This window comes from Pseudomonas sp. CP-1 (assembly GCF_021213715.1).
Classification (GTDB): domain Bacteria; phylum Pseudomonadota; class Gammaproteobacteria; order Pseudomonadales; family Pseudomonadaceae; genus Pseudomonas; species Pseudomonas aeruginosa.
In genome coordinates this window covers 1-55624 of the sequence record NZ_JAJQKY010000025.1, presented here as the reverse complement: position 1 = coordinate 55624, position 55624 = coordinate 1, and the positions used below count along the sequence as shown (strand labels likewise).

Sequence of the window (55624 nt, the reverse complement as noted above, 5' to 3'; positions counted from 1 at the left end):
CGGGCGCGCGGCCCGTGGTGTCCGCCACCCTAAACCAGAGCAGCGCCTGTTTTCAATATATTTGACAGGAACCCCTCTAACTCCCTTGTCACGTTCATTATTTTAAACATAGACTCGCCCGGACTAGCGTCTTCATCCCTCGCGTGCAACCTGGGTGGCCCTATGACAATGAATAACGAGCCGCAGTCGAGCAGCCTCGACAACTTCTGGATGCCCTTCACCGCCAACCGCCAGTTCAAGGCGCGGCCGCGCCTGCTGGAAAGCGCCGAAGGCATCCACTATATCGCCCAGGGCGGGCGCCGCATCCTCGACGGCACCGCCGGCCTCTGGTGCTGCAATGCCGGCCACGGCCGGCGCGAGATCAGCGAAGCGGTGGCCCGGCAGATCGCCACCCTCGACTACGCCCCGCCGTTCCAGATGGGTCACCCGCTGCCGTTCGAACTCGCCGCGCGGCTGGCGGAAATCGCCCCGCCGGGCCTGAACAAAGTGTTCTTCACCAACTCCGGCTCGGAATCGGCGGACACCGCGCTGAAGATCGCCCTTGCCTACCAGCGCGCCATCGGCCAGGGCACCCGCACCCGCCTGATCGGCCGCGAACTGGGCTACCACGGGGTCGGCTTCGGCGGCCTGTCGGTAGGCGGCATGGTCAACAACCGCAAGGCCTTCTCCGCCAACCTGCTGCCGGGGGTCGACCACCTGCCGCACACCCTGGACGTCGCCCGCAACGCCTTCACCGTCGGCCTGCCCGAGCATGGCGCGGAAAAGGCCGAGGAGCTGGAACGCCTGGTGACCCTGCACGGCGCCGAGAATATCGCCGCGGTGATCGTCGAGCCGATGTCCGGCTCGGCCGGCGTGGTGCTGCCGCCCAAGGGCTACCTTCAGCGGCTGCGCGAGATCACCCGCAAGCATGGCATCCTGCTGATCTTCGACGAAGTGATCACCGGTTTCGGCCGCGTCGGCGAAGCCTTCGCCGCGCAGCGTTGGGGCGTCGTCCCGGACCTGTTGACCTGCGCCAAGGGGCTGACCAACGGCAGCATCCCGATGGGCGCCGTATTCGTCGACGAGAAGATCCACGCCGCCTTCATGCAAGGCCCACAGGGCGCCATCGAGTTCTTCCACGGCTATACCTATTCCGGCCACCCGGTAGCCTGCGCCGCCGCCCTGGCGACCCTGGACATCTACCGTCGCGACGACCTGTTCCAGCGAGCCGTCGAACTGGAAGGCTACTGGCAGGACGCGCTGTTCAGCCTGCGCGACCTGCCCAACGTGGTCGACATCCGCGCCGTCGGCCTGGTCGGCGGCGTGCAACTGGCGCCGCACGCGGACGGCCCCGGCAAGCGCGGCTACGACGTCTTCGAGCGCTGCTTCTGGGAGCACGACCTGATGGTCCGGGTGACCGGCGACATCATCGCCATGTCGCCGCCGCTGATCATCGACAAGCCCCACATCGACCAGATCGTCGAGCGCCTGGCCCAGGCCATCCGCGCCAGCGTCTGATCCAGGCGGGCGGCTGGCGCCGCCCTGCCTCCAACTGGCCAGAACCACAAGAACCGAGAGTCAGCATGAACATCGAACAGATCGTCGACTTCGCCCAGGCCAACAGCGCTCCGGAGCACTACAGCCCGGCGCCGGAGAAAATCCTCAAGGGCGACCCGAAACAGAGCGTGCGCAACCACTACGGCAGCCCCTGCGGGCAGTTCAACGCCGGTATCTGGGAAGGCGCCGTGGGCCAGTGGACGGTGAACTACACCGAACACGAGTACTGCGAGATCATCCAGGGCGTCTCGGTGCTGCGCGACCGGCACGGCAACGCCAAGACCGTGCGCGCCGGCGACCGCTTCGTGATCCCCGCCGGCTTCCAGGGCACCTGGGAAGTGCTCGAAGCCTGTCGCAAGGTCTATGTGATCTTCGAAGCCAAGGCCTGAGCCCCGGCTTCATCCCGAATGCTTGTTACCCTTGCCCGCCACCTGGCGGGCTTTTTTGTGCGCCAGCCCGGGAGTTCGTACGCCGGAAATGAAAAAGCCCGCCGGATGGCGGGCTTTTCGCAAGGTGCCGGATCAATTACTTGATCTTGGCTTCCTTGTAGATCACGTGCTGACGAACGACCGGATCGTACTTCTTGATCTCGATCTTCTCAGGCTTGGTACGCTTGTTCTTGTCGGTGGTGTAGAAGTGGCCGGTACCGGCGCTGGACACCAGACGAATCAATTCACGCATGATTCAGCTCCTTAGAATTTTTCGCCGCGGGCACGCAGGTCAGCCAGGACGGCCTCGATGCCACGCTTGTCGATGATACGCATGCCCTTGGCGGAAACGCGCAGACGTACGAAGCGCTTCTCGGACTCGACCCAGAAACGGTGGTGCTGCAGGTTCGGCAGGAAACGGCGGCGGGTTTTGTTGTGTGCGTGGGAAATGTTATTCCCGGTAACCGGACCCTTACCGGTTACTTGACAGACTCTAGACATGCCTCAGCCCTCTATAACCTCATGCCCAACCCGGCATGGGTTGGCTGCTTTAACTCAAGTTCGATACTCAGTTTCACCGGGGTCTTACCCGCTGCATCCCGACGAAGGAGAGCGTGGCCCCAGAAAAGAGCGCAGCTTTATATCAGAAAGGCGCCCCGCGCCGCAAGGGCGAAGGCCCATGGCGCAGCCGCGGCCCGCCTCGCTGCGGGCTTCGCACCGTGGCCGTTCGTCGCCTTGCCTCGTTGTCGCTGCCCGCCGCATGGTCTAGGGTAGCGATTCAAGGTCGCCAACGGCCTTGCATGACTGCGCCCAACCGCTGCGGATGGGCATGTTAACCGTTCGAATGGAGCCCGTCATGCGCCTCGCCGCTTTCTCCCTGTTCCTCGCCCCTCTGCTGCTCGCCCAGCCCGCCGCCGCTGCCACCTTGAGTGTGTGTACCGAGGCCAGCCCCGAGGGCTTCGACGTGGTCCAGTACAACTCGCTGACCACCACCAACGCCTCGGCCGATGTGCTGATGAATCGCCTGGTCGAGTTCGACGCCGGCAAGGGGACGGTGGTGCCCTCGCTGGCCGAGCGCTGGTCGGTGTCCGACGACGGCCTGAGCTATCGCTTCGACCTGCGCCAGGGCGTGCACTTCCACAGCACCGCCTACTTCAAGCCGAGCCGTACGCTCGACGCCGACGACGTGGTGTTCAGCTTCCAGCGCATGCTCGATCCGGCCAATCCCTGGCACAAGGTGGCGCAGAACGGCTTCCCGCACGCCCAGTCGATGCAACTGCCGGAGCTGATCAAGCGGGTGGAGAAAAGCGGCGACCACCAGGTGCTGATCGTTCTCGACCACCCCGACGCGACCTTCCTGCCGATGCTGAGCATGGGCTTCGCCTCCATCTATTCGGCGGAGTACGCCGACCAGTTGATGAAGGCCGGAACCCCGGAAAAGCTCAACACCGCGCCGATCGGCAGCGGGCCGTTCGTGTTCAAGCGCTTCCAGAAGGACGCGGTGGTGCGCTACGCCGCCAACCCCGAGTACTTCGCCGGCAAGCCGGCGGTCGACGCGCTGATCTTCGCCATTACCCCGGACGCCAACGTGCGCCTGCAGAAGTTGCGCCGCGGCGAATGCCAGATCGCCCTGTCGCCGAAGCCGCTGGACGTGGAGAGCGCGCGCAAGGACGCCAGCCTGAAGGTCGAGCAGACGCCGGCCTTCATGACCGCCTTCGTCGCCCTCAATACCCAGCATCCGCCGCTGGACGATCCCAAGGTGCGCCAGGCGATCAACCTGGCCTTCGACCGCACCAGCTACCTGCAGGCGGTATTCGAAGGCAGCGCCAGTGCCGCCACCGGCATCTATCCGCCAAACACCTGGAGCTATGCCAGGGATATTCCCGCCTACCCGCACGACCCCGAACAGGCGCGCAAGCTGCTGGCTGGCAAGCAGCTTCCCGAGCTGAACATCTGGACCCGCCCGTCCGGCAGCCTGCTCAACCCCAACCCGAGCCTCGGCGCCCAACTGCTCCAGGCCGACCTGGCGGAGGCCGGGATCAAGGCCAACATCCGCGTCATCGAATGGGGCGAGTTGATCCGTCGCGCCAAGAACGGCGAACACGACCTGCTGTTCATGGGTTGGGCCGGCGACAACGGCGATCCGGACAACTTCCTCACTCCGCAATTCAGCTGCGCCAGCGTCAAGTCGGGGCTCAACTTCGCGCGCTATTGCGACCCCGGCCTGGACAAGCTGATTGCCGACGGCAAGGCCGCCAGCAGCCAGGAACAACGCACCGGCCTGTACCACCAGGCGCAGAAACTGATCCACGAACAGGCGCTCTGGCTGCCCCTGGCCCACCCGACCGCCTTCGCCCTGACCCGCCAGGAGGTGCAGGGCTACCAGGTCAATCCGTTCGGTCGCCAGGATTTCTCGCGGGTCGCCGTGAAACGCTGAAGGCCACGCCCGGGAGAACCCAGCGATGGATCTCGACCGTCTCTACCTGCCGCATTGGCAGTTCAGCGAGCGCCATCAGCGGCTGATCGACGCGCCGGCGCTACCCTGCTGCACACGGAAACCCGGGTGTTCTGCCCCGATCGCGCCAGCCGCCTGCGCTTCACCCCCTACTGGTTGGCGATCCGCCCGGTCAGCGGACTGATCCGCCGGCGCTTGCTGGCGGGCATCGAGCGGCGCCTGGGCTGAGCCCTTCGTCGAACGCTCACAGCCAACCGTATTCGGCCAGCGACAGCGGCTCGCCGTCGCCGATGATGAAGTGGTCGAGCACCCGCACGTCGATGAGCGCCAGGGCTTCCTTGAGGCGCGCAGTGAGCTGGCGGTCGGCGAGACTCGGACGGGCGTCGCCGGAAGGGTGGTTATGGGTCAGGATCAGCGCCGCCGCGTTGTGCGCCAGGGTGCGCTTGACCACCTGGCGCGGGTAGACGCTGGCGCCATCGATGCTGCCCTGGAACAGCACCTCGAACGCCAGGACCCGGTGCCTCGTGTCGAGGAACAGGCAGGCGAACACCTCGTGCTGCTCGTGGCGCAGGCGCGCCTTGAGATAGTCGCGCACCGCCTGCGGGCTCTCCAGTATCGAATCGCGACGCAGGCGCTCGGCCAGGTGGCGCCGGCCCATCTCCAGCACGGCCTGCAATTGCGCATACTTGGCCACGCCGAGCCCGAGATGGCCGCAGAACGAGGCGAGGTCCGCCTCGAGCAGGGCACGCAGCCCGCCGAACTCGCTCAACAGCCGCCGCGACAGCTCGACCGCACTGCAACCGGTCACTCCCGTGCGCAGGAAGATCGCCAACAGCTCGGCATCGGAAAGGGCCGCCGCGCCCTGCTCCAGAAGCTTCTCCCGAGGCCGTTCGGCTTCGGGCCAATCGCGGATGCTCATTCGCTTTCCCCATCGAGCCCGCCCGCTGTTCCCGTGCGGACGCTGTGCTATCTTAGCCCATCCTTTTTGCGCGGCAGACGACCTGGGGAGGCGCGTTTGCCGAAGCGCATGTCATCCATTTCCTTATTAAGGCAAGCCTATGCAGCGGCTCTATCGGAAACGCATCGTCCTCGGCGTGGGCGGCGGCATTGCCGCCTACAAGAGCGCCGAACTGGTCCGCCGCCTGCGCGACCAGGGCGCTGAAGTCCGAGTGGTGATGACCCAGGGCGGCCGCGAGTTCATCACGCCCCTGACCCTCCAGGCGTTGTCCGGCCATCCGGTGCACACCGATCTGCTGGACCCGGCGGCGGAAGCCGCGATGGGCCACATCGAACTGGCCCGCTGGGCCGATCTGGTGCTGATCGCACCGGCCACCGCCGACCTCATGGCGCGCCTGGTCCAGGGCGTGGCCAACGACCTGCTGACCACCCTGGTGCTGGCCACCGACGCGCAAATCGCCCTGGCACCGGCGATGAACCAGGCCATGTGGCGCGACACCGCGACCCAGGCCAACGCCGAGCTGCTGCGCCAGCGCGGCTTCCACCTGTTCGGTCCGGCAGCGGGCAGCCAGGCCTGCGGCGACGTCGGCCTCGGGCGCATGCTCGAAGCCGAGGAACTGGCGCAGCGCGCCGCCGACTGCTTCCAGCGCCAGGCGCTGACCGGCGTGCATGTGCTGATCACCGCCGGCCCGACCCAGGAAAACATCGATCCGGTGCGCTACATCACCAACCACAGTTCCGGAAAGATGGGCTTCGCCCTCGCCGAGGCGGCGGTGGAAGCCGGCGCACGGGTGACCCTGGTCACCGGCCCGGTGCACCTGCCGACGCCCGACCGGGTGCAGCGCGTCGACGTGGTCAGCGCCCGCGACATGCTGGCCGCCTGCGAGGCGGCAATGCCCTGCGACCTGCTGATCGCCTCCGCGGCGGTCGCCGACTACCGCCCGGAAGTGGTCGCCGCGCACAAACTGAAGAAAGACCCTACCAGCGGCGAGGGCTTGCTCTTGCAGCTGGTGCGCAATCCCGACATTCTCGCCACCCTCGCACAGCGCGAGGATCGTCCCTTCAGCGTGGGCTTCGCCGCAGAAACCGAAAACCTGCTGGACTATGCTGCACGCAAGCTGAAGGACAAGAACCTCGACCTGATCGTCGCCAACGACGTGGCCAACCCCTCGATCGGCTTCAACAGCGACGAGAACGCGATCACGGTGATCGACCGCGACCTGCATCCGAGCACCTTCGCCCAGACCAGCAAGGGCAAGATCGCTCGCCAGCTGATCGCCTTCATCGCCGACCGCCTCAACCAGCAATGAGTTACTGATGCACTCTCTCCAAGCCAAGATCCTCGACCCCCGCCTGGGCTCCGACTTCCCGCTCCCGCAGTACGCCACGCCGGGCTCGGCCGGCCTCGACCTGCGCGCCATGCTCAAGGAAGACACCGTCCTCGGCCCGGGCCAGACCCTGCTGATTCCCACCGGCCTGTCCATCTACATCGCCGATCCCGGCCTCGCCGCCCTGGTCCTGCCGCGCTCCGGTCTGGGCCACAAGCACGGCATCGTGCTGGGCAACCTGGTCGGCCTGATCGACTCGGACTACCAGGGCGAGCTGATGGTGTCCTGCTGGAACCGCGGCGAGTCGCCGTTCACCATCGCCGTCGGCGAGCGCATCGCGCAGTTGGTACTGGTGCCGGTGGTGCAGGCGCATTTCGAGCTGGTCGAGCAGTTCGACGAAAGCCAGCGCGGCGCCGGCGGCTTCGGCCATTCCGGCAGCCACTGACCCCGAACACAGGACGAGACGCCGAGGAGACGCGGCATGAAGCTTTTCCAGCGCACCGCCAAGGATGGGAACGAGTTGGGCGACCTGCTCGAACCGGAAAAGAAGCCGCGCAAGGCAGCGTCCGAACGCGCTGACGGCAAGGACCTGCTGCCCGGCATAGGCGCCAGCCTGCTGGGCGTGGCGGCCGCCGGCGCCCTGCTCTGGTTCGGCGTCTTCGGCGGCGCCGGTGAGGCACAGCAGCGCCAGTTGGACGCGGCCTGGGCCGAAGGCCAGGCCGGCGCCTTGCGCCAGGCCTTGCAGCAACTCGCCGCCGACACCCGCACCGCCGCGGCCAGCCCCCTCGCCCTCGAAGCCCTGCAAAGCGGCGACGCCGCCCGCATCGAGGCCGCCCAGCGCAGCCTGCTGGCCTGGGACGGCGTGGTCGATGCCCACCTGAACGCGCCCGGTCAGGCCACCCAGGACAACGACAGCCCCGGCCCGGTCAGCTTCGCCGCCCTGGATATCCTGCACCGGGTGGAAAGTGGCCAGAACGTCGTCGCCGAAGCCTACAAGGTCGGCCAGCGCTGGCTGCTGTACAGCGCCGCGCCGGTGCGCGGCGCCGACCAGAGCCTGCAAGGCACGCTGCTGCTGGCGGTCGACCTGCAACGGCTGCTGCGCGCCCTGCCGCCCTTGCCGGGCGATGCCGGCCAGGTGCAACTGGTCCAGCAGTTCTCCGGCGCACCGGCCCAGGTGCTGCTGCAACGCGGTACGCCGGCGCCGGGCAAGGGTGCGCAAGCGCTGGACAGCGGCAATCCGAACTGGAAACTGAACTACACGCCCGGCAGCGTCGCCTCGACCCAGGCCTCGCCGCTGCTGCTGGCACTCGCGGCGCTGCTGGCGCTGCTCGGCGGCATCCTCGGCGCCTACCTCACCCGTTCGTCGCTGTTGCGCCGCCTGCACCAGGATGTCCTGACCCTCGGTCAGTATCTTCAGGAACTCGGCGGGCAACGCACTGCCAAACCCCCTGTGCCTAGCCTGCCGGGCTTCGCCCCGCTGATCCAGGCATTGGCCCGCCAGCCGCGGCGCAAGCCGGAGCCGACCAGCGCGCCCAGCCCTGCCAAGGCAGCGCCGGTGGCGCCGGTGGCGGTGGCGGTGGCGAAAGCGCCTCCTCGCGAGGAGCCGGCATTGGCAGATCCGTTGTTCCAGAACACCGACATTCTGGATATCGACATTCTCGATGAAGACCAGGACCTCCTGGGATTGGAGCAAACCCCCATCATGAGCACTGCAAAAGCACCGACGCTGCCCGCCAGCATCTTCCGCGCCTACGACATCCGCGGCGTGGTAGGCGATACCCTCACCGCCGAGACCGCCTACTGGATCGGTCGCGCCATCGGCTCGGAAAGTCTCGCCCGCGGCGAACCGTGCGTCGCTGTCGGCCGCGATGGCCGCCTGTCCGGTCCCGAACTGGTCAAGCAGCTGATCCAGGGCCTGGTGGACTGCGGTTGCCAGGTCAGCGACGTGGGCATGGTGCCTACCCCGGTGCTGTACTACGCGGCCAACGTGCTCGAGGGCAAGTCCGGGGTGATGCTGACCGGCAGCCACAACCCGCCGGACTACAACGGCTTCAAGATCGTGGTCGCCGGCGAGACCCTGGCCAACGAGCAGATCCAGGCCCTGCGCGAGCGCATCGAGAAAAACGACCTGGCATCCGGCGTCGGCAGCGTAGAGCAGGTCGACATCCTGCCGCGCTACTTCAAGCAGATCCGCGACGACATCGCCATGGCCAAGCCGATGAAGGTGGTGGTCGACTGCGGCAACGGCGTGGCCGGGGTGATCGCCCCGCAGCTGATCGAGGCCCTGGGCTGCAGCGTGATCCCGCTGTACTGCGAGGTCGACGGCAACTTCCCGAACCACCATCCGGACCCGGGCAAGCCGGAGAACCTGAAGGATCTGATCGCCAAGGTCAAGGCCGAGAACGCCGACCTGGGCCTGGCCTTCGACGGCGACGGCGATCGCGTCGGCGTGGTCACCAATACCGGTACCATCATCTATCCGGACCGTCTGCTGATGCTGTTCGCCAAGGACGTGGTCTCGCGCAACCCGGGGGCCGACATCATCTTCGACGTCAAGTGCACCCGCCGCCTGATCGCCCTGATCAGCGGCTACGGCGGCCGTCCGGTGATGTGGAAGACCGGCCACTCGCTGATCAAGAGGAAGATGAAGGAAACCGGCGCCCTGCTGGCCGGCGAGATGAGCGGCCACGTGTTCTTCAAGGAGCGCTGGTTCGGCTTCGACGATGGCATCTACAGCGCCGCCCGCCTGCTGGAAATCCTCAGCCAGGACCAGCGTGACAGCGAGCACGTGTTCTCGGCCTTCCCGAGTGACATTTCCACCCCGGAAATCAACATCACCGTCACCGAGGACAGCAAGTTCGCCATCATCGAGGCGCTGCAACGCGACGCCCAATGGGGCGAAGGCAACATCACCACCCTCGACGGCGTGCGGGTCGACTACCCCAAAGGCTGGGGCCTGGTACGCGCCTCCAACACCACTCCCGTGCTGGTCCTGCGCTTCGAAGCGGACACCGAGGAAGAGCTGGAGCGCATCAAGACCGTCTTCCGTAACCAACTGAAGGCAGTGGATTCCTCGCTGCCCGTGCCCTTCTGACATGTCGGAGCTCCCCATGACCCTGAGTCGCGATGACGCCGCCCAGGTTGCCAAGGTCCTTTCCGAGGCCCTGCCCTACATCCGCCGCTTCGTCGGCAAGACGCTGGTGATCAAGTACGGCGGCAACGCCATGGAGAGCGAGGAGCTGAAGGCCGGCTTCGCCCGCGACGTGGTGCTGATGAAAGCGGTCGGCATCAACCCGGTGGTGGTGCATGGCGGCGGCCCGCAGATCGGCGACCTGCTCAAGCGCCTGTCGATCGAGAGCCACTTCATCGACGGCATGCGCGTCACCGACGCGGCGACCATGGACGTGGTGGAGATGGTCCTCGGCGGCCAGGTGAACAAGGACATCGTCAATCTGATCAACCGCCACGGCGGCAGCGCCATCGGCCTGACCGGCAAGGACGCCGAGCTGATCCGCGCGAAGAAGCTCACCGTGACCCGCCAGACCCCGGAGATGACCAAGCCGGAGATCATCGACATCGGCCATGTGGGCGAAGTCACCGGGGTCAACGTCGGACTGCTGAACATGCTGGTCAAGGGCGACTTCATTCCGGTGATCGCGCCGATCGGCGTGGGCAGCAACGGCGAGTCCTACAACATCAACGCCGACCTGGTGGCCGGCAAGGTGGCGGAAGCGCTGAAGGCCGAGAAACTGATGCTGCTGACCAACATCGCCGGCCTGATGGACAAGCAGGGCCAGGTGCTGACCGGGCTGTCCACCGAACAGGTCAACGAGCTGATCGCCGACGGCACCATCTACGGCGGCATGCTGCCGAAGATCCGCTGCGCCCTGGAAGCGGTACAGGGCGGCGTGACCAGCGCGCACATCATCGATGGCCGGGTGCCGAATGCCGTGCTGCTGGAAATCTTCACCGACAGCGGCGTCGGCACCCTGATCAGCAACCGCAAGCGTCACTGATCGCCCGGCCATGGCGCGCTCCGGCGCGCCATGGCGGTTCTCCCTTAGCGTCGCGCGGCCAGCGCGAAGGCCTGCTCCAGCGGGCTCGCACCCTCGCTGCGGAAGGTCGCCGGGCTCACTCCCGTCCAGCGCTTGAACGCGCGCCTGAAACTGCGGATGTCACGGTATCCCACTTCCTCGGTGATGCGTTCGATGGACATCCCGGGGTTGCCCAGCAGGCTCATCGCCCGCCCTCGTCGCACCTGTTCCAGCAACGCCTCGAAGGTCAGCCCGTGTTCGGCCAGCCGGCGCCGCAGGGTGCGGCTGCTCATGTTCAGTTCGGCGGAAATCCTTTCGATCTGGCTGCCCAGGCTGAGGTCGCGGGCGATGGCCCGTTCCACCGCCTGGACCAGGTCGAGTTTCCGGTGCACCTGGGTGCTTTCCTGCTCCAGCAGGGCCAGCGCCTGGCGTAACGCCGGCAGGTTGTGGTTGGGCAGGCGCATGTCCAGCCAGTGGCTGGCGATCGCCATGCGGTTGTGCAGGCAGCCGAAGCGTACCTGGGGCCCCAGCAGGCGCAGGTACTCGCCCGCGTAGGGCGGAGCGGCATGGATGAGTTCGATGCCCAGCGGTTCGAACGCCGGGCTGACCAGGGCACGCCCATACACCAGCAGGCTGGCGAAGAACTCCTCGATGGCAAACACCTGCACCTCACTGCTGGGCAGGTGGCATTCGACCTCGACGAAGAAGGTTTCGCCCTGCTGGTAGACGCTGGAGGTGACGATCCCGCCCGAGCTGTGCTGGTAGCGCACGCCGATGTCGAACGCGTCGCGCAGGGTCCGGCACAGCGACAGCACATGGCCCAGCAGGCCAAGGGTGCCGAGCACGTTCTGGTGTCCGACCCACAGCCCCAGCCCCCGCTCCGGCAGGGCCTGGAGGGCACGCTGGATCATGCTCACGGCCTGGCGGTAGGAGATGCGCTGGGTAGGGTCCTGCAGGTCTTCGACGGTGAAGCCCAGGCCCCGGCACAGCCGCGCGGGATCGACGCCATGGCCTTCGACCACCTCGGCCAGCGTCTGCAGCAGGAAGGTGGATACCTGGGCGAGTTCGTAGCGCGCATCGGCGGCATTGTTGTGCATGGGCGAAATCCTGAGCCGGTCTCGGCTTCGTTCTTGTTCTGGCGGTGGATCGCGACATGGGATGAGCGTCCCATCATATAGCGTTCCGCACAGATGTAACAAAGCATTGCACGGTGTCCGCAAATCCCCCCCTCGCTGACCGTCAATGCCCTGCCTCGGCCTGTCGATAGGGCTTATTCCTATGCCGTACCCCGAGCCACGCCAAACAATAATAAGAGCCCGCCCATGAATCCGACCCACCCCCGCAGGCCCCTGCGCCTGGCCGCCTGCGTCACCCTCGCCTTCAGCTGCTGCACCCATGCCAGCGAAGGCGGCGTGGACAACATAGGTCCAGGAACCGACGGTTTCTTCACCCTGCCACTGGACGTCGACAACCTCCCGGACCACATGTTCGCCTTCAACGTCTACTACAACCACTACGAAGCCAGGAAGCTGAACATCAGCTCCTTCGGCGGCAAGGTGTCCGACGTGAAGATCAGCTCGGATGCGATCATCCCTCGCCTGGACTACCTGAGCCCGCTGCGGATCTTCGGCGGGCGCCTGGGCGGCTACATCGCCCAGCCCTATCTCCGCCAACGGGTGGCCGCGTTCGGCCTGAGCGACGAACGGGAAAGCATGGGCGACACCACCTTCGCGCCAATCATCCTCTGGGACATGGGCAAGGACCTGACCCTGGCCGCCGCCGTGGAGGTCACCGTGCCCACCGGCAAGTACGATGCCGAGCGGCTGGCCAACACCAGCAACAACTTCTACACCTACAAGCCGCTGTTCTCCTTCACCTGGCTGCCCACCGAACGCACCGAGCTGTCGCTGAAGGCCACCTACAGCTTCAACATGGAAAACCACGACACCGACTATCGCTCGGGGCAGATCTTCCATTTCGACTATTCCGCCAGCTATCGGGTGACCGACAACCTGCGCCTCGGCCTGAACGGCTACTACCTCAAGCAGACCACCGACGACAAACAGAACGGCGAGACCGTACGGGTGTTCGGTTTCGGCGAGGAAGTCGACGACGGCGTACGCGGCCAGGTCTTCGCCATCGGCCCGGCCGTGCACCTGACCTTCCTCAAGTACGCCAGCGCGGAGATCCGCTGGGCCAAGGAATTCGACGTGGAGAACCGCCCCGAAGGCGACATGCTCTGGGCCAAGCTGACCATTCCGTTCGAACTCTGAGGCATCGGAACGAAGCGGCAGCCCGGTATCCGCGGGCTGCCGCCATCGACTAGGAAAAGCGCCAGGCGTCCTAGGCGTAAACCGGCCAGCGCTCGACGATCCGCCCGCCGCGCAGCGCCAGCAGGTCGCCGAATTGCAGCAGCACCGACTCGCTCTGGGTCGGCCGCAGGAAGACCTGGTCGTCCACCTCCAGGCCCACCGAAGGCGAGCCGTTGACCATTTCCTGGTTCGAGCTGCGCCCGTAGATGCCGTTGCTGCGCAGTCCCTCGGGCGAGGCGAAGTCGGCCATCCAGTTGCCGCCGTAGATGAAGAAGGTGCCGCGCTGGTTGGGGTCCCACCAGGAAAACAGCCGGGACTTGCCGTCCAGCGCCGGGATCTGCACCGCGCCGGTGCTCTTGAGTACCGGCGTGGCGATGTAGACGGCCGGCACATGCTCGGCCAGGGACGCCAGGTCGTAGTGGCTCGGCTTGAGCATGGCGGTGCCCACCGAGACCTCGCTGCTCAGCGTTTCCTTCTCGTGCATGCGATAGCTGGGGCTGCCGGCGGTATTCAGGGTCAGCTGTGGTGTCCACAGCGCGGCGAAGCGCTGGCGGGCGAAGTCGACATGTCCCTGGTAGAGCGCCATGACCTTGGCGAACAGCTCCTCGGGCGAACCGAGGATGCCCGGCACACCCATTCCGACGAAGGGGTCGTAGCCCATGAAGCCGGCGAACTCCAGGTGCTGCGGATGCGCCGCGATCAGCGCCAGCAATTCACCCAGCGCGGCCTGGTCGGCCACCCCGCCGCGATGCAGGCCGACGTCCAGTTCGATGTTGACGCGCATCCGGGTCCCCAGCCCCTGGGCCAGCGCCAGGTACTGACGCAAGCGCTGCGGCGTATCGATCAGCCATTGCAACTGCCGCGCCGGGTCGAACGCGCCCTTGTGCTCGCGGTAGAACAGTTCCGCCGAACGCACCGGCAACGGCTTGCCGAGGAGGATGTCGGCATCCGGAAAAGCGACTGCGTCGTGGTTGAGGAACGGTTGGTGGAAGGACATCAGCCGCCGGGTGCCGGCGCGCCTGGCGATGTACGCCAGCAGGCCGGGCGAGGGCAGCGACTTCTCCACCAGCCGCAGATGCTTGCCGCCGCGGCGGACCGAACGCATCACCACATCGATGTTGTGGTCCAGGCGATCGAGGTCGATGAGCAGCACCGGGCACATCGGGCCATTGGCCTTGAGTTCGCGGTTCAGCGTGCGGAAATAGTCGTCGTACGGCCCGCCACGGTCGGCGGGACGCATCCAGGCGGCAGTTCCCGCCAGCAGCAAGCCGGCCCCGAGGCCGGCGAACATGAACTTGCGTCGATTCACGGCGTCGCTCCTTTCAGGTCACGCCCAGGATGGAAGAGAGGTGCGCATTGAGGAACCGCCCGCGGGGATCCAGCGCCTGGCGCACCTCGGCGAACGCCTTCCAGCGCGGATAAAGCCCCTGTAACTGTTGCGCGTTGAGGCCATGCAGCTTGCCCCAGTGCGGACGCCCGGCGTATTTCCAGAAGATCGGTTCCACCGCGGCGAAGAAGTTGTGGTGGTCCATGCTGTAGTGCTGATGCACGGAAATGGAACAACTGTCGCGGCCCTCGAACATGCTCAGGGGAATGTCGTCGGCCTTCACGTAGCGGTACTCGATGGGAAACCAGGTGCGCAGGTCCTTGTCGCGGATCAGCGCGAGGATTTCCCGCAGGCAGGCGGGGCCATGCTCGGCGGGGACCGAATACTCCATCTCGTTGAAGCGCACGTTGCGCACGTTGGCGTAGACCGCATAGGAATCGTCGACCCGCTCGTCGAAGCGGGCGAAGTGGCGCAGGCTGTTGAGCAGGGTACGGCGGGTCTCCGGGAAGTCGCTGAGGTACTTGTCGAGACCTTCGATCAGGCCGACGAACTCGTTGCCGCCTTCCTTCGCCGGGTCCAGGGGCGGGGTCTTCGGCTCGTCGGTCTCGTTGAGGGCGATCGACAGGGCGTAGTCGGAGTGGGTCACCACCAGCATCTCCCAGTGCTGGTTCTCGCGCGTGTTCTTCTCCACGTCCTCCAGCAATTCCTCGGTCCGGGCGATCCACTGCCGTTCACGCAGGCGGTAGGCCGCGCGGTTCTGCAGGCGCACCCGGGTCACGACGCCCAGCGCCCCCAGCGAGACCCGCGCGGCATCGAACACCTCCACGTTGCGCTTGGCGTCGCACTCGAGCACCTCGCCGCTCGCGGTGACCAGTTGCAGACCGCGAACCTGAGCGGAATAGGAACCGAAGCCGACCCCGGTGCCATGGGTGGAAGTAGCGATGGCGCCAGCCAGGGTCTGGTAATCGATGTCGGCCATGTTCACCAGCGCCTGGCCGATCTCCTTGAGCGGAGCGCCCATCTGCGACATCGGCGTACCGCCGCCGAACTCGGCCTGGAGGGTCGCGCTGTCGTGGCTGAGCAAGCCGCTGAAGTAGGCGAGTGAGAGCAGGGTGCCGTCGGTCGGGACCAACGCGCTGAACGAATGGCCGGAGCCCACCGGGCGGATCCTGCCGGACGCCTGGCGGATGATCCGGACCAGTTCGTCGAGGTCTTTCGGTGCCTCCCGCGCCAGGGGCAGGCAGCTTTGCGCGCCGGACCAGTTGCGCCAGGGAATCAGGCGCGGTGCGCGGAGCAACTCCGCCAGCGCGGGGTTTTCCACCATGGCGGCGAACGCACCGAGCGCTCCCGCCCGTTGCAGGAGCTGGCGTCGCGACAGATGACTTGGCATGCCGGTATCCCCTATCGGTCCTGCGCTGCGGACATGAAATCGATCAAAGCCCGGAACTGCTCTTCCGAGCACTGCATGCACATGCCCATGGGCGGCATGCCCTTGTAGCCGTTGATGCTGTGGTCCAGCAGGGTGTCGATGCCCTGCGCCAGGCGTGGCGCCCAGGCAGCGGCATCGCCGGTCAGCGGCGCGCCGGAGGCGGGATTGGCGTGACAGAGCTTGCAACTGGCGGAATACACCTGCGCCAACGCAGGGTCCGCAGGGACACGCTGGGAATCGGCGGCCCGCGCCGGTGGCTCCGTGGATTCTCCGCAGGCCACCAGCATCAGGCCCAGGGCAAGCAGCAACCCCGGGCGGCAAAGGCGCGAGTTGCCCGGTCCGGGGCGGAGCGTGGACGACATGGTGTTCCTCTCTCGTTGCGCACGGCGTGCGTTCTCGTCGAACAACACTAAGGCCGCGACGCCCCGAGGATGAGGGCAATGCGGGCCAGCGACGGGGGGTTCTGCGGCCAGCCCTTTCGCACCGCGCGATGGCGGTCTAGAGTCGATGTCTGCAGCAGCGTCGAGGAGCCGGCATGAGCAGCGCAGCACAGCGCCAGAACTACACCTTCTTCCATTCCCTGCGGGTTCGCTGGGCGGAGGTCGATCCGCAGGGCATCGTCTTCAACGGCAACTACCTGACCTATCTAGACGTCGCCACCACCGAGTACTACCGCCAGCTCGGCATGTCCTACCCGGCCGACCTGCTGCGCGGCGGAGGCGACCTGTTCGCGGTGAAGAGCACCCTGGAATACCGCGCCCCGGCGCATTTCGACGACTGGCTGGACATCGGCACCCGCGTGGCGCGGCTGGGGCGCAGCAGCCTGGTTTTCGAGCTGGGCATCTGGCGCGACGAGCAGCTGCTCACCGTCGGCGAGCTGGTCTACGTCTATGCGGATGCGAACGAGCGACAGAGCCAGCCCGTACCGGACTGGCTGCGCGAGAAGATCAGGGCGTTCGAGCGACAGTCGCCAGTGGAGTCAGGGACTCACGCCGAGTAGCTGGGAGAGCCGCGCGCGGTCGGCGGCATAGGTTCTTTCCGCCTCTTCGCGGGCCTTCTGGAAGCGCCCGATCTCACCCTGCAGGCGCTTTTCCTCCTGCTTGAGATCGTCCAGCTGGTCCACCAGCGCCTGCGCCACCGGACGTCCGGCACGCTCCTGGTTGGCCGCCTGGCCTTGCAGGTTGGCCTGTTGCAGCTTGAGCGACTGCAGGTTGCCGCGCGCCACGCTGCTCAGCCCGTCCAGTTCCGCCAGGCGCCGTTCGCGAGCGCGGTCGACGTCCTCGAGGCTGGAATACAGGCGCAGCAACTGCGCATCGGAACTGGCCTGGGCCTGGGCCGCCTTGCGCTGCCGCAGCTCCTCGGCGGTCGGCGCCGGCGGTACGGTGCGGATCACCCGGCCCTGGTCGTTGAGGACCTGGTAGCCCTTGCCGATGTACTGCGGCGGCACACCCTGGCGGTCGAGCACCACCACGCCCTTGTCGTTGACGTAGCGGTAAAGCTCCACCGCTCCGCCCGGCGCCGCCTGGGCGCCGAAGGAAAGCCCCTGGAGCACCAGCCCCAGGGCCATCAGGCAACGCATTACATCCTGTCCGACCATGCCAGTCCCTTGTGAAAGGTTCAGATACCGTATTGGGCGCGATAGGCCTCTACCGCCGGCAGATGCTTCTTCAGTTCAGCATCTTCGGCAAGATATTCCAGCACCTGCTCCAGGGAAACGATGCTCACCACCGGCATGCCGAAGTCGCGCTCGACCTCCTGGATCGCCGACAGCTCGCCCTTGCCGCGCTCCTGGCGGTTCAGCGCGATCAGCACGCCCGCCGCCCTGGCGCCCTGGGCGTCGATGATCTGCATCACTTCGCGGATCGCGGTGCCGGCGGTGATCACGTCGTCGATGATCAGCACCCGGCCGCTCAGCGGCGCGCCGACCAGCGTGCCGCCTTCGCCGTGGTCCTTGGCTTCCTTGCGGTTGAAGCACCAGGGCAGGTCGCGCTGGTGCTGCTCGGCGAGGGCCACCGCGGTGGTGGCGGCCAGGGGAATGCCCTTGTAGGCCGGGCCGAACAGGACGTCGAAGTCGATTCCGCTGTCGATCACCGCCTCGGCGTAGAAGCGTCCCAGGCGGGCCAGAGCCAGGCCGCTGTCGAACAGGCCGGCATTGAAGAAATAGGGGCTGGTGCGCCCGGACTTGAGGGTGAACTCACCGAAGCGCAGAACCCCGCGCTCGATGGCGAAACGAATGAAATCGCGCTGATACGCCTGCATGAATGACACCAAGCCGCATGAATTTAGCTAAACCGTTTGAGCTCGGGTATCATACACGCACGTGATTTTGGGGGCCATTTATGCGGATCATCAGTGTGAACGTGAATGGTATTCAGGCTGCGGCCGAGCGCGGTTTGCTCAGTTGGCTGCAAGCACAGAATGCCGACGTGATCTGCTTGCAGGACACCCGAGCCTCCGCCTTCGATCTGGATGACCCGTCCTTCCAACTGGACGGCTACTTCCTTTATGCCTGCGATGCCGAGCTACCCGAACAGGGCGGTGTCGCACTCTACAGCCGTTTGCAGCCCAAAGCTGTGATCAGCGGCTTAGGTTTCGAAACGGCCGATCGTTACGGGCGCTACCTGCAAGCCGACTTCGACAAGGTGAGTATCGCCACCCTGCTGCTGCCTTCCGGGCAGAGCGGAGACGAGAGCTTGAACCAGAAATTCAAGTTCATGGACGACTTCACCCATTACTTGAGCAAGCAGCGTCGCAAGCGCCGCGAATACATCTACTGCGGCTCGCTGTACGTCGCCCATCAGAAGATGGACGTGAAGAACTGGCGCGAATGCCAGCAGATGCCGGGCTTCCTCGCGCCCGAACGGGCCTGGCTGGACGAAGTGTTCGGCAACCTCGGCTATGCCGACGCCCTGCGCGAAGTCAGCCGCGAAGGCGACCAGTTCAGCTGGTGGCCGGACAGCGAACAGGCCGAGATGCTCAACCTCGGCTGGCGCTTCGACTACCAGGTGCTGACCCCCGGCCTGCGCCGCTTCGTGCGCAACGCCAAGCTGCCGCGCCAGCCGCGCTTCTCCCAGCATGCGCCGCTGATCGTCGACTACGACTGGCAATTGAGCATCTGAGCCCTGTCAGACACGAAAAAGCCGGCGCATGCGCCGGCTTTTCTATTCCACGTGCGGCCTACTTGATCAGCCGCAGGCAGAACGGATAGCGATAGGCCTTGCCTTCGTTGGCCTTGATGCCGGCGATGATGGTCAACACCAGCGCCGCCAGGCAGACCAGGCCGAGCAGGAAGAAGCCGATCACCACCAGCATCAGCAGGAAGCTGACGAACATCGCCAGCGCCACGGTGATCTGGAAGTTCAGCGCTTCCTTGCCCTGGGCGTCGACGAACGGATCGCTCTCGCGCTTGAGTTGCCAGACGATCAGCGGCCCGAGCAGGCTGCCGAAGGGAAACACCAGGCCGATGAATGCCGCGAAATGGCAGAACATCGCCCATTGCCGGGCTTCCTGGCCGGGGGTCGCGGCGACCTCTTCGGATACATCGTTCATGTAGCGCTCCTTCTCCGGGGCCCGGCAGGCAGTGCCGGGCGTCTGCTCATTCGGCCAGCGCGGCGCGCTGAAGTTCGAACAGCTCCTGCATGCCCTGCTGGGCCAGTTCGAGCATGGCGTTCAGCTCGGCGGGACGGAACGGCGCGCCTTCGGCGGTTCCCTGCACCTCGATGAAGCCGCCGGCATCGGTCATCACTACGTTCAGGTCGGTTTCCGCGGCGGAATCCTCCAGGTAGTCCAGGTCGAGGACCGGCACGCCCTGGTAGATGCCCACGGAAACGGCGGCGACCATCTGCTTCAGCGGATTGCCCTTGAGCGCGCCACGCTTCTTCAGCACCGCCAGGGCGTCGATCAGCGCCACGGTGGCGCCGGTGATCGAGGCGGTGCGGGTGCCGCCGTCGGCCTGGATCACGTCGCAGTCGATGTACAGGGTGTTCTCGCCGAGCTTGCTGAGGTCCAGCGCCGCTCGCAGGGAACGGCCGATCAGGCGCTGGATCTCCAGGGTACGACCGCCCTGCTTGCCGCGGCTGGCCTCGCGCTGGTTACGCTCGCCGGTGGAGCGCGGCAGCATGCCGTACTCGGCGGTCAGCCAACCCTGGCCCTGGCCCTTGAGGAAGCGCGGCACCCCGGACTCGGCGCTGACGGTGCAGATCACCTTGGTATCGCCGAACTCGACCAGCACCGAACCTTCTGCGTGCTTGGTGTAATGGCGGGTGATGCGGATCGGGCGCAGCTGGTCGGCGGCACGGCCACTGGGACGATTCATCGTGGATATCCTGTACTGAGAAAGCGGAATTGGCCGCCATTATAGAGGCCAGCCCGGGCTCTCAACCACCGTCGGCGTGCGGGCCCCGCCGGACGTGGGTTACAATGCCCGGCTCGAATCACGGCAGCCGCGCGCGTCCGGCGCCGAACGCACTCCCCACACGACTATCGAGGTAGACCCATGGTGCACAGCATGACCGCCTTCGCCCGCGTCGAGCAGGCCGGTACCCACGGCACCCTGAGCTGGGAGCTGCGCTCGGTCAACCACCGTTACCTGGAGCCCCACCTGCGCCTGCCCGACGCCTTCCGCGACCTCGAAGGCGCGGTGCGCGAGGCGCTGCGCCAGGGCCTGTCGCGTGGCAAGGTGGAATGCACCCTGCGCTTCGCCGAGGAAACCGCCGGCAAGAGCCTGCAGGTCGACCAGGAGCGCGCCCGCCAACTGGTCGCCGCCGCCGAAGGCGTAGCCGCCCTGATCCGCCAGGCGGCGCCTCTCGATCCGCTCGCCGTGCTGGCCTGGCCCGGCGTACTGGTGGCCGACTCGGCCGATCCGCAGGCGCTCAACGCCGCCGCCCTGGAAGCCTTCGGCCAGGCCCTGGAGCAACTCAAGGCCGGCCGCTCGCGCGAAGGCCAGGAGCTGGCGAAGCTGCTCAACGATCGGCTCGACGCGATGCTGGTGGAAGTCGGCAACCTGCGCGAACTGGTGCCAACCATGCTGGCCAACCAGCGGCAGAAGATCCTCGACCGCTTCGCCGAACTCAAGGCCGAACTCGATCCGCAGCGCCTGGAGCAGGAACTGGTCCTGCTGGCGCAGAAGAGCGATGTCGCCGAGGAACTGGACCGCCTCGCCACCCACGTCGGCGAGGTCCGCCGGGTCCTCAAGGCCGGCGGCGCCGCCGGTCGGCGCCTGGACTTCCTGATGCAGGAACTCAACCGGGAAGCCAACACTCTAGGCTCCAAGGCGTTCGACCCGCGCTCGACCCAGGCGGCGGTCAACCTCAAGGTCCTGATCGAGCAGATGCGCGAGCAGGTCCAGAACATCGAATGACCGGCGGGCGCCTCCGCCCGATCTCTTTCCAACCCGTACGAAGCACCAGGAACACCTCATGTCCGGCACCCTGTACATCGTTTCCGCTCCCTCCGGCGCCGGCAAGACCAGCCTGGTGAAGGCCCTGCTCGACGCCGCCCCCGAGGTCCGCGTGTCCGTCTCCCATACCACCCGCGGCATGCGTCCGGGCGAGGTGGACGGGGTCAACTACCACTTCACCAGCCGCGAGGAATTCCTCGCCATGCTCGAACGCAACGAGTTCCTCGAGCACGCCGAAGTCTTCGGCAACCTCTACGGCACCTCGCAGCGCTGGGTCGAGAAAACCCTCGCCGAAGGCCTCGACCTGATCCTCGAGATCGACTGGCAGGGCGCCCAGCAGGTGCGCCGGCTGATGCCCGAGGCCCAATCGATCTTCATCCTCCCGCCGAGCCAGGAAGCCCTGCGCCAGCGCCTGACCAACCGCGGCCAGGACAGCGACGAGGTGATCGAGCGGCGCATGCGCGAAGCCGTCAGCGAAATGAGCCACTACGTGGAGTACGATCACCTGGTGATCAACGACGATTTCGCCCACGCCCTGGACGACCTCAAGGCGATCTTCCGCGCCCGCCAGTTGCGCCAGGACGCCCAGCAGCAACGCCACGCCGAACTGCTCGGTCGTCTGCTCGCCTAAATCGGCTCTTCCATAAAGATTGGCGATTTTTTAGACTATTCAGTCCGCCCGGCAAACGTCGGGCTCACTTTTCGTTACGAGGAACACCATGGCCCGCGTCACCGTTGAAGACTGCCTGGACAACGTCGATAACCGTTTCGAGCTGGTCATGCTCGCCACCAAGCGCGCCCGTCAGCTGGCTACCGGCGGCAAGGAGCCGAAAGTGGCCTGGGAAAACGACAAGCCGACCGTCGTCGCCCTGCGCGAGATCGCTTCCGGCCTGGTCGATGAGAACGTCGTCCAGCAGGAAGACATCGTCGAGGACGAACCGCTGTTCGCAGCGTTCGACGACGAGGCCAACACCGAGGCCCTGTAAGCCATGGCCTCGGCTCGACGTCGCCTGCGAGCGCCGCAACCCGCCTACGGGCAGGGGGTGAACCCTTGCCGGGCATAGACGCCTTCGCCGACAGACTGTCGAGCTACCTCGGGCCGGACCAGGTCAACCTGGTCCGCCGCGCCTACTACTACGCCGAGCAGGCCCACGACGGGCAACGCCGCCGCAGCGGCGAGCCGTACGTGACCCACCCGCTGGCGGTCTCCAACATCCTCGCCGACATGCACATGGACCATCAGAGCCTGATGGCCGCGATGCTGCACGACGTGATCGAGGACACCGGCATCGCCAAGGAAGCGCTCACCGCGCAGTTCGGCGAGACGGTTTCGGAACTGGTCGACGGGGTCAGCAAGCTGACCCAGATGAACTTCGAGACCAAGGCCGAGGCCCAGGCCGAGAACTTCCAGAAGATGGCCATGGCCATGGCCCGCGATATCCGCGTGATCCTGGTCAAGCTGGCCGACCGCCTGCACAACATGCGCACCCTCGAGGTGCTGTCCGGCGAGAAGCGCCGGCGCATCGCCAAGGAAACCCTGGAAATCTACGCGCCCATCGCCAACCGCCTGGGCATGCACACCATGCGCGTGGAGTTCGAGGACCTCGGTTTCAAGGCCATGCACCCGATGCGCGCCGAGCGCATCCGCCAGGCGGTGAAGAAGGCCCGCGGCAACCGCCGCGAGATCGTCGGCAAGATCCAGGAGTCGCTGGTCAACTGCCTCGCCCGCGAAGGCATGGAAGGCCAGGTGATCGGCCGCGAGAAGCACCTCTACAGCATCTACCAGAAGATGCGCGGCAAGCGTAAGGCGTTCAACGAGATCATGGACGTCTACGCCTTCCGCATCATCGTCGACAAGGTCGATACCTGCTATCGCGTACTGGGCGCCGTGCACAGCCTGTACAAGCCGTTCCCCGGACGCTTCAAGGACTACATCGCGATTCCCAAGGCCAACGGCTACCAGTCGCTGCATACCACCCTGTTCGGCATGCACGGGGTGCCCATCGAGATCCAGATCCGTACCCGCGAGATGGAGGAGATGGCCAACCACGGGATCGCCGCGCACTGGCTGTACAAGTCCAACGACGAGACGCCCAAGGGCACCCATGCCCGCGCCCGGCAATGGGTGAAGGGCGTGCTGGAACTGCAGCAGCGCGCCGGCAACTCGCTGGAATTCATCGAGAACGTGAAGATCGACCTGTTCCCGGACGAGGTCTACGTGTTCACGCCCAAGGGCCGCATCATGGAACTGCCCAAGGGTTCCACCGCGGTCGACTTCGCCTACGCGGTGCACACCGACGTCGGCAACAGTTGCATCGCCTGCCGCATCAACCGCCGCCTGGCGCCGCTCTCCGAGCCGTTGCAGAGCGGCCAGACGGTGGAAATCGTCACCGCCCCGGGCGCCCGGCCGAACCCGGCCTGGCTGAGCTTCGTGGTCACCGGCAAGGCGCGCACCCATATTCGCCATGCGCTCAAGCTGCAACGCCGCTCCGAGTCGATCAACCTCGGCGAGCGCCTGCTGAACAAGACCCTCACCGGCTTCGACAGCCACCTCGAGAAGATTCCCCAGGAACGCATCCAGGCCGTGCTCGCCGAGTACCGCATGGAAGTCTTCGAGGACCTGCTGGAAGAGATCGGCCTGGGCAACCGCATGGCCTACGTGGTCGCCCGCCGCCTGCTGTCCAGCGAGGGCGAGGAAGCGCCGAGCGCCGAGGGTCCGCTGGCGATCCGCGGCACCGAAGGCCTGGTCCTGAGCTACGCCAAGTGCTGCACGCCGATTCCCGGCGACCCGATCGTCGGCCACCTGTCCGCCGGCAAGGGCATGGTGGTGCACCTGGAAAGCTGCAAGAACATCAGCGAAGTACGCCACAACCCGGAAAAATGCATCCAGCTCAGCTGGGCCAAGGATGTCACCGGCGAATTCAATGTCGAACTGCGCGTCGAGCTGGAGCACCAGCGTGGCCTGATCGCCCTGCTCGCCACCAGCGTCAACGCGGCCGACGGCAACATCGAGAAGATCAGCATGGACGAGCGCGACGGTCGCATCAGCGTGGTCCAGCTGGTCGTCAGCGTGCACGATCGCGTCCACCTGGCCCGCGTCATCAAGAAGCTGCGCGCCCTCAAGGGAGTGATCCGGATCACCCGCCTGCGCAGCTGACCCGCTTTTTCCTGTGTCATCCGGCGCCCCCGCGCCCACTCGATTTCAGCAAGGAGTTCCCATGACCAAGACCGTTATCCACACCGACAACGCCCCGGCCGCCATCGGCACCTACTCCCAGGCCATCAAGGCCGGCAATACCGTCTACGTGTCCGGACAGATCCCGCTGGACCCGAAGACCATGGAACTGGTGGAGGGCTTCGAGGAGCAGACCGTCCAGGTGTTCGAGAACCTCAAGGCGGTGATCGAGGCTTCCGGCGGCTACCTGCACGACGTCGCCAAGCTGAACATCTTCCTCACCGACCTGTCGCACTTCGCCAAGGTCAACGAGATCATGGGCCGCTACTTCACCCAGCCCTACCCGGCGCGCGCCGCCATCGGCGTAGCCGCCCTGCCGAAGGGCGCACAGGTGGAAATGGACGCCATCGTCGTCCTCGAATAAGCCGGATGTTCGCGACGGGGCCCAAGGCCCCGTCGCTCTGCATGGAGTAGCACGATGCGCCGCGTGATTTTCCTCGCCGCAGCCGCCACCCTGCTGGCCGGCTGCGCCGGCACGGCCGATCCGTCCGGCACCTGGATCAACCAGGCCGCCATCGACGCCGCGAGCAAGGACGGCAAGCTGCGCGAGGCCCTGCTCGCCTATGGCCCGAACCTGGAATGGAAGCTCGACAGCAAGGCAGGCGAAGCCACCTTCAGCAACGGCTTCGAACTGGGCGAAGGGACCCTGAGCAAGAGCGATGACGAGCACTGGAAGGTTGCCTTCTATGGCGACGACAACCAGGAGAGCCTCGAACTGGACGGCAAGGAGCTGATCCAGCAGGCCAGCGCCAACGGCCCGGAACAGCGTTTCCGCCGTCTCGACCCGCAACCCGCGGCCAACAGCCCTGCCGGCAGCGGTTTCGAGCGGGCCTTGTACGGCAGCTATCTGAAGGGCAGCTGGAAGATCCGCGAAGGCCAGGGCCAGGGCGGCAAGGTCGAGTTCCAGGCCAATGGCCTGGTCAGCGGTCTGCCCGGCGCCGAACGCTACGCGCTGTGCCTGGCCGGCGATTGCGCGGCGATGAGCGGCGACAACGACAGCATCTGGCTGCAACAAGGCAACCGCGGCCGCGAACTGCTGTTCAGCCTCGACGACGACGAGCTGCAACTGTTCGAAGCGGTCAATACCGCCGGCGCCAACGAGATGCCCAGCTACGTGCCCGGCAAGCGCGTCTGGCTGCTGGAGCGCTGACGCCTCTCAGAGGGCGGCCAGCACCAGCCAGCCGCCCAGCGCCAGCAGCAGGACGCCGCACAGCCGGTCCAGCGCACCTACCCGCCGTTGCAACCAGCCGCGCCAGCGCGGCCTGTCCAGCAGGCGCACCAGCGCCATGTCCCAGCACAGCACCGCCAGGCTCATCCACGCCAGGCACAGGGCCAGCGCCCAGCCCGGCAGGCTGAAGCGCGCCAGCACGCCGAACAGCCCCGCATAGAAGATCGGCAGCTTGGGATTCAGGCTGCTCGCCAGCAGGCCGTCGCGCAGCCCGCGCAGATAGCCGCCGCGGGACGGGACGTCGCGCTGCGCCGGCATTTCCAGTCGCCTCTGCGCAAGCAGCGCCTGGCCCGCCAACCAGAGGAAGTACAGTCCGCCGAGCGCCTGCAGCCAGCGCAAGGCGCTGTGCGCCGAGTCCGGCACGCTGGCCAGCAGGCCGAGCACCAGCAGCATGCTCAGGAGGTTGGCCAGGGCGATGCCGGCGGCCACCCCGTCGGCCTGGCGCCGGCCGCGCAGCAGGGCGGCGCGTACCAACAGGAAGAAGTCCGGCCCCGGCGACAGCAGGGCAGCGAAATGGGTACTGGCGACAAGGACGAACGCGGCGAACATGAAGGCCCCTCGAAACGCGAAGGCCTCCAGTCTGTGCAGCGCGGCGGGCGCCGTATTGGAAAAAACTCAGGTCTTGGCGCTGCGCCGGAACTGCCCCGGAGTGACCCCGGTGAAACGCCGGAAGGTCGTGGAGAAGTGCGCCTGGTCGTAGAAGCCGAGGTGCTGGGCGAGTTCCGCCAGCGGCCGTTCTTCCAGCAACAGGCGCTTGGCCTGGCGCACCCGGCATTGCAGTTGGTAGGTATGCGGCGGCACGCCGTAGGCACGCCGGAAAGCCTCGATCAGGTGGCGCGGGTGGCGCTGCAGCAACTGCGCCAGCTGGTCCAGACCGAGCGCCTCGGTGGCATGCGCTTCCAGGTAATCGCGCAGGCGTGCGGTGGTTCCGCCGTCGCGGGGCGCCGCGGCCGCCGGGCGCAAGCCGCCGTGGCGCACGAAGACCTGTTCGAGCAAGGCCAGCAGGCGGCTTTCCAACCCCAATGCGTCGCTGCGCTGGAAGTCCTCGGCCAGTCGCGCCAGGCCAACCGCCACGCTGCCGTCGTCGGCCGGGTTCAGTTCGCGGAAGCCGCGCGGCAACTGTTTGCGGCCGAGCAGGCCGAGCAGGCGCGTTTCCTCGACATAGAGCATCCGGTAGACCAGCCGCTCGGATTCGGCGTGCCCGGTATGCGGCTCTTCCGGGTTCATCAGCGACAGGGTGCCGGCCGGCAGCGCATGGCGCCGCCCGCGGCACTGGTAGCCGCCGACGCCGTGGAGGATCGAGCCGATGGCGAAGGCCGAATGGCTGTGGCGGCCGAACGCCTGGCCGGAGAAGTCCGCATGGAACAGCTCCACGCCAGGCAGCCAGGGACGCGCCAACAACCGGTTGGCAGCCATCAGGCGTCCCCGAGCACCGCCGCATAGCCCTCGCGGTAGCTGGGATAGCGCGGCACCCAGCCGAGCGCCCGGGCGCGGCGGTTGCTGCAACGCTTGCTGCCGGCGCGGCGTACCGAATGTTCGTCGGCCCATTGGCTGACGCCCAGGCGCTGGCGCAGGTAGTCGACCACCTCGTGCATCGCCACGGGCGCGTCGTCGACACCGATGTAGCAGTCCTCCAGCGCCTGGCCGCCGGCATCGGCGCGCAACAGGAAGGCCAGCAGCCCGGCCGCATCGTCGGCGTGGATCCGGTTGGCATACAGCGGCGGCTCGCTGACCACCCGGTAACCCTGGCGCACCTGGTTGAGCAGCCATTCCCGCCCCGGACCGTAGATGCCGGCCAGGCGCACGCGGGTAGCCGGTATCCCGCTGTCCAGCGCGACCTGCTCGGCGTCGAGCATGATCCGTCCGGAATAGGCCTGGGAAAGCGCCGGCGACTCCTCGTCGATCCAGCCGCCATCGGTCTGCGCGTAGACCCCGGTGCTGGAGACGAACAGCAGGCGCCTGGGCCGCTGGCCGTGGGCCTGCAACCAGCCCAGCACATGGCGCAGGCCGTCGACGTAGGCGGCACGGTAGCCAGCCTCGTCGTGCTGACTGGCGGCGGCGCTGTACACCAGGTAGTCGAGCGGCTCGCTCGGCCACTGCGCGGGACACTCCGGAGCCTGCAGATCGCCAGCCACCGGCAGGATCCCCTGCGGCAAGGCGTCCACCGAGCGACGCAGGCCATGGACCCGCCAGCCATCGGCCAGCAGTGCCTCGCCGAGGCGCCCGCCGACATCGCCGCAGCCGGCGATCATCACTGTTTGCGACATGAAGCCGTCTCCTTCCTACAACAAGGCGGGCAGTGTAGGCGTCGAATCGTCTGCAATGCACGCCCGATCATGCCCCCGGAGGTTGGTTCGCGGCGGTGCAGCCGCTATGCTTGGCCGATCTTAACGGATGAGCAGCCATGACCCTCACCGAACTGCGCTACATCGTCACCCTCGCCCAGGAACAACACTTCGGCCGCGCCGCCGAGCGTTGCCACGTCAGCCAACCGACCCTCTCGGTCGGCGTGAAGAAGCTCGAGGACGAGCTGGGGGTGCTGATCTTCGAGCGCAGCAAGAGCGCCGTGCGCCTGACGCCAGTGGGCGAAGGCATCGTCGCCCAGGCGCAGAAGGTCCTCGAACAGGCCCAGGGCATCCGCGAGCTGGCCCAGGCCGGCAAGAACCAGCTGGCCGCGCCGCTGAAGGTCGGCGCCATCTACACCATCGGACCGTACCTGTTCCCGCACCTGATTCCCCAGCTGCACCGGGTCGCGCCGCAGATGCCGCTGTACATCGAGGAGAACTTCACCCATATCCTCCGCGACAAGCTGCGCACCGGCGAACTCGACGCGATCATCATCGCCCTGCCGTTCCAGGAAGCCGACGTCCTGACCAAGCCGCTGTTCGACGAGCCTTTCTATGTGCTGATGCCGGCCGACCACCCCTGGACCGCCAAGGCCAGCATCGATTCCGAGCTGCTCAACGACAAGAGCCTGCTCCTGCTCGGCGAAGGCCACTGCTTCCGCGACCAGGTGCTGGAAGCCTGCCCGACCGTGCGCAAGGGCGACGAGAACAAGCACACCACGGTGGAGTCCTCGTCGCTGGAGACCATCCGCCACATGGTCGCCTCCGGACTGGGCGTCTCGGTGCTGCCGTTCTCCGCGGTGGACAGCCACCACTACGCCCCGGGCGTCATCGAAGTGCGCCCGTTCAGCGCTCCGGTGCCGTTCCGTACCGTTGCCATCGCCTGGCGCGCCAGTTTCCCGCGTCCACGCGCCATCGAAGTGCTGGCCGACTCGATCCGCCTGTGCTCGGTGGCCCGCCCGCAAACCCAGGAACAACCGCAAATCGCATGACCGAGCTGTCCAGGGTCCCGGTCACCGCGCTAAAGGGCGTAGGCGCCGCGCTGGCGGAGAAGCTCGCTCGGGTAGGCCTGGAAACCCTGCAGGACATCCTGTTCCACCTGCCCCTGCGCTACCAGGACCGTACCCGCGTCACCGCCATCGGCGCCCTGCGGCCAGGGGCCGACGCGGTGGTCGAGGGCGTGGTGGCCGGCGCCGACGTGGTGATGGGGCGCCGCCGCAGCCTGCTGGTGCGCCTGCAGGACGGCAGCGGCACCCTGAGCCTGCGCTTCTACCATTTCAGCCAGGCGCAGAAGGACGGCCTGAAGCGCGGCACCCACCTGCGCTGCTACGGCGAAGTCCGGCCGGGTGCATCGGGCCTGGAGATCTACCATCCGGAATACCGCGCGCTGAACGGCGACGAACCGATTCCGGTGGAGCAGACCCTGACGCCGATCTACCCGACTACCGAAGGACTCACCCAGCAGCGCCTGCGCCAGTTGAGCCAACAGGCCCTGGCCATGCTCGGTCCCAGCAGCCTGCCCGACTGGCTACCGGCGGAACTGGCCCGCGATTATCAACTTGGCCCGCTCGATCAGGCGATCCGCTACCTGCACCGGCCGCCGCCGGATGCCGACATCGAGGAACTGGCCGAAGGCCGGCACTGGGCGCAGTTGCGCCTGGCCTTCGAAGAACTGCTGACCCACCAGTTATCCCTGCAGCGCCTGCGCGAAGCCGTGCGTTCGCAGGCAGCGCCGCGCTTGCCGGCGGCCAGCCGCTTGCCGAAACGCTTCCTTGCCAACCTCGGCTTCCAGCCAACCGGCGCGCAACGCCGGGTCGGCGCGGAGATCGCCTACGACCTGGCCCAGGACGAACCGATGCTGCGCCTGGTGCAAGGCGACGTCGGCGCCGGCAAGACCGTGGTCGCCGCCCTCGCCGCCCTGCAAGCCATAGAGGCCGGCTACCAGGTGGCGCTGATGGCGCCGACCGAGATCCTCGCCGAGCAGCATTTCCTCAACTTCAGCAAGTGGCTCCAGCCGCTGGACATCGAAGTCGCCTGGCTGGCCGGCAAGCTCAAGGGCAAGGCCCGCGCGGCGGCACTGGAACGCATCGGCGACGGCGCGCCGATGGTGGTCGGCACCCACGCGCTGTTCCAGGATGAAGTGAAATTCAAGCGCCTTGCACTGGCGATCATCGACGAACAGCACCGCTTCGGCGTGCAGCAGCGCCTGGCCCTGCGCCAGAAGGGCGTGGACGGCAGGCTCTGCCCGCACCAGTTGATCATGACCGCCACGCCGATCCCGCGGACCCTGGCGATGAGCGCCTATGCCGACCTCGACACCTCGATCCTCGACGAGCTGCCGCCCGGGCGTACCCCGGTGAATACCGTGCTGGTGGCCGACAGCCGCCGTATCGAGGTGATCGAGCGAGTCCGCGCGGCTTGCCGCGAAGGGCGCCAGGCCTACTGGGTGTGTACCCTGATCGAAGAGTCCGAGGAGCTTACCTGCCAGGCCGCCGAGACCACCTACGAAGAGCTTTCCTCGGCGCTGGGCGAACTGCGTGTCGGCCTGATCCACGGGCGCATGAAGCCGGCGGACAAGGCCGTGGTGATGGAGGCCTTCAAGGAAGGCATGTTGCAACTGCTGGTGGCGACCACGGTGATCGAGGTCGGCGTCGACGTGCCCAACGCCAGTCTGATGATCATCGAGAACCCCGAGCGCCTTGGCCTGGCCCAACTGCACCAGTTGCGCGGCCGGGTTGGCCGGGGCAGCGCCGCCAGCCACTGCGTGCTGCTCTACCACCCACCGCTGTCGCAGATCGGCCGCGAGCGGCTGGGCATCATGCGCGAAACCAGCGACGGCTTCGTCATCGCCGAGAAGGACCTGGAATTGCGCGGCCCCGGCGAAATGCTCGGCACCCGCCAGACCGGCCTGCTGCAATTCAAGGTCGCCGACCTGATGCGCGACGCAGACCTGCTGCCGGCGGTCCGCGATGCCGCCCAATCCCTCCTGGCGCACTGGCCGCAGCATGTCAGCCCGCTGCTCGAACGGTGGTTGCGCCACGGCCAGCAATACGGTCAAGTGTGATCTATTTCGCTCTCGCTGACCGGCGTAGGTCTCAGTCTTGAAGCAGCTCTGGTTATACTGAGGGAAAATCCAGCTCGCATGGTCTCGTCATGACAGAAGCCGCCCTGGCCTCCGCCGATGCTCCTCACGCCCCCCAGGTCATCCTCCAGCTGCTCGCCAAGCTAGGCATCGCCTGCCGCGAGGTCAGCGACAGCGCGGAGCTGCCTGCCGCCCGCCGGGTCCAGGCGGTGCTGCTGGACGACGCCGTCGGCACCCTGCTGGTGCTGTTCCCGCAGAGCCAGTTGCTGGACCTCGCCCGGCTCACCGAACTGACCGGCCGCAAGCTGCTGGCGATCGAGCCCGAGCGCCTGGAACGAATGCTCGGCAAGCACGAGTTGCACCGCCTGCCGGCGTTGCCGCCCCTGACCAGTTCGCCCTGCCTGTACGACGAGCGCCTGTTGCAGGAACCGCGCCTGCTGATCGAGTCCGGCCAGCCCGGCATCCTCCTGGAGATCGCCAGCAACGACTTCCGCGGCCTGCTGGGCAAGGCCAGCGCCGCGCGCTTCGGCGAACCGCTGGAAAATATCAACCTGAACCTTGACCGCCCGGACGACGACCGCGCGGAAATCAGCCAGGCCGTGCAGGCCTTCACCGCCCGGCGCATCCAGCAGCGCCTGGAGCAGACCATCGAGATTCCACCGCTGCCGCAGACGGCGCAGAAGATCATCAAGCTGCGGGTCGACCCCAACGCCAGCGTCGACGACATCACCGGCCTGGTGGAAACCGATCCGGCGCTCGCCGCCCAGGTGGTCAGTTGGGCGGCCTCGCCCTACTACGCCGCGCCGGGCAAGATCCGCTCGGTGGAAGACGCGATCGTCCGCGTCCTCGGTTTCGACCTGGTGATCAACCTGGCCCTCGGCCTCGCCCTGGGCAAGAGCCTGAGCCTGCCCAAGGACCAGCCGCAGCAGGCCACGCCCTACTGGCAGCAGGCGATCTACACCGCCGCGGTGATCGAGGGCCTGACCCGCGCCATGCCACGCGAACTGCGCCCGGAGTCCGGCCTGAGCTACCTGGGCGGCCTGCTGCACAATTTCGGCTACCTGGTCCTGGCGCATGTCTTCCCGCCGCATTTCTCGCTGATCTGCCGGCACCTGGAGGTCAACCCGCACCTCGGCCATGCCTACATCGAACAGCACCTGCTGGGGATCACCCGCGAGCAGATCGGCGCCTGGCTGATGCGCGTCTGGGACATGCCTGACGACCTCTATTGCGCCCTGCGCTTCCAGCAGGACCCCAGCTACACCGGGCCGAACGCGGTCTACGCCAACCTGATCTGCCTGACCAACCGGTTGCTGCGCAACAGCGGCATCGGCGATGGCCCGCAGCAAGCGATTCCGGCGGCATTGTACGAGCGCCTGGGGATCACCCCGGAGAAGGCCGGGGACGCCGTGAAAAAGGTGCTGGAAGCGGAAGCGGCCCTGCGCGAACTGGCGGCCCAGTTCAATCGCTTGCCGGGATGACCGGGTAGTCCGCCGCGAAACGCACTACCGAAAGGCTGCGGCCGCAGCCCGGATGAGATCGAAAGCCGCCCTCAGGCGGCTTTCTTCTCCGGAGCCTTCTTCTTCGGCTTGAGGTACTTCACCAGACCCTGGAACCAGATCACCAGCGCCGGATTGCCCTGTATCTGGATGTCCTTGTTCTGGATGCCCTGCATGAAGGCCAACTGCGGGTTCTTCGAAGTCATCGCGGCGAAACCGTAGGCTCCGTCCTTGAACCCCAGGGAAAATGCCGGTTGCGGATGGGTACCGCGCTTGCTGCTGACGCGCAGGTCCCTGACCCGATAGTGGCGCGCCACCTTGCCATCGAGGGTATGCAACTGGAACACCAGGTCCTTGCCCTCGAGCTGCTTCTGGAAAGCGGGATTGTCGCGGCTGGCCTTGGCCATCAGGCGACCAAGCATCCACAGGAGAAGACGAAATTTCATGCACGCGCCTCGATATCCGGGGAGATGAGCGGCGCATTGTAGCTGTTCGCGAGGAGGACTACAGCTGTCCTTTCGATGAGCGCGGAAGCGTCTTCGACGAAGCCCGGAGCCGCTCTGACTCCGGGCTCTCGGCGGTCAGTTGACCGCGTCGCGCAGGGCCTTGCCCGGCTTGAAGGCGACGGTGTTGCTGGCCTTGATCTTCACCGGCTGGCCGGTCTGCGGGTTCTTCCCCGTGCGGGCTCCGCGATGGCGTTGCAGGAAGGTGCCGAAACCGACCAGGGTCACGCTGTCCTTGCGGTTCAGCGCGCCGGTGATTTCATCCAACAGGGCGTTGAGAACGCGATTGGCCTGTTCCTTGGTGAGATCGGCCTTTTCGGCGATAGCGGCGGCTAGTTCTGGTTTACGCATAGTTGCCTCTTTGACGGTTTGTTGTTTTTGTGTCCGTGCTGTCTTCCCAGCAGCGCTCAAAGGCACCGCAGTCCACCGGAACCATAGGCTCTAGACTGCGGTAGACGCGATGGAGGATGGCATGCTCCCGAGGACTGCGCCAGTATCGTCCGACAATTTTGCCGCAAGTCTCGACGGCATAACGGCCGGAACCAATGGCATTCAAGCCATGAGGCCGGGTAACTCTTTGTTCAGGGCCAATTTTTCGTTCACCGCCGCTCCGGTCAGGGCGTAACCGATCACTCGACCAGCGGTATCCCGGCACAGGACCTTGAGGTCCGTTCCAGAGCCTTCCACTAGCCATTGGCCATCCATTCCGCGCGGCGGCGGCGACACCACCAGCGGGCAGGCCGGGGTCTTCACCGTCACCGGCATGGGACCGTAGGCCACCTGGCTGGGGTTGCCGGCGAGGGTCTGCGCCAGCGCGCGTGCGCAGGCCATCAGCGGCATCACATAGAGCAGGTTGAGGCCGTCCACTTCGGCGCAGTCGCCCAGCGCGTAGATGTTGGCGTGGGAGGTGCGCAGCGAGCGATCGACGACGATCCCGCGGTTGACCGCCAGCCCGGCGGCGAAGGCCAGTTCGGTGCGCGGACGCAGGCCGACGGCGGAGACCACCAGGTCGCAGGGAATCACCTCGCCATCCGAAAGATGCGCTTCCAGCCCCTCGCCGGCCTTCTTCAGGCTGGCCAGCACCGGCCCCAGGTGGAAGCGCACGCCAAGGCCTTCCAGGCCGGCCTGCACGGCCTTTGCCGCGGCCGGGTGGAGCAGGCCCGGCATGACCTGCTCGCAAGGCGCCACCACGTCGAGCTGGTAGCCGCCGCTGGAGAGGTCGTTGGCGAATTCGCAACCGATCAGCCCCGCACCGAGCAGCAGTACCCGGCGCTTGCCGGCAGCCGCCTGGCGGAAGCGCGCGTAGTCTTCCAGATCGTTGATCGGGTAGAGCGCGTCCTGGGCATCGCCCTCGACCGGCACCCGGATCGGCTCCGCGCCCCAGGCCAGGACCAGGTCGCGATAACGCACCTCTTCCTCGCCGATCCAGATCCGCTGATGGCCCGGATCGATACCGGTGACCCGGGTATGGGTCAGGATGCGCGCGTTCAGTTGCTCGGCCATGGCGCCCGGTTCGGCCATGGCCAGGCCGTCGGCGTCCTTGTTCTTCGAGAAGCCGGTGGAGAGCATCGGCTTGGAATAGGAACGGCCGTCGTCGGCGGTGATCATCAGCAGCGGCGTCTCGCTGTCCAGCTTGCGCCACTCGCGGGCCAGGTTGTAGCCCGCCAGGCCGGTTCCGATGATTACCAGGGGCGCACGCTCGCTCATTTCCGTTCCTCTGTGATTGCCGGCGCCGGGCGCCGCTTCTGTGGATTTCGCTCAGGCGATCTCGATCATCTCGAAATCGATCTTGCCGACACCGCAGTCCGGGCAGACCCAGTCCGCTGGGATGTCCTCCCAACGGGTTCCCGCCGGAATGCCTTCTTCGGGCAGGCCCAGGGCTTCGTCGTAGATGAAGCCGCAGACCACGCATTGCCACTTGCGCATAGCCACCCTCCTCGTTCGTCGAACCTAGCTCAGCGTCGGTGGCCGGCCAACGGCAAGGCTGCCGGGCGTTCCCGGCAGGACAGTCAATGACCGGACCCAAGCCCCAAGGATAACCCCTGGACGGCCGCTGGCCAGGCATGAAAAAAGGCGGCCAGGGCCGCCTTCTTCGCCGGCGAGCGGGGCTCAGCCGATTTCGATCATCTCGAAGTCCAGCTTGCCGACGCCGCAGTCGGGGCACAGCCAGTCTTCAGGCACGTCTTCCCAGCGCGTTCCCGCCTCGATGCCTTCTTCCGGCCAGCCTTTGGCCTCGTCATAGATCAGTCCACACACCACGCATTGCCACTTCTTCATTGTTTACCTCGGGCGGGTTACCACGGTTCAGCGCCGGCAACCTATAACAAATCCACCCTGTCCGCCAACCTGCCCGAAAGGCAAGGTGGTGCCGAACGGGCCAACCAAAGATGGGTGGTGCCCACCGGTCGCCTCACAGCCCCTCGGCTCCGATCCGCGCCACCTGGGCGTCCTCTTCGGCGCGTACGCCGGAAACCCCGACCGCGCCGACCACCTGTCCGTCCACCAGGATCGGCACACCGCCCTCCAGGGTGGCCTGCAGCAGCGGCACCGAGAGGAAGGCACTGCGTCCGCCGTTGATCATGTCCTCGTAGCGCTTCGTTTCCCGGCGCCCGAGGGCGGCGCTGCGGGCCTTTTCCGTCGCGATGTAGGCACCGATCGGCGCGCAGCCGTCGAGGCGCTCCAGCGCCAGCGGGTGGCCGCCGTCGTCGACCACCGCGATGCTCACCGCCCAGCCTTGGCGCTGTGCCTCCTCGCGGGCCGCGCCAAGGACGCGGGCGACCTCCTCGCGGCCGAGTACCGGCTTGCTGTGCATGGTTTCACTCTCCTCTGGGCAAGGCCTGGTCGAGCAGCTCGATCCAGTGGCGTACCGGGGTCCGTCCGGCCCCGTCGAGATGGGCCTGGCAACCGACGTTGGCCGTGGCGATGACATCCGGCGCGCCGCTTTCCAGGGCGTCCAGGCGGTTGTCGCGCAGACGCCGGGACAGCGCCGGCTGGGTCAGCGAGTAGGTGCCGGCGGACCCGCAGCAGAGATGACCGTCGGCCACCTCGGTGAGATGGAAGCCCAGTCGCCGCAGCACCGCCTCCACGGCCCCGCCCAGTCGTTGCGCGTGCTGCAGTGTGCATGGGCAGTGGAACGCCAGGCGCTGGTCGCAGCGCAGGCCGAGGGACTCCAGCGGCTCGTCGCGAAGCACTTCCACCAGGTCGCGGGCAGCGGCGGCGACCTCGCGCGCCTTGTCCGCGTACCGTGGGTCGTCGCGCAGCAGGTAGGCGTAGTCCTTGACGAAGGCGCCGCAGCCGCTGGCGGTCTGCACGATGGCCTCGGCACCCTCGCGCAGCAACGGCCACCAGGCGTCGATATTGCGCCGCGCGCGCTGGCGGCCGCGCTCCTGCGCATCCAGGTGGAAATCCAGCGCGCCGCAGCAGCCGGCCGCGGCCGCCGGCGTCACGCTGATTCCCAGGCGGTCCAGAACCCGCGCGGCGGCGGCGTTGGTGTTCGGCGACAGCGCCGGCTGCACGCAACCTTCGAGCAGCAGCACGCGCCGCGCATGCCGGGGCTGCGGCCGCCTGCCCGGCGCCGCGACCCGACGTGGCAGCTTGCCCTGCATCGCCTCAGGCAGCAGAGGCCTCAGCCGCCCGGCAGCGCCGGCCAGCGCGCCGAACAACCCCGGACGCGGGGCCAGCAGGCGCAGCCCGTCGCGCAGCAGGCGTTGCCGGAAGCCGCGCGGCAGGCGTTCGGCGAGGAGGTCGCGGCCGATATCCAGCAGCTTGTGGTACTCGACTCCGGACGGGCAGGTGGTTTCGCAGTTGCGGCAGCTCAGGCAGCGATCGAGGTGCAGGCGGGTGCGCTCGCTGGCCTCGTCGCGCTCGAGGAACTGCTTGATCAGGTAGATCCGTCCGCGCGGGCCGTCGAGTTCGTCGCCCAGCTCCTGGTAGGTCGGGCAGGTGGCGTTGCAGAAACCGCAGTGCACGCAGCTGCGCAGGATGCGCTCGGCTTCGGCAGCCTCGGCGCGTTGCCGGGCGGAATCGCAGAGGTTGGTTTGCATCACGCCTCCTCAGAGTTCGGCGTACATCCGCCCGGGATTGAAGATACCCTGCGGGTCGAGCTGGCGTTTGAGTGCCCGGTGCAGGCCGAGCAGTCCAGGCGGTAGCGGCTGGAACGGCGCATCGAGATGGCCGGCGCGGTAGCAGGTGGCGTGGCCGCCATGGGCGGCGGTCCACGCGCGGATGTCCGCGGCCGGCGCGTCGCTCTTCAGCCAGCGCAGCGCCCCGCCCCAGTCCAGCAACTGACGACCGGGCAACGGCGTCTCCGGCGCCAGCGCCGGCAGCGACAGGCGCCAGAGCGGTCGCGGGTCGTCGAAGAACGGCAGGCGCTGCTCGCGCAGGTCGGCCCAGAAGCCGTCCTCGAGCGCTTCGCCACCGAGGCGGTCGCGCGCCGAGCGTACCGAGCCCTCGCCGCCCTCCAGGCGCAGGCGCAGGGCTTCGCCGTCGTGGCAGGCCGCACTGATCGGCAATGGCTGGCCTCCCCACTCGGCCAGCTTGCGCAACGCCGTCGCCACCGGCAGGTCCAGGCTCAGGCCGGCCTGGCAGCGCGGCATGGGCAGCACCTTGAAGGACACTTCGGTGACCACCCCGAGGCAACCGAAGCTGCCCGCCAGCAACCGCGACAGGTCGTAGCCGGCGACGTTCTTCATCACCTCGCCGCCGAAGCGCAGGTGGGTGCCCAGGCCACTGATCAGCCGCGTGCCGAGGACGAAATCGCGTACCGCTCCCGCCCAGGGCCGGCGCGGTCCGGACAGGCCGCTGGCGAGCACCCCGCCGACCGTCGCCCGGCCGCCGAAACCCGGCGCCTCGCAGGCAAGCATCTGCCCGCCGCGCGCCAGCACGGCCTGTAGCTCGTCCAGCGGCGTACCGGCACGGGCGGTGATCACCAGTTCGCAGGGATCGTAGGCGACGATCCCGCGGTGTTCGGCGAGCGCCAGCGGTTCGCCCGCGACCGGCCTGCCGAGGAACGCCTTGCTATCGCCGCCGACGATGCGCAGCGGGACGCGCCGCGCCAGGGCGTCGCGGACCCGCTCGAGCAGCGCGCCGGCATGGTCGGCGCCAGCGTCCGGATCGAAATACGGCTGGCTCATCAGAAACGCTCCAGTTCGGGGAACGGCAGTCGACCGTGGTGGACGTGCATGGCGCCGAACTCGGCGCAGCGATGCAGGGTGGGCACGTTCTTGCCGGGATTGAGCAGCCCGGCCGGGTCGAACGCCACCTTCACGGCGTGGAACAGGGTCAGCTCGTCGGCATTGAACTGAGCGCACATCTGGTTGATCTTCTCGCGGCCGACGCCATGTTCGCCGGTGATGCTGCCGCCTACCGCCACGCACAACTCGAGGATCCTGCCGCCCAGCGCTTCGGCGCGCTCCAGCTCGCCCGGCAGGTTGGCGTCGAAGAGGATCAGCGGGTGCATGTTGCCGTCGCCGGCGTGGAATACGTTGGCCACCCGCAGGCCATATTCGCGCGAAAGCTCGGCGATGCCATGCAGCACCCGCGGCAGCTCGCGGCGCGGGATGCTGCCGTCCATGCAGTAGTAATCGGGGGAAATCCGCCCGACCGCCGGAAACGCATTCTTGCGCCCGGCCCAGAAGCGCTGGCGCTCGGCCTCGTCTTGGGCCTGTCGCACCGAGGTGGAGCCAGCCGCCTCGAACAGCTCGCGGACCCGCTCGCAATCCTCGTGCACGTCGGCTTCCACGCCATCCAGTTCGCAGAGCAGGATCGCCGCCGCGTCGACCGGATAGCCGGCATGGATGAAGTCCTCGGCGGCGCGGATCGACAGGTTGTCCATCATTTCCAGCCCGGCCGGGACGATGCCGGCACCGATCAGGTCGGCCACCGCCCGCCCGGCGCTTTCCACATCGTCGAAGCTGGCCAGCAGGACCTTCGCCACCGGCGGGCGCGGCAACAGCCTGACGGTGACCTCCACCACCACGCCGAGCAGCCCTTCGGAGCCGGTGAACAGCGCCAGCAGGTCGAAGCCGGCGCTGTCCAGGGCGCTGGACCCCAGGCTCAGGCGCTCGCCTTCCAGGGTCACGATGTCCACCTGCAACAGGTTGTGCACGGTCAGGCCGTACTTCAGGCAATGCACGCCGCCGGCGTTCTCCGCAACGTTGCCGCCGATGGAGCAGGCGATCTGCGAGGACGGGTCCGGTGCGTAGTACAGACCATGAGGGGCAGCGGCCTGGGAGATCGCCAGGTTGCGCACGCCAGGCTGGACCCGGGCGAAACGACCCAGCGGATCGATCTCGAGGATCCGCCGGAAACGCGCCATCACCAGCAGCACGCCGTTCTCCAGCGGCAGCGCGCCGCCGGACAGGCCGGTGCCGGCACCGCGCGCCACGACCGGCACCTTCAGCCGATGGCAGAGCGCGAGCAGGCCCTGAACCTGTTCGATGCGTTCCGGCAATGCCACCAGCAACGGCGTGCAGCGATACGCCGAGAGTCCGTCGCACTCGTAGGGACGCAGGTCTTCCGCGGCGTGCAGCAGTTCGAGGTCGGGCAGGCGGAGGCGCAACTCGGCCAGCAGGCCATCCTTGTCCACCTGCGGCAGCGGACCGTCCAGACGCTCGTCGTAGAGGATGTTCATGGCGGCTGTCCTTGTTGTGGTTGTCGGCGGGATCAGCAAGCGTCCACAGCCTGTACCGCGCGGACGCCGGGGTCCAGCAGGCGTCTAACTGGTCCTACCAGTATCACCAGGAGCCATGGGCATGAGGCGCATGCTAGAAAGTCCCTGAGCTTCTATAGTGAGTAACGACAGCCAACTGGTCCTACCAGTGCAACGGGAGCTTCCATGCAGAAACAGCGGGTGGCCGACCAGGTCGCAGAGCGTATCGAGCGGCTGATCGTCGACGGCGTGCTCAAGGTCGGCCAGGCACTGCCGTCCGAGCGGCGCCTGGTGGCCAAGCTCGGCTGCTCGCGCTCGGCCCTGCGCGAGGGCCTGCGGGCGCTGCGCGGGCGCGGCATCATCGACACCGAGCATGGCCGTGGGTCGTTCGTCGCCGACCTCGACCGCAACGCCGACGCCAGCCCGCTGATGCACCTGTTCGGCTCCCAGCCGCGCACCCTCTACGACCTGCTCGAAGTCCGCGCCCTGCTGGAGGGCGAGGCGGCCCGCCTGGCAGCGCTACGCGGCACCGAGGCAGACTTCGTCCTGCTCGCCCGGCGCTACGAAGAGATGCTCGCCAGCCACGAGGAAACCCAGCCGATCGATCCCCGCGAGCACGCCCGCCGCGACCACGCGTTCCACCGGGCGATCAGCGAGGCATCGCACAATCCGGTGCTGGTGCATACCCTGCAATCGCTCAACGAACTGCTGCTGAGCACGGTGTTCGCCTCGGTGAACAACCTCTATCACCGGCCGCCGCAGAAGCGCCAGATCGACCGCCAGCACGCGCGCCTCTACGCGGCCCTCCGCGAGCGCCAGCCGGACCAGGCGCAACGGGCGGCGCGCGAACATATCCACAGCATCCGCGACAACCTGCGGGAGATCGAGCAGGAAGAACAGCGCCTGGTCCGCGCCACCCTGCGCCTGAACGGCTGGGGGTGACGCGCCACCGCGTCGCAGACCGGCCGCCGACCGAACGTGCTACCCTCGCCGCCTTCTGCCGCCGTCTCGTAGTCCCGTCATGCCCAGCAATGCGCTCTGGCTTCGCGCCGACCAACTGTCCAGCGTCTCCCCCGCCGTCCTCGACTGGCTGTTCGACGAAGGGTCGCTGACCCGGCGCCTGACCGCCCTGGCCGACGGCGCGTTCCGCGTCGAACCCCTGCTGGAAGGCTGGCAGACCCTGCGCGACGACGAATGCCAGGGGCTCGACGTCCCTCCCGGCAGTAGCGGCTGGGTCCGCGAGGTCTACCTGCATGGCCACGACCGTCCCTGGGTGTTCGCCCGCAGCGTGGCGGCGCGCAGCGCCCTGGAAGGCTCGGGCTTCGACCTGGCGCTGCTCGGCACCCGCTCGCTGGGCGAGTTGCTGTTCAGCGACAGCGCCTTCGAGCGCGGGCCCATCGAAGTCTGCCGCTATCCGGCGGCCGGTCTGCCCGCCGAGGTCCGCGCCGAGGGTCTCTGGGGCCGTCGCTCACGGTTTTCCCGCGGCGCGCTCGGGGTGCTGGTGGCGGAGGTATTCCTACCGAGCCTGTGGGACCAGGCGGGAATCGCCGACGTATAATCCCCCGGTCGACTCCGGAGGTCCCCATGTTCGTCACCCTGATCAAGCCGCTGGCCCGCCTGCACCCCCGCGCCTGGGACTTCGTCCAACTGGTGCGGCTGGACCGGCCGATCGGCATCTACCTGCTGCTCTGGCCGACCCTCTGGTCGCTGTGGATCGCCGCGGACGGCGTGCCGGAGCTGAAGAACCTGCTGATCTTCGTCCTCGGCGTCATCCTGATGCGCGCCGCCGGCTGCGTGATCAACGATTTCGCCGACCGCAATTTCGACGGGCACGTCGCACGCACCAAGGCGCGCCCGCTGGCCACCGGCAAGATCAGCGTGCGCGAGGCCTGGATCACCTTCGCCGTCCTGGTCGCGCTGAGCTTCGGCCTGGTCCTGCTGACCAACGCAACGACCGTCTGGCTATCGTTCGGCGCGGTAGCCGTGGCCTCGCTCTACCCCTTCATGAAGCGCTACACCTACTATCCGCAGGTGGTGCTGGGCGCCGCCTATTCCTGGGGCATCCTGATGGCCTTCACCGCCGAGCGCGGTGAACTGCCGGCCAGCGCCTGGCTGCTGTTCCTGGCCAACGTGCTGTGGACGGTCGCCTACGACTCCTACTACGCGATGACCGACCGCGAGGACGACCTGAAGATCGGCATCAAGTCCACCGCGATCCTCTTCGGCGATGCCGACCGCCTGATCATCGGCAGCCTGCAGGGCCTGACCCTGCTCCTGCTGGCGCTGGCCGGCAGCCGCTTCGAACTGGGCCTGTGCTTCTACCTCGGCCTGGCGGTGGCGGCGGCCTGCTTCGTCTGGGAAGCCTGGTCGACCCGCGACCGCGACCCGCAGGCCTGCTTCCGCGCCTTCCTGCACAACCACTGGGCTGGCCTGGCGATCTTCCTCGGCACGGTCGCCGACTACGCGCTGCGTTGAGCGGCGCGCAGGCCGGCGACCGTCTAGTCCATGTCCGGCTGGGCGACGTGCCAGGCGCCCATCTTGCCGTCACCGTTCTTGTCACCAGGCTTCTTGTCCTGGATGAAGGTATAAAGGGGCTTGCCGTAGTAGGCCCACTGCTGGGTGCCGTCCTCGCGAGCGACCAGGCTCCAGTCGCCGCTGGCCTGCGCTCCCTGGGCCGCTGCCAGCGGCGGCCAGTTCTTCGCGCACTGCCCGGAACAGGCGGATTGCCCTTCGCTGTCCTTGTCGTAGGTATAGAGCGTCATGCCCTTGCCATCGACCAGCACGCCGTCCTTTTCGGTGGCCGGCGCCACCGTTTCCTGGGCCAGCGCGGCGAACGCCGGCAGGGCCAGCGCCAGACCCAGCGCCAGGTGGATTCTGTTCATCGCGTCTCTCTCCTGTGTCTTCAGGTGGAGCGTTCGCCGCCCGCAGGGACGGCACCGGAACCTGTTGAGCATAGCCCCGCCGCGGGCAGTCGGCGGAAACTACGCCGTTGTGTCACATACCTGACACAATTTCGTTATCTAATGCGGCGCAAGACAGATCGACCCGAGGCAAGACCATGGTTGGCAAGACAATCCTCATCGTTGATGACGAAGCACCGATTCGCGAGATGATCGCCGTGGCCCTGGAGATGGCCGGCTACGAGTGCCTGGAGGCGGAAAATACCCAGCAGGCGCACGCGGTGATCGTCGACCGCAAGCCGGACCTGATCCTGCTCGACTGGATGCTCCCCGGCACTTCCGGCATCGAACTGGCGCGACGCCTGAAGCGTGACGAACTGACCGTCGACATCCCGATCATCATGCTCACCGCCAAGGGCGAGGAGGACAACAAGATCCAGGGCCTGGAGGTCGGCGCCGACGACTACATCACCAAGCCGTTCTCGCCCCGCGAGCTGGTCGCCCGCCTGAAGGCCGTACTGCGCCGCACCGGGCCTGGCGACAGCGAGGCGCCGATCGAGGTTGGCGGCCTGCTGCTGGACCCGATCAGCCACCGCGTGACCATCGACGGCAAGCCGGCCGAGATGGGCCCCACCGAGTACCGCCTGCTGCAGTTCTTCATGACTCACCAGGAACGCGCCTATACCCGCGGCCAACTGCTGGACCAGGTCTGGGGCGGCAACGTCTATGTCGAGGAGCGCACCGTCGACGTGCATATCCGCCGCCTGCGCAAGGCGCTCGGCGAGGTCTACGAAAATCTGGTTCAGACTGTCCGCGGGACCGGCTATCGTTTCTCCACCAAGAGCTGACCCCGCGCCCGGCCGCCCGGCGGCCGGAGTCGTTTCCCCTGGACGGTCCGTGACGGACCGCCACTGGACAGGATGCAATCCGTCGTGAACCAAGACTGGCGTGGAGCGCTGATCCGCCACCTGCTTCTCGTGCTGGCCGCCAGCCTCGTGCTCGGCGTGGTCAGCGGCCATTACGGCTGGGCCCTGGCCCTCGGCCTGGCTCTCTACCTCGGCTGGACCCTCTGGCAGCTACTGCGCCTGCACCAGTGGCTGCGCAACCACCAGCCAGACGAGCCACCGCCGGACAGCTACGGCCTCTGGGGCGAAGTCTTCGACAATATCTACCACCTGCAACGCCGCAACCAGCGCGCCCGTGGCCGCCTGCAGGCGGTGATCGACCGGATCCAGGAGTCCACCGCGGCGCTGCGTGACGCGGTGATCATGCTCGACAGCGACGGCAATCTGGAATGGTGGAACCTCGCCGCGGAAAACCTGCTCGGCCTGAAGACCCCGCAGGACGGCGGCCAGCCGGTGAGCAACCTGATCCGCCATCCGCGCTTCAAGGAATACTTCGACCAGGAGGATTACCGCGAGCCGCTGGAAATCCCCTCGCCGATCAACGAGCGCCTGCGCCTGCAATTCCACATCACCCTCTACGGCAACCGCGAGCACCTGATGCTGGTCCGCGACGTCACCCGCGTCCACCAGCTGGAGCAGATGCGCAAGGACTTCGTGGCCAACGTCTCCCACGAGCTGCGCACGCCGCTGACGGTGATCGCCGGCTACCTGGAGACCCTCCTCGACAACGTCGAGGATGTGAACCCGCGCTGGCTGCGCGCCCTGCAACAGATGCAGCAGCAGGCCGGACGCATGCAGAACCTGCTCAACGACCTGCTCCTGCTGGCCAAGCTGGAGGCCACCGAATACCCCGGCGACAACAAGCCGGTGGCGGTGGACGCTCTCCTCGCCAGCATCCGCAACGACGCCCAGGCCCTGTCCGCCGGGCGCAACCACCGCATCAGCCTGGACGCCACACCCGCGGTGCAGCTCAAGGGCAGCGAGGCGGAACTGCGCAGCGCCTTCTCCAACCTGGTATTCAACGCGGTGAAGTACACCCCCGACGAGGGCGAGATCCGCATCCGCTGGTGGGCCGACGAACAGGGCGCGCACCTGTCGGTGCAGGACACCGGTATCGGCGTCGATCCCAAGCACCTGCCGCGCCTGACCGAGCGCTTCTACCGGGTGGACTCCAGCCGCGCCTCCAACACCGGCGGCACCGGCCTCGGCCTGGCCATCGTCAAGCACGTGCTGATCCGCCACCGCGCGCGCCTGGAAATCAGCAGCGTGCCCGGCAAGGGCAGCACCTTCACCTGCCATTTCGCCCCGGCGCAGGTCGCCGAGGCCGAGCGCAAGGCGTCGAAGTGAGCCTCGTCGCGGTGCCGCGCCGCCGGCGTCGGCACGGCCAAGGCTTGCAAGCGACGACACAGCCCCTCATTCTTAAGGGCCTTTTGGCTACCGCACACCCCCATGGACCCTTCTCCTAGTACCAGCATCGCCACCTATTTCGCCGATGCCGGCCTGATCCTCTTTGCGCTTTTCCTCGTCCTGCTCAACGGCTTCTTCGTCGCCGCCGAGTTCGCCATGGTCAAGCTCCGCGCCACCCGCGTGGAAACCATCGCCAAGCAGCACGGCTGGCGCGGCGCCATCCTGCGCAAGGTACACAACCAACTGGACGCCTACCTGTCCGCCTGCCAGCTGGGCATCACCCTGGCCTCCCTGGGCCTGGGCTGGGTCGGTGAGCCGGCCTTCGCCGAACTCCTGGAACCGCTGCTGGCGATGATCGGCGTGCACTCCGACGAACTGATCCGCGGGATCTCCTTCTTCACCGCGTTCTTCATCATTTCCTACCTGCACATCGTGGTCGGCGAGCTGGCGCCCAAGTCCTGGGCGATCCGCAAGCCGGAACTGCTGTCGCTGTGGACGGCGGTGCCGCTGTACCTCTTCTACTGGCTGATGTACCCGGCGATCTGGCTGCTCAACGCCAGCGCCAACGCCATCCTCAAGATCGCCGGCCAGGGCGAGCCCGGCCCGCACCACGAGCATCACTACAGCCGCGACGAACTGAAGCTGATCCTCCACTCCAGCCGCGCCCAGGACCCCAGCGACCAGGGCATGCGCGTGCTGGCCTCGGCGGTGGAGCTGGGCGAGCTGGAGGTGGTCGACTGGGCCAACTCCCGCGAAGACCTGGTCTACCTCGAGCACGATGCGCCGCTGGCGGACATCCTCGCGGTGATCCGCCGCCACAAGTACAGCCGCTACCCGGTCTGGGACAGCCACAAGGGCGAGTTCATCGGCCTGCTGCACATCAAGGACCTGCTGCTGGCACTGTCCGCCTTGGACAGCCTGCCGGAGACCTTCGACCTCGACGAACTGGTGCGCCCGCTGGAGATCGTCACCAAGCACACCCCGCTGTCGCGCCTGCTGGAGCAGTTCCGCAAGGGCGGCGCGCACTTCGCCGTGGTGGAAGAGGCCGATCACAAGGTGGTCGGCTTCCTGACCATGGAGGACGTGCTGGAAGTGCTGGTCGGCGACATCCAGGACGAACACCGCAAGACCGAGCGCGGCATCCTCGCCTACCAGCCGGGCAAGCTGCTGGTGCGCGGCGACACACCGCTGTTCAAGCTCGAGCGCCTGCTCGGCATCGACCTCGATCATGTCGAGGCGGACACTCTCGCCGGGCTGGTCTACGACACCCTGAAGCGGGTGCCGGAGGAAGAGGAAGTCCTCGACACCGAGGGCCTGCGGATCATCGTGAAGAAGATGCGCGGTCCGAAGATCGTCCTGGCCAAGGTGGTCAAGCTCGACTGAGACGAGCCGGCGCCGCCACGGCGCCGGCGACTTTTCAAGGCTCGCGGACGATGGCGAAGTTCGGCAGGCTGTCGACCGGCTGGGCGAAGTCGTAGGGAATCGACTCCAGCGCCAGGCCGACGTTGCGCTGGATCACGAAGTGCAGGTGCGGCCCGCTGCTGTTGCCGGTGTTGCCGGAGCGCGCCAGCGGCGTGCCGACCTGGACCCGCTGGCCCTCGGCGACCAGTACCGAATGGCGCATCAGGTGCAGGTAGACGCCCATGGTGCCGTCGTCGTGCAGGATGCGGACGAAGTTGCCCGAGGGATTGTTGCCGCGCCCGCTCTGGTTGTTCTCGATCTTCACCACGGTGCCGCCGCGGGCGGCGATGATCGGCGTGCCCTCGGGCATGGCGATGTCCATCGCGTAGCGGCCCTTGGGGGTGAAGTGGCTGTACTTGCCATTGGCGCCCTGGGACAGGCGGAACGGCCCGCCGCGCCAGGGCAGCGGATAGCGATAGAGCAGCGGCTGCTGGCGCGGGTCGCCGAGCGCATAGCGCAGCTTCGGCGTGTAGCTCATCGGCTTGCCGGCCTTGCGCGGCGCCAGGGTCGCCAGGCGCACCTGGCTGCGCGCCGGGACCACCCAGCGAATCGGCCCGTCGGGCACCCCGACGGCATTGCGCGGGTTGCGGATCCGCAACTCGACCTCGACCGGCGCGTAGAGGTCGTTGCGCACCTGCAGGGTCTCGCCACCCGCGTGCTTCTTCGTCTCCAGCTTCACTTCCCGTTCCAGGTGCTCGACCATCCGGTCGCGGAAGACGAACACCTGCGCCCCGGCCACGGCGCGGTCGGAGTAGGTCACCACGCCATTGGCGTCGGTGTACTTGTAGATGGTCAGGGCCGCAGCCGGAGCTGCCGCGGCGAACAGGCCACAGAGAAGGAGAAGGCGCCCTAGCATGACTGCACGGATCGTGTCGTTCTGGTTATCCCGAATCGGCAAGACTAGCAGCGCTTTATTGCCAGGGCGAGACGACAGCGAGCGGGCTGTGAACGGATCGTCGGGAAAAAAACCGCTCAGGCGCCGGGAACGTAGTGCTTCTGGGTACTTCCGCGGGCGATCAGGCGCGACAGGTAGTCGAGCTTCTGCGGGTCGCGGTCGACGAAACGCAGGGTCAGCAGCAGCCAATCGCTATCCGGCTTCGGCTCCAGCGCGGCGATGGCGTGCAGGTAGCCGTTCAGGCGCGCCACGTCGCTGTTTTCCTCGAGGTCCAGCACCGCGCTTTCCAGCACCTGCGGCAGCGGGTCGGCGCGCTTCACCACCAGTTGCGCTTCCTTCAGGCTGACCGCCTTGATCACGCAGGGCATGCTGCTCTGCGGCAGGCGCAATTGCGCCTGGCCCAGCGGGTTGCCGCTGCCGGCGGGACGCGCGCTGGCCTGGGGAGCCGAAGCCGGCTTCGGCGCGGGGGCCGGTTTTGCCGGACTGGCGACGGGCTTGATCACCTCGGCGCGACCGCCGGTCAGAGCGGCCAGCGAATCGTTGGCCATGCCGCTGGCGATCTCCCGGCGCGGCGCGTGGGCCGCCAGGGCTTCCAGCTTGCCGCTGCGGCTCAGGGCCTTCTTGATCTTGGCCACCAGTTGGTCATTGGAGAATGGCTTGCCGATGTAGTCCGACACCCCGGCCTGGATCGCCTGGACCACGTTCTCCTTGTCGCCGCGACTGGTGACCATGATGAACGGGGTAGTCTTGAGGTTTTCCTGGGCACGGCACCAGGTCAGCAGTTCGAGGCCGGACATCTCCGGCATCTCCCAGTCGCAGAGGATCAGGTCGACGTTCTGCCGACTGAGCAGTTGCTGGGCCTTGCGGCCGTTCACGGCCTCCTCGATATGAAGGCCGGGGAAGTTGTCGCGCAACCCTTTCTTCATCAGATCTCGGATGAAGGGGGCGTCATCCACCACTAGCGCGCTGACTTTGCTCATCGACTTCTCCTGGACAGGTTCGCCTAGGATAGCCTCCCCTGCTGGCAGGATGCCAAGCCTTGCTGCAGTCGCGCGAAGAAACAAGGCTCCAGGTCAAGGGAGCCTTGCCTGCGGAAGATCACTCGCCGCGGTTGTTCTCGACCTCTTCCTTCATGCGGGTCAGGCCGATGTGACGAACGTCGGTGCCGCGAACCAGGTAGATCACCAGCTCGGCGATGTTGCGCGCATGGTCGCCGATGCGCTCCAGCGAGCGCAGGGCCCAGATGATGTTGAGCACGCGGGATATCGCCCGCGGGTCTTCCATCATGTAGGTGACCAGCTCGCGGAGGGCGGTCTTGTATTCGCGATCGACGGTCTTGTCGTACTGTGCCACGGACAGCGCCAGGTCGGCATCGAAGCGGGCAAAGGCGTCCAGTGCCTCCTGCACCATCCTCTGCACTTGGCTGCCGATGTGCCGAACCTCGACGTAGCCGCGCGGTGACTCGCCTTCCTCGCACAGCTGGATGGCGCGGCGGGCGACCTTGGAGGCCTCGTCGCCGATCCGCTCGAGGTCGATCACCGACTTCGAGATGCTGATGATCAGGCGCAGGTCGGAGGCCGCCGGCTGACGCCGGGCGAGGATACGCACGCACTCCTCGTCGATGTTGCGCTCCATCTGGTTGATCTGGTCGTCGATCTCGCGGACCTGCTGGGCGAGGCCGGAGTCGGCGTCGATCAGCGCGTTGACCGCGTCGTTGACCTGCTTTTCCACCAGCCCGCCCATGGCCAGGAGGTGGCTGCGCACATCCTCCAGCTCGGCGTTGAACTGCTGGGAGATGTGATGGGTGAGACTGTCTTTGTTGATCATGTGGGGAATCCTTCTGGAGCCGCTGCGACCGGTGACATCAACGAGCTACGGAGAGCGCCGGAGGCAGCGGTATCGCCGCGCCTCCGGACGCGCCGCTAGCCGTAGCGGCCGGTGATGTAGTCTTCGGTCTGCTTCTTCGCCGGGTTGGTGAACAGCGTATCGGTGTCGCCGAACTCGATCAGCTTGCCCATGTACATGAACGCCGTATAGTCGGAAACCCGCGCGGCCTGCTGCATGTTGTGGGTAACGATGACGATGGTGAACTTCGACTTCAACTCGTAGATCAGCTCTTCGATCTTCAGCGTGGAGATCGGGTCCAGCGCCGAGCACGGCTCGTCGAGCAGCAGCACTTCCGGTTCCACCGCGATGGTCCGGGCGATCACCAGGCGCTGCTGCTGGCCACCGGACAGGCCGAGGGCGGACTCGTGCAGGCGATCCTTCACCTCCTCCCACAGCGCAGCCCCCTTCAGCGCCCACTCGACGGCCTCGTCAAGTACGCGCTTCTTGTTGATGCCCTGGATACGCAGGCCGTAGACCACGTTCTCGTAGATGCTCTTGGGGAACGGGTTGGGCTTCTGGAACACCATGCCGACGCGACGGCGCAGCTCGGCGACGTCGACGCCCTTGGCGAAGATGTTGTGGCCATCGAGGCGGATCTCGCCTTCGACGCGGCAGCCATCCACCAGGTCGTTCATCCGGTTGAAGCAGCGCAGCAGGGTCGACTTGCCGCAGCCGGACGGGCCGATGAAGGCGGTCACGCGCTGCTTCGGAATGTTCATCCGGACGTCGAACAGGGCCTGCTTGGCGCCGTAGAACAGGTTCAGCCCGGGCACTTCCAGTTCGACACTTTCGGAAGCCAGGTCGAGGCTCTGGCGGTCGCGGCCGAGCGCATCGAAGTTGATGCCGTGGCTGGCGGTCTCGTTTTGCATGGGAAGCTCCCTCAATCAGTTTTCCAGGGCCTTGTACTTCTCGCGCAGGCGATTGCGGATCGCGATGGCGGAGAAGTTCAGCAGGGCGATCACCACGACCAGCAGCAACGCCGTAGCGTATACCAGCGGCCGTGCGGCCTCGACGTTGGGGCTCTGGAAACCGACGTCGTAGATATGGAAACCGAGGTGCATGATCTTCTGGTCGAGATGCACGTACGGATAGTTACCGTCGACCGGCAGCGACGGTGCCAGTTTCACCACGCCGACCAGCATCAGCGGCGCCACTTCGCCGGCGGCACGAGCCACGGCGAGGATCAGGCCGGTCATCATCGCCGGGCTGGCCATCGGCAGGACGATCTTCCACAGCGTTTCCGCCTTGGTCGCGCCGAGCGCCAGGGAGCCTTCGCGGACCGCGCGCGGAATCCGCGCCAGGCCTTCCTCGGTGGCGACGATCACCACCGGCACGGCGAGGATCGCCAGGGTCAGCGAGGCCCAGAACAGTCCGGGGGTACCGAAGGTCGGCGCCGGCAGGGCCTCGGGGAAGAACAGCCGGTCGATGGAACCGCCCAGCACGTAGACGAAGAAGCCCAGGCCGAACACGCCGTAGACGATCGCCGGTACGCCGGCGAGGTTGTTCACGGCGATGCGGATCACCCGGGTCAGCGGCCCCTGCTTGGCGTACTCGCGCAGGTAGACCGCAGCGATCACGCCGAACGGGGTGACGATCAGCGCCATCACCAGGGTCATCATCACGGTGCCGAAGATCGCCGGGAAGATACCGCCCTCGGTATTGGCCTCGCGCGGATCGTCGCTGAGGAACTCCCAGAGCTTCTTGAAGTACACCGTCATCTTGGTGCCCAGGCCCATGGCGTTGGGCTGGTAGGCATGCACCAGCTTGCCAAGGGTGATTTCGCTCTCGCGGCCGCTGGCGTCGCGCATTACCACGCTGTCGCGGTTGAACTCCTGGTGCAGGCCGTTGAGCTGCTCTTCCAGGACCTTGTAGCGCGCCTGCAACTCGCTGCGCTCGGCGGCCAGGTCGGCCTGGGCGGCGGCGTCCAGCTTGCCGTCCAACTGCAACTTGCGCTCTTTCAGGCGCAGGCGCTCGAGACCGTGGTTGATCCCGCCGATGTCGCCCTTCTCCAGCTTGTAGAGCTTGGCGTAGAGGTCATCCACCCGCTGCATGCGCTTCTGCAGTTCGCCTACCGCGGCGTCGCCTTCGGCGACCACCTGGCCGTTCTCCTTGACGCTCAGCAGGTAGCCGTAGAAGTTGCCCCACTCGCGGCGTTCGAGAACCATCAGCGCTTCGGGACGCTTGATGTCCTGCAGCCACTCGCCGACGACCCAGGAGAAATCGCTGCCGTAAAGCTCGCGGTTGCCCAGCTTGAGCAGCTCGCGGGTCATGAATTCGGGGCCGGCCTCCGGGACCGGCATGCCGGCGCTGCGCAGGCGCGCGCGCGGCACTTCCTCGGCCTGGACCACCTCGCCGATCACGGTCTTGGCGGCTTCGCCAGGGATCTGGTAAGTCGCCTCGATGACGTTCGCCGGCCAGAAGTGGCCGAGGCCGCGTACCGCGATCACCGCCAGCAGGCCGATGGTCATGATCACCGCGATCGACACCGCGCCGGCGTTCATCCACACCCAGGGCGAGCCGCTGCCGAACCAGGCTTTGACGGTTTCCTGTTTCTGTTTCACAGAGCTATACCTCCGCCGCTTACAACGACGCGTATTTCTTGCGCAGACGCTGACGGATCAGCTCTGCCAGGGTGTTCATCACGAAGGTGAACGTCAGCAGTACCAGCGCCGAGAGGAACAGCACGCGGTAGTGGCTGCCGCCGACCTCCGACTCGGGCATCTCCACCGCGACGTTGGCCGCCAGGGTGCGCATGCCTTCGAAGATGTTCAGTTCCATCACCGGGGTATTGCCGGTCGCCATCAGCACGATCATGGTCTCGCCGACGGCGCGGCCCATGCCGATCATCAGCGCCGAGAAGATGCCTGGGCTGGCGGTCAGGATCACCACGCGGGTCAGCGTCTGCCAGGGCGTGGCGCCCAGGGCCAAGGAGCCGTAGGTAAGGCTGCGCGGCACGCTGAAGATGGCGTCCTCGGCGATCGAGAAGATATTCGGGATCACCGCGAAGCCCATTGCCAGCCCGACGATCAGGGCATTGCGCTGGTCGTAGGTGATGCCCAGGTCGTGGCTCAGCCAGAGGCGCATGTCGCCGCCGAAGAAGGTGGTCTCCAGGTGCGGGCTCAGCCACAGGGCGAAGGCGCCGACGGCGAGCACCACCGGGATCAGCAGCGCGGCTTCCCAGCCGGCCGGCAGGCTCAGGCGGATACGCTCGGGCAGGCGGCTCCAGAGCAGGCCGGCGAGAAGGATGCCCAGCGGCGTCAGCAACAGCAGGCTGAACACCCCCGGCAGGTGGCCTTCGACGTAGGGCGCCAGGAACAGGCCGGCGAAGAAGCCGAGGATCACCGTCGGCAGCGCCTCCATCAGCTCGATCACCGGCTTGACCTTGCGGCGCATCGCCGGAGCCATGAAATAGGCGGTGTAGACGGCGGCCGCGATGGCCAGCGGAGCTGCCAGGATCATCGCGTAGAAGGCGGCCTTGAGCGTGCCGAAGGTCAGCGGCGAGAGGCTCAGCTTCGGTTCGAAGTCGGTGGTCGCGGCGGTGGACTGCCAGACGTAGGCCGGCTTGTCGTAGCTCTCGTACCAGACCTTGCCCCAGAGCGCGCTCCAGGAGATTTCCGGGTGCGGGTTGCTCAGGGCGAAGCGGTGGATCTTGCCACCCTGCTCCAGCAGCAGGCGGTTGGCCCGCGGCGACAGGGTGATGACCCCGGAAGAGTCGGCGACCGGCTGGACCAGCAGGGTACGGTGCGCCGTGCTGTGGAAGACGCCGAGGTTGCCCTTCTCGTCCAGGGCGATGAAGCCCTTGCGCCGTTGTTCCGGAGCGATGGCGCTGATCGGCGCGCCATCCAGGTTGAAGTCGCGAACGTGCGACAGGCGCGGTTCGCCGTCGGTATCGCGAGCCATGAACCACTGGGCGATGCCACCCTTGGAATCGCCCACCAGCAGCGAGATGCCGCCCAGCAGCTGGGTGCTCGCGGTGACCTCGGCGTTGGGGTCTTCCAGCAGCTTGTAGCGACCGTTCAACTGGCGGCTGTGCAGGTCGAACACATCGGCGGTGGCACGTCCGTTGATCACGTACAGCCACTGCTTGCGCGGGTCGAGGTAGATGGCTTTCACCGGTTCGGCGATCTGCGGGAGTTCGATGCGCTCCTCGTCCAGCGTGCTTTCGCCGGTCAGCATGTTCTCTTCGCGAGTCATGCTCAACAGCAGCAGTTGCTTGTCGACGGAGCCAGCCAGCAGCAGGCTGTCGTCGCCGGCATTGATGCTCACATGCTCCAGCGGGCGGCCCTGCGGATCGAGACCGATCGGGGTCTCGCCGTAGGGGAAGGCGATCTCCGGGGTGATGGTCTTCTTGTTGTCCGGGTAGGTGACCTTGTAGGTGTGCTGGAACACCAGCACCTGTCCGTTGGACAGGCCCAGGGCGACCGTCGGGCTGCCCGGCTGGTCCTGGGCGATCGAGCGGATCTCGCTGCCCGCCGGAAGCGGCAGAGCGACACGCTTCAGTTCGACACCGGTCTTGGCGTTGAAGAAGAGGATCTCGCCCTGGCCGCCAACGCGCATGGCCACCTGGTTCTGCTCCTCGATGCTGAGCAGCAGGGGCACCTGCGCCTGCTGCATCCAGGCCGGAGTCAGCGCTTCGCGGGTCTCCAGGTCGGCGCCGCGGAACAGCGGGAGCACGACGTAGGCCAGGTAGAAGAAGATCAGGGTGATCGCCGCCAGCACGGCCAGGCCGCCGACCAGCACGTACCAGCGGGTCAGGCGGTCCTTGAGGGCACGGATGCGGCGCTTGCGTTGCAGGGCTGGCGTATTGAAGTCAATCCGCTCGGGAGCAAGGGAGGAGTTCATCGGGGAGTTGGCCATGTCGTTCATGGGGTGACACCCTAAAGGCTCTGTATGACAGACAGATGACAGCAACATGACGCAACAAAGCCCGCCAGCAGAGCCTCGCTGGCGGGAAAGGCCGGCGGGTCCTAGCGCCCGCCGGCAGAGCCTTCATGCCTGGACGGCCCATCGCTGGGCCATCCGCTCAAGTCACTGGATTACAGGCCCAGTTCCTTGATCGCCTTCTCGGCCACCTTGGCCGGCAGCGGGATGTAGCCGTCCTTGACCACGACCTGCTGGCCGGTCTTGGACAGAACCAGCTTGAGGAACTGAGCCTCCAGCGGATCCAGCGGCTTGTTCGGCGCCTTGTTCACGTAGACGTAGAGGAAGCGCGACAGCGGGTAGGTGCCGTTCAGGGCGTTCTGCTCGTTGTCCTCGACGAAGGCAGCGCCTTCCTTCTTGGCCAGGGCCACGGTCTTCACGCTGGCGGTCTTGTAGCCGATACCGGAGTAGCCGATGCCGTTCAGCGACTGGCTGACCGACTGCACCACGGAAGCCGAACCCGGCTGCTCGTTGACGTTCGGACGGAAGTCGCCTTTGCACAGGGCTTCTTCCTTGAAGTAGCCGTAGGTGCCGGAAACCGAGTTGCGGCCGAACAGTTGCACCGGCTTCTTCGCCCAGTCACCGGTCAGGCCCAGGTCGCCCCAGGTCTTCACGTCCTGCTTGCTGCCGCACAGGCGGGTAGCGGAGAAGATCGCATCGACCTGCTGCATGGTCAGGCCTTTGATCGGGTTGTCCTTGTGCACGAAGATCGCCAGGGCGTCGACAGCGACCGGGACGGCGGTCGGCTTATAGCCGTACTTCTGCTCGAAAGCCTGCAGCTCGACGTCCTTCATCTTGCGGCTCATCGGGCCCAGGTTGGCGGTGCCTTCGGTCAGGGCCGGCGGCGCGGTAGAAGAGCCGGCAGCCTGGATCTGGATGTTCACGTTCGGATAGAGGCGCTTGTACTCCTCGGCCCACATGGTCATCAGGTTGGCCAGAGTGTCGGAGCCGACGCTCGACAGGTTGCCCGACACACCGCTGGCTTTCTGATATTCCGGCAGCGCCGGGTCGATCGCGGCTACCGCGGAAGCGGCGCCTACGCCTGCGGCGACGAACGTCAGGGCCGCCATCAAACGCTTGAGTTTCATGCCTTGCTCCTTGGACAGGATGGGGTTGGATGGAACGGGGGCCAGTATCGTCAGGCCGCATGAAGACTCTATGAAAGGAATGTGACAGTTGGATGAAATGCCATCAGCCTTCCGACATTTTTCCGCAAGCCTTGGGAGAAGCCCTGCCACACCCCTAAAAGCCTGGAAACACAAGGGCTCCAGCCTTTCACGGAGGGGCCCGGGAGGCCCTCTGGAGCGCGTTTTCGATCCGCCTGGGGGAGGTAGCCGTCCATCCGTTTCATGCAGGATGGGTAGTTTCCAGGGCAATTGTGACAGTCGCCGCCGGCATTCGCAGTCGAGAAAAGAAGCGAGGAAGCACGCCTTTTTCCGCGCGCAAAAGCAAAACCCCCGGTCATCGCTGACCAGGGGTTTTGGGATAGGAGCTTGACGATGAC

At 66.7% G+C, this 55624-nt stretch carries 56 protein-coding genes; 25 read left to right on the top strand and 31 right to left on the bottom strand.

All coding sequences use genetic code 11. From position 1 onward, the window contains the following. Positions 1-162 precede the first annotated feature (162 nt). Both LT948_RS29780 and LT948_RS29775 read left to right on the top strand, forming a co-directional pair. A complete protein-coding gene (locus LT948_RS29780) occupies positions 163-1497 on the top strand; it encodes an aspartate aminotransferase family protein (protein ID WP_003096546.1) in 1335 nt (444 codons plus the stop codon). A 65-nt stretch (positions 1498-1562) separates the two neighbouring features. Continuing rightward, entirely contained in the window at positions 1563-1925 is a 363-nt protein-coding gene (locus LT948_RS29775; protein ID WP_003096551.1) for a cupin domain-containing protein, read from the top strand. A 136-nt stretch (positions 1926-2061) separates the two neighbouring features. Here the strand turns inward: LT948_RS29775 and rpmG are convergent, their stop codons facing one another. Together rpmG and rpmB are read right to left on the bottom strand one after the other, a co-directional pair. Next, positions 2062-2217: a 50S ribosomal protein L33 gene (rpmG, locus tag LT948_RS29770; protein ID WP_003096555.1), complete on the bottom strand. Its 156-nt coding sequence runs from the start codon at positions 2215-2217 to the stop codon at positions 2062-2064. An 11-nt stretch (positions 2218-2228) separates the two neighbouring features. Further along, positions 2229-2465: a 50S ribosomal protein L28 gene (rpmB, locus tag LT948_RS29765; protein WP_003096556.1), complete on the bottom strand. Its 237-nt coding sequence runs from the start codon at positions 2463-2465 to the stop codon at positions 2229-2231. 355 nt (positions 2466-2820) lie between these two features. Here rpmB and LT948_RS29760 point away from each other — a divergent pair, with 355 nt between their 5' ends. After that, entirely contained in the window at positions 2821-4401 is a 1581-nt protein-coding gene (locus tag LT948_RS29760) for an ABC transporter substrate-binding protein (RefSeq protein ID WP_003096557.1), read from the top strand. 262 nt (positions 4402-4663) lie between these two features. Here the strand turns inward: LT948_RS29760 and radC are convergent, their stop codons facing one another. Next, positions 4664-5338 carry a RadC family protein gene (gene radC, locus LT948_RS29755; protein WP_003096559.1) on the bottom strand — a complete coding sequence of 225 codons (675 nt, stop codon included), beginning with the start codon at positions 5336-5338 and terminating at the stop codon, positions 4664-4666. Between the two features lie 139 nt (positions 5339-5477). Between radC and coaBC the strand changes: the two genes are divergently transcribed. The 4 genes from coaBC to argB are packed head-to-tail and all read left to right on the top strand — an operon-like array spanning position 5478 to position 10720. After that, a complete protein-coding gene (gene coaBC, locus LT948_RS29750) occupies positions 5478-6686 on the top strand; it encodes a bifunctional phosphopantothenoylcysteine decarboxylase/phosphopantothenate--cysteine ligase CoaBC (RefSeq protein ID WP_003098292.1) in 1209 nt (402 codons plus the stop codon). Positions 6687-6693: 7 nt separating this feature from the next. Next, a complete protein-coding gene (gene dut / locus LT948_RS29745; protein ID WP_003096567.1) occupies positions 6694-7149 on the top strand; it encodes a dUTP diphosphatase in 456 nt (151 codons plus the stop codon). Positions 7150-7185: 36 nt separating this feature from the next. Then, the gene (locus LT948_RS29740; RefSeq protein WP_033996186.1) at positions 7186-9798 is read left to right on the top strand and encodes a phosphomannomutase/phosphoglucomutase; all 2613 of its coding nucleotides are present in this window, start codon (positions 7186-7188) and stop codon (positions 9796-9798) included. 16 nt (positions 9799-9814) lie between these two features. Beyond that, the gene (gene argB / locus LT948_RS29735) at positions 9815-10720 is read left to right on the top strand and encodes an acetylglutamate kinase (RefSeq protein ID WP_003096572.1); all 906 of its coding nucleotides are present in this window, start codon (positions 9815-9817) and stop codon (positions 10718-10720) included. Between the two features lie 44 nt (positions 10721-10764). Here argB and sphR read toward each other — a convergent pair whose 3' ends face one another. Further along, on the bottom strand, positions 10765-11835 hold the full coding sequence (gene sphR / locus LT948_RS29730; protein ID WP_003096573.1) for an AraC family transcriptional regulator SphR: 1071 nt from the start codon (positions 11833-11835) through the stop codon (positions 10765-10767). Positions 11836-12060: 225 nt separating this feature from the next. Between sphR and LT948_RS29725 the strand changes: the two genes are divergently transcribed. Further along, on the top strand, positions 12061-13011 hold the full coding sequence (locus LT948_RS29725; protein ID WP_017001883.1) for a SphA family protein: 951 nt from the start codon (positions 12061-12063) through the stop codon (positions 13009-13011). Between the two features lie 70 nt (positions 13012-13081). On the opposite strand, the gene LT948_RS29720 is transcribed toward LT948_RS29725, so the two are convergent. From LT948_RS29720 to LT948_RS29710, 3 genes are all read right to left on the bottom strand, one after another. Beyond that, positions 13082-14290: a DSD1 family PLP-dependent enzyme gene (locus LT948_RS29720; protein ID WP_073657194.1), complete on the bottom strand. Its 1209-nt coding sequence runs from the start codon at positions 14288-14290 to the stop codon at positions 13082-13084. 82 nt (positions 14291-14372) lie between these two features. Beyond that, positions 14373-15701 carry a D-arabinono-1,4-lactone oxidase gene (locus tag LT948_RS29715; protein WP_218816324.1) on the bottom strand — a complete coding sequence of 443 codons (1329 nt, stop codon included), beginning with the start codon at positions 15699-15701 and terminating at the stop codon, positions 14373-14375. Between the two features lie 77 nt (positions 15702-15778). Beyond that, on the bottom strand, positions 15779-16168 hold the full coding sequence (locus LT948_RS29710) for a c-type cytochrome (RefSeq protein ID WP_003098306.1): 390 nt from the start codon (positions 16166-16168) through the stop codon (positions 15779-15781). A gap of 173 nt (positions 16169-16341) precedes the next feature. On the opposite strand from LT948_RS29710, the gene LT948_RS29705 reads away from it, so the two are divergent. Then, positions 16342-16806, top strand: a complete 465-nt coding sequence (locus LT948_RS29705) for an acyl-CoA thioesterase (protein WP_003096582.1) — start codon at positions 16342-16344, stop codon at positions 16804-16806. Here the strand turns inward: LT948_RS29705 and LT948_RS29700 are convergent. Next, positions 16786-17403, bottom strand: a complete 618-nt coding sequence (locus tag LT948_RS29700) for a hypothetical protein (protein WP_003136264.1) — start codon at positions 17401-17403, stop codon at positions 16786-16788. The two genes, LT948_RS29705 and LT948_RS29700, sit on opposite strands and share 21 nt — an antisense overlap. 20 nt (positions 17404-17423) lie before the next feature. Next, positions 17424-18065, bottom strand: a complete 642-nt coding sequence (gene pyrE, locus LT948_RS29695) for an orotate phosphoribosyltransferase (protein WP_003096586.1) — start codon at positions 18063-18065, stop codon at positions 17424-17426. Between the two features lie 80 nt (positions 18066-18145). Between pyrE and LT948_RS29690 the strand changes: the two genes are divergently transcribed. Continuing rightward, positions 18146-18925 carry an exodeoxyribonuclease III gene (locus LT948_RS29690; RefSeq protein WP_003098313.1) on the top strand — a complete coding sequence of 260 codons (780 nt, stop codon included), beginning with the start codon at positions 18146-18148 and terminating at the stop codon, positions 18923-18925. A gap of 58 nt (positions 18926-18983) precedes the next feature. On the opposite strand, the gene LT948_RS29685 is transcribed toward LT948_RS29690, so the two are convergent. Together LT948_RS29685 and rph are read right to left on the bottom strand one after the other, a co-directional pair. Continuing rightward, a complete protein-coding gene (locus LT948_RS29685) occupies positions 18984-19355 on the bottom strand; it encodes a DUF4870 domain-containing protein (protein ID WP_003096590.1) in 372 nt (123 codons plus the stop codon). 46 nt (positions 19356-19401) lie between these two features. Continuing rightward, complete coding sequence (rph, locus tag LT948_RS29680) at positions 19402-20121, bottom strand: ribonuclease PH (RefSeq protein WP_003096595.1); 720 nt, start codon at positions 20119-20121, stop codon at positions 19402-19404. A 180-nt stretch (positions 20122-20301) separates the two neighbouring features. Between rph and LT948_RS29675 the strand changes: the two genes are divergently transcribed. The 6 genes from LT948_RS29675 to LT948_RS29650 all read left to right on the top strand — a co-directional run bounded on the left by LT948_RS29675 (position 20302) and on the right by LT948_RS29650 (position 25589). Beyond that, positions 20302-21165 (top strand): YicC/YloC family endoribonuclease, encoded by an 864-nt coding sequence (locus LT948_RS29675; protein WP_073657191.1) that lies wholly within the window; start codon positions 20302-20304, stop codon positions 21163-21165. A 58-nt stretch (positions 21166-21223) separates the two neighbouring features. Beyond that, positions 21224-21835: a guanylate kinase gene (gene gmk / locus LT948_RS29670; protein WP_003098317.1), complete on the top strand. Its 612-nt coding sequence runs from the start codon at positions 21224-21226 to the stop codon at positions 21833-21835. An 88-nt stretch (positions 21836-21923) separates the two neighbouring features. After that, a complete protein-coding gene (rpoZ, locus tag LT948_RS29665) occupies positions 21924-22190 on the top strand; it encodes a DNA-directed RNA polymerase subunit omega (protein ID WP_003096602.1) in 267 nt (88 codons plus the stop codon). Positions 22191-22255: 65 nt separating this feature from the next. Next, positions 22256-24361, top strand: coding sequence for a bifunctional GTP diphosphokinase/guanosine-3',5'-bis pyrophosphate 3'-pyrophosphohydrolase (gene spoT, locus LT948_RS29660; protein WP_003096603.1), 2106 nt, complete (start codon positions 22256-22258; stop codon positions 24359-24361). Positions 24362-24422: 61 nt separating this feature from the next. Further along, a complete protein-coding gene (locus LT948_RS29655; protein WP_003096609.1) occupies positions 24423-24803 on the top strand; it encodes a RidA family protein in 381 nt (126 codons plus the stop codon). 54 nt (positions 24804-24857) lie between these two features. Next, on the top strand, positions 24858-25589 hold the full coding sequence (locus LT948_RS29650; protein WP_003096611.1) for a hypothetical protein: 732 nt from the start codon (positions 24858-24860) through the stop codon (positions 25587-25589). Between the two features lie 6 nt (positions 25590-25595). Here the strand turns inward: LT948_RS29650 and LT948_RS29645 are convergent, their stop codons facing one another. The 3 genes from LT948_RS29645 to LT948_RS29635 form a co-directional block, all read right to left on the bottom strand. Further along, entirely contained in the window at positions 25596-26216 is a 621-nt protein-coding gene (locus LT948_RS29645) for a LysE family translocator (protein WP_003096613.1), read from the bottom strand. 66 nt (positions 26217-26282) lie between these two features. Then, positions 26283-27083, bottom strand: a complete 801-nt coding sequence (locus tag LT948_RS29640; RefSeq protein ID WP_033996189.1) for an AraC family transcriptional regulator — start codon at positions 27081-27083, stop codon at positions 26283-26285. Continuing rightward, positions 27083-27934: an SDR family oxidoreductase gene (locus LT948_RS29635; protein ID WP_003096618.1), complete on the bottom strand. Its 852-nt coding sequence runs from the start codon at positions 27932-27934 to the stop codon at positions 27083-27085. Before LT948_RS29635 ends, LT948_RS29640 begins: the two co-directional genes overlap by 1 nt. Before the next feature lie 137 nt (positions 27935-28071). Here LT948_RS29635 and oxyR point away from each other — a divergent pair, with 137 nt between their 5' ends. The 3 genes from oxyR to LT948_RS29620 all read left to right on the top strand — a co-directional run bounded on the left by oxyR (position 28072) and on the right by LT948_RS29620 (position 32575). Next, entirely contained in the window at positions 28072-29004 is a 933-nt protein-coding gene (oxyR, locus tag LT948_RS29630; RefSeq protein WP_003096622.1) for an oxidative stress transcriptional regulator OxyR, read from the top strand. After that, the gene (gene recG, locus LT948_RS29625; protein ID WP_003096624.1) at positions 29001-31076 is read left to right on the top strand and encodes an ATP-dependent DNA helicase RecG; all 2076 of its coding nucleotides are present in this window, start codon (positions 29001-29003) and stop codon (positions 31074-31076) included. Before oxyR ends, recG begins: the two co-directional genes overlap by 4 nt. 89 nt (positions 31077-31165) lie before the next feature. Next, the gene (locus LT948_RS29620) at positions 31166-32575 is read left to right on the top strand and encodes an aminoacyl-tRNA deacylase and HDOD domain-containing protein (protein WP_003136268.1); all 1410 of its coding nucleotides are present in this window, start codon (positions 31166-31168) and stop codon (positions 32573-32575) included. A gap of 71 nt (positions 32576-32646) precedes the next feature. Here LT948_RS29620 and LT948_RS29615 read toward each other — a convergent pair whose 3' ends face one another. The 9 genes from LT948_RS29615 to glcD all read right to left on the bottom strand — a co-directional run bounded on the left by LT948_RS29615 (position 32647) and on the right by glcD (position 39727). Beyond that, positions 32647-33039, bottom strand: coding sequence for a hypothetical protein (locus LT948_RS29615; RefSeq protein WP_033996191.1), 393 nt, complete (start codon positions 33037-33039; stop codon positions 32647-32649). Positions 33040-33174: 135 nt separating this feature from the next. Further along, a complete protein-coding gene (locus LT948_RS29610; protein WP_003096630.1) occupies positions 33175-33447 on the bottom strand; it encodes an HU family DNA-binding protein in 273 nt (90 codons plus the stop codon). A 201-nt stretch (positions 33448-33648) separates the two neighbouring features. Next, positions 33649-34803 carry a rubredoxin-NAD(+) reductase AlkT gene (alkT, locus tag LT948_RS29605; RefSeq protein ID WP_003098326.1) on the bottom strand — a complete coding sequence of 385 codons (1155 nt, stop codon included), beginning with the start codon at positions 34801-34803 and terminating at the stop codon, positions 33649-33651. Between the two features lie 51 nt (positions 34804-34854). Beyond that, positions 34855-35022, bottom strand: a complete 168-nt coding sequence (locus tag LT948_RS29600) for a rubredoxin (RefSeq protein ID WP_003098329.1) — start codon at positions 35020-35022, stop codon at positions 34855-34857. A gap of 183 nt (positions 35023-35205) precedes the next feature. Next, entirely contained in the window at positions 35206-35373 is a 168-nt protein-coding gene (locus LT948_RS29595; RefSeq protein ID WP_003098330.1) for a rubredoxin, read from the bottom strand. Between the two features lie 133 nt (positions 35374-35506). Then, the gene (locus LT948_RS29590; RefSeq protein WP_003096637.1) at positions 35507-35908 is read right to left on the bottom strand and encodes a heme-binding protein; all 402 of its coding nucleotides are present in this window, start codon (positions 35906-35908) and stop codon (positions 35507-35509) included. A gap of 4 nt (positions 35909-35912) precedes the next feature. Further along, positions 35913-37139: a glycolate oxidase subunit GlcF gene (glcF, locus tag LT948_RS29585; RefSeq protein ID WP_023107417.1), complete on the bottom strand. Its 1227-nt coding sequence runs from the start codon at positions 37137-37139 to the stop codon at positions 35913-35915. Positions 37140-37148: 9 nt separating this feature from the next. Continuing rightward, positions 37149-38228, bottom strand: coding sequence for a glycolate oxidase subunit GlcE (glcE, locus tag LT948_RS29580; protein ID WP_009314537.1), 1080 nt, complete (start codon positions 38226-38228; stop codon positions 37149-37151). Next, complete coding sequence (gene glcD / locus LT948_RS29575; RefSeq protein WP_033996193.1) at positions 38228-39727, bottom strand: glycolate oxidase subunit GlcD; 1500 nt, start codon at positions 39725-39727, stop codon at positions 38228-38230. The genes glcE and glcD overlap by 1 nt, the downstream gene beginning before the upstream one ends. 204 nt (positions 39728-39931) lie before the next feature. Between glcD and glcC the strand changes: the two genes are divergently transcribed. The 3 genes from glcC to ubiA all read left to right on the top strand — a co-directional run bounded on the left by glcC (position 39932) and on the right by ubiA (position 42220). Further along, entirely contained in the window at positions 39932-40687 is a 756-nt protein-coding gene (glcC, locus tag LT948_RS29570) for a transcriptional regulator GlcC (RefSeq protein ID WP_003096643.1), read from the top strand. Positions 40688-40766: 79 nt separating this feature from the next. Then, positions 40767-41303 (top strand): chorismate lyase, encoded by a 537-nt coding sequence (locus LT948_RS29565; protein ID WP_009314539.1) that lies wholly within the window; start codon positions 40767-40769, stop codon positions 41301-41303. 26 nt (positions 41304-41329) lie between these two features. Continuing rightward, complete coding sequence (gene ubiA / locus LT948_RS29560; protein ID WP_009314540.1) at positions 41330-42220, top strand: 4-hydroxybenzoate octaprenyltransferase; 891 nt, start codon at positions 41330-41332, stop codon at positions 42218-42220. Positions 42221-42243: 23 nt separating this feature from the next. Here ubiA and LT948_RS29555 read toward each other — a convergent pair whose 3' ends face one another. Continuing rightward, positions 42244-42627 carry a COG4315 family predicted lipoprotein gene (locus LT948_RS29555; protein ID WP_003096652.1) on the bottom strand — a complete coding sequence of 128 codons (384 nt, stop codon included), beginning with the start codon at positions 42625-42627 and terminating at the stop codon, positions 42244-42246. A gap of 176 nt (positions 42628-42803) precedes the next feature. Between LT948_RS29555 and phoB the strand changes: the two genes are divergently transcribed. The 3 genes from phoB (at position 42804) to LT948_RS29540 (ending at position 46340) form a co-directional block, all read left to right on the top strand. Then, a complete protein-coding gene (gene phoB, locus LT948_RS29550; RefSeq protein ID WP_003096653.1) occupies positions 42804-43493 on the top strand; it encodes a phosphate regulon transcriptional regulator PhoB in 690 nt (229 codons plus the stop codon). Between the two features lie 72 nt (positions 43494-43565). Then, complete coding sequence (gene phoR, locus LT948_RS29545; protein WP_003136283.1) at positions 43566-44897, top strand: phosphate regulon sensor histidine kinase PhoR; 1332 nt, start codon at positions 43566-43568, stop codon at positions 44895-44897. Positions 44898-44999: 102 nt separating this feature from the next. After that, the gene (locus LT948_RS29540) at positions 45000-46340 is read left to right on the top strand and encodes a hemolysin family protein (protein ID WP_003096655.1); all 1341 of its coding nucleotides are present in this window, start codon (positions 45000-45002) and stop codon (positions 46338-46340) included. Between the two features lie 34 nt (positions 46341-46374). Here the strand turns inward: LT948_RS29540 and LT948_RS29535 are convergent, their stop codons facing one another. From LT948_RS29535 to pstS, 7 genes are all read right to left on the bottom strand, one after another. Next, a complete protein-coding gene (locus LT948_RS29535; protein WP_003096656.1) occupies positions 46375-47274 on the bottom strand; it encodes a peptidoglycan DD-metalloendopeptidase family protein in 900 nt (299 codons plus the stop codon). A gap of 116 nt (positions 47275-47390) precedes the next feature. Beyond that, a complete protein-coding gene (locus LT948_RS29530; RefSeq protein ID WP_023098245.1) occupies positions 47391-48293 on the bottom strand; it encodes a response regulator in 903 nt (300 codons plus the stop codon). 118 nt (positions 48294-48411) lie between these two features. Continuing rightward, the gene (gene phoU, locus LT948_RS29525; protein WP_003142030.1) at positions 48412-49140 is read right to left on the bottom strand and encodes a phosphate signaling complex protein PhoU; all 729 of its coding nucleotides are present in this window, start codon (positions 49138-49140) and stop codon (positions 48412-48414) included. Positions 49141-49235: 95 nt separating this feature from the next. After that, on the bottom strand, positions 49236-50069 hold the full coding sequence (gene pstB / locus LT948_RS29520) for a phosphate ABC transporter ATP-binding protein PstB (protein WP_003096663.1): 834 nt from the start codon (positions 50067-50069) through the stop codon (positions 49236-49238). 15 nt (positions 50070-50084) lie between these two features. After that, positions 50085-51761, bottom strand: coding sequence for a phosphate ABC transporter permease PstA (gene pstA, locus LT948_RS29515; RefSeq protein ID WP_003096667.1), 1677 nt, complete (start codon positions 51759-51761; stop codon positions 50085-50087). A 19-nt stretch (positions 51762-51780) separates the two neighbouring features. Further along, entirely contained in the window at positions 51781-53814 is a 2034-nt protein-coding gene (locus LT948_RS29510; RefSeq protein ID WP_003123734.1) for an ABC transporter permease subunit, read from the bottom strand. Between the two features lie 422 nt (positions 53815-54236). Next, positions 54237-55208: a phosphate ABC transporter substrate-binding protein PstS gene (gene pstS / locus LT948_RS29505; RefSeq protein ID WP_003096673.1), complete on the bottom strand. Its 972-nt coding sequence runs from the start codon at positions 55206-55208 to the stop codon at positions 54237-54239. Positions 55209-55624 lie beyond the last annotated feature (416 nt).

Coding starts and splice junctions, on each gene's coding strand:
- phoU (WP_003142030.1), bottom strand. CDS start 49,140: ATGATCAACAAAGACAGTCTCACCCATCACATCTCCCAGCAGTTCAAC.
- argB (WP_003096572.1), top strand. CDS start 9,815: ATGACCCTGAGTCGCGATGACGCCGCCCAGGTTGCCAAGGTCCTTTCC.
- LT948_RS29610 (WP_003096630.1), bottom strand. CDS start 33,447: ATGCGTAAACCAGAACTAGCCGCCGCTATCGCCGAAAAGGCCGATCTC.
- LT948_RS29540 (WP_003096655.1), top strand. CDS start 45,000: ATGGACCCTTCTCCTAGTACCAGCATCGCCACCTATTTCGCCGATGCC.
- alkT (WP_003098326.1), bottom strand. CDS start 34,803: ATGAGCGAGCGTGCGCCCCTGGTAATCATCGGAACCGGCCTGGCGGGC.
- glcF (WP_023107417.1), bottom strand. CDS start 37,139: ATGCAAACCAACCTCTGCGATTCCGCCCGGCAACGCGCCGAGGCTGCC.
- LT948_RS29635 (WP_003096618.1), bottom strand. CDS start 27,934: ATGTCGCAAACAGTGATGATCGCCGGCTGCGGCGATGTCGGCGGGCGC.
- LT948_RS29535 (WP_003096656.1), bottom strand. CDS start 47,274: ATGCTAGGGCGCCTTCTCCTTCTCTGTGGCCTGTTCGCCGCGGCAGCT.
- LT948_RS29590 (WP_003096637.1), bottom strand. CDS start 35,908: ATGCACAGCAAGCCGGTACTCGGCCGCGAGGAGGTCGCCCGCGTCCTT.
- LT948_RS29595 (WP_003098330.1), bottom strand. CDS start 35,373: ATGAAGAAGTGGCAATGCGTGGTGTGTGGACTGATCTATGACGAGGCC.
- LT948_RS29510 (WP_003123734.1), bottom strand. CDS start 53,814: ATGCAGCAGGCGCAGGTGCCCCTGCTGCTCAGCATCGAGGAGCAGAAC.
- LT948_RS29700 (WP_003136264.1), bottom strand. CDS start 17,403: ATGGTCGGACAGGATGTAATGCGTTGCCTGATGGCCCTGGGGCTGGTG.
- rph (WP_003096595.1), bottom strand. CDS start 20,121: ATGAATCGTCCCAGTGGCCGTGCCGCCGACCAGCTGCGCCCGATCCGC.
- rpoZ (WP_003096602.1), top strand. CDS start 21,924: ATGGCCCGCGTCACCGTTGAAGACTGCCTGGACAACGTCGATAACCGT.
- LT948_RS29715 (WP_218816324.1), bottom strand. CDS start 15,701: ATGGTGGAAAACCCCGCGCTGGCGGAGTTGCTCCGCGCACCGCGCCTG.
- LT948_RS29690 (WP_003098313.1), top strand. CDS start 18,146: ATGCGGATCATCAGTGTGAACGTGAATGGTATTCAGGCTGCGGCCGAG.
- pstB (WP_003096663.1), bottom strand. CDS start 50,069: ATGCAAAACGAGACCGCCAGCCACGGCATCAACTTCGATGCGCTCGGC.
- rpmB (WP_003096556.1), bottom strand. CDS start 2,465: ATGTCTAGAGTCTGTCAAGTAACCGGTAAGGGTCCGGTTACCGGGAAT.
- rpmG (WP_003096555.1), bottom strand. CDS start 2,217: ATGCGTGAATTGATTCGTCTGGTGTCCAGCGCCGGTACCGGCCACTTC.
- LT948_RS29705 (WP_003096582.1), top strand. CDS start 16,342: ATGAGCAGCGCAGCACAGCGCCAGAACTACACCTTCTTCCATTCCCTG.
- glcD (WP_033996193.1), bottom strand. CDS start 39,727: ATGAACATCCTCTACGACGAGCGTCTGGACGGTCCGCTGCCGCAGGTG.
- LT948_RS29780 (WP_003096546.1), top strand. CDS start 163: ATGACAATGAATAACGAGCCGCAGTCGAGCAGCCTCGACAACTTCTGG.
- LT948_RS29600 (WP_003098329.1), bottom strand. CDS start 35,022: ATGCGCAAGTGGCAATGCGTGGTCTGCGGCTTCATCTACGACGAAGCC.
- LT948_RS29740 (WP_033996186.1), top strand. CDS start 7,186: ATGAAGCTTTTCCAGCGCACCGCCAAGGATGGGAACGAGTTGGGCGAC.
- LT948_RS29640 (WP_033996189.1), bottom strand. CDS start 27,083: ATGGCTGCCAACCGGTTGTTGGCGCGTCCCTGGCTGCCTGGCGTGGAG.
- dut (WP_003096567.1), top strand. CDS start 6,694: ATGCACTCTCTCCAAGCCAAGATCCTCGACCCCCGCCTGGGCTCCGAC.
- LT948_RS29645 (WP_003096613.1), bottom strand. CDS start 26,216: ATGTTCGCCGCGTTCGTCCTTGTCGCCAGTACCCATTTCGCTGCCCTG.
- gmk (WP_003098317.1), top strand. CDS start 21,224: ATGTCCGGCACCCTGTACATCGTTTCCGCTCCCTCCGGCGCCGGCAAG.
- LT948_RS29685 (WP_003096590.1), bottom strand. CDS start 19,355: ATGAACGATGTATCCGAAGAGGTCGCCGCGACCCCCGGCCAGGAAGCC.
- glcC (WP_003096643.1), top strand. CDS start 39,932: ATGCAGAAACAGCGGGTGGCCGACCAGGTCGCAGAGCGTATCGAGCGG.
- sphR (WP_003096573.1), bottom strand. CDS start 11,835: ATGCACAACAATGCCGCCGATGCGCGCTACGAACTCGCCCAGGTATCC.
- coaBC (WP_003098292.1), top strand. CDS start 5,478: ATGCAGCGGCTCTATCGGAAACGCATCGTCCTCGGCGTGGGCGGCGGC.
- LT948_RS29620 (WP_003136268.1), top strand. CDS start 31,166: ATGACAGAAGCCGCCCTGGCCTCCGCCGATGCTCCTCACGCCCCCCAG.
- LT948_RS29615 (WP_033996191.1), bottom strand. CDS start 33,039: ATGAAATTTCGTCTTCTCCTGTGGATGCTTGGTCGCCTGATGGCCAAG.
- radC (WP_003096559.1), bottom strand. CDS start 5,338: ATGAGCATCCGCGATTGGCCCGAAGCCGAACGGCCTCGGGAGAAGCTT.
- LT948_RS29565 (WP_009314539.1), top strand. CDS start 40,767: ATGCCCAGCAATGCGCTCTGGCTTCGCGCCGACCAACTGTCCAGCGTC.
- oxyR (WP_003096622.1), top strand. CDS start 28,072: ATGACCCTCACCGAACTGCGCTACATCGTCACCCTCGCCCAGGAACAA.
- LT948_RS29530 (WP_023098245.1), bottom strand. CDS start 48,293: ATGAGCAAAGTCAGCGCGCTAGTGGTGGATGACGCCCCCTTCATCCGA.
- LT948_RS29720 (WP_073657194.1), bottom strand. CDS start 14,290: ATGCGTCCCGCCGACCGTGGCGGGCCGTACGACGACTATTTCCGCACG.
- LT948_RS29555 (WP_003096652.1), bottom strand. CDS start 42,627: ATGAACAGAATCCACCTGGCGCTGGGTCTGGCGCTGGCCCTGCCGGCG.
- ubiA (WP_009314540.1), top strand. CDS start 41,330: ATGTTCGTCACCCTGATCAAGCCGCTGGCCCGCCTGCACCCCCGCGCC.
- glcE (WP_009314537.1), bottom strand. CDS start 38,228: ATGAGCCAGCCGTATTTCGATCCGGACGCTGGCGCCGACCATGCCGGC.
- pyrE (WP_003096586.1), bottom strand. CDS start 18,065: ATGCAGGCGTATCAGCGCGATTTCATTCGTTTCGCCATCGAGCGCGGG.
- LT948_RS29675 (WP_073657191.1), top strand. CDS start 20,302: ATGGTGCACAGCATGACCGCCTTCGCCCGCGTCGAGCAGGCCGGTACC.
- LT948_RS29775 (WP_003096551.1), top strand. CDS start 1,563: ATGAACATCGAACAGATCGTCGACTTCGCCCAGGCCAACAGCGCTCCG.
- LT948_RS29650 (WP_003096611.1), top strand. CDS start 24,858: ATGCGCCGCGTGATTTTCCTCGCCGCAGCCGCCACCCTGCTGGCCGGC.
- recG (WP_003096624.1), top strand. CDS start 29,001: ATGACCGAGCTGTCCAGGGTCCCGGTCACCGCGCTAAAGGGCGTAGGC.
- phoR (WP_003136283.1), top strand. CDS start 43,566: ATGCAATCCGTCGTGAACCAAGACTGGCGTGGAGCGCTGATCCGCCAC.
- LT948_RS29655 (WP_003096609.1), top strand. CDS start 24,423: ATGACCAAGACCGTTATCCACACCGACAACGCCCCGGCCGCCATCGGC.
- phoB (WP_003096653.1), top strand. CDS start 42,804: ATGGTTGGCAAGACAATCCTCATCGTTGATGACGAAGCACCGATTCGC.
- LT948_RS29760 (WP_003096557.1), top strand. CDS start 2,821: ATGCGCCTCGCCGCTTTCTCCCTGTTCCTCGCCCCTCTGCTGCTCGCC.
- pstS (WP_003096673.1), bottom strand. CDS start 55,208: ATGAAACTCAAGCGTTTGATGGCGGCCCTGACGTTCGTCGCCGCAGGC.
- LT948_RS29725 (WP_017001883.1), top strand. CDS start 12,061: ATGAATCCGACCCACCCCCGCAGGCCCCTGCGCCTGGCCGCCTGCGTC.
- LT948_RS29710 (WP_003098306.1), bottom strand. CDS start 16,168: ATGTCGTCCACGCTCCGCCCCGGACCGGGCAACTCGCGCCTTTGCCGC.